Annotated in this window: 40 protein-coding genes, 1 tRNA gene and 3 rRNA genes (1 of these 44 cut by a window edge); 1 reads left to right on the top strand and 43 read right to left on the bottom strand. The window is 44.7% G+C overall.

From position 1 onward, the window contains the following. The 11 genes from HXT39_RS00915 to HXT39_RS00865 form a co-directional block, all read right to left on the bottom strand. A protein-coding gene (locus HXT39_RS00915; protein ID WP_103013898.1) for a SpaH/EbpB family LPXTG-anchored major pilin crosses the window boundary here: on the bottom strand, positions 1-1,129 show its 5' portion. It extends 713 nt beyond the left edge of the window; only the first 1,129 of its 1,842 coding nucleotides appear in the window; the start codon lies at positions 1,127-1,129; its stop codon lies beyond the left edge, outside the window. A 244-nt stretch (positions 1,130-1,373) separates the two neighbouring features. Then, on the bottom strand, positions 1,374-3,851 hold the full coding sequence (locus HXT39_RS00910; protein ID WP_102704455.1) for a hypothetical protein: 2,478 nt from the start codon (positions 3,849-3,851) through the stop codon (positions 1,374-1,376). Positions 3,852-4,230: 379 nt separating this feature from the next. Further along, complete coding sequence (gene nusG, locus HXT39_RS00905; RefSeq protein ID WP_064621510.1) at positions 4,231-5,127, bottom strand: transcription termination/antitermination protein NusG; 897 nt, start codon at positions 5,125-5,127, stop codon at positions 4,231-4,233. Between the two features lie 26 nt (positions 5,128-5,153). Further along, positions 5,154-5,381, bottom strand: coding sequence for a preprotein translocase subunit SecE (secE, locus tag HXT39_RS00900; protein ID WP_004106254.1), 228 nt, complete (start codon positions 5,379-5,381; stop codon positions 5,154-5,156). 36 nt (positions 5,382-5,417) lie between these two features. After that, positions 5,418-5,493, bottom strand: a tRNA-Trp gene (locus tag HXT39_RS00895). 156 nt (positions 5,494-5,649) lie between these two features. Continuing rightward, positions 5,650-6,888 (bottom strand): pyridoxal phosphate-dependent aminotransferase, encoded by a 1,239-nt coding sequence (locus tag HXT39_RS00890; protein WP_064621511.1) that lies wholly within the window; start codon positions 6,886-6,888, stop codon positions 5,650-5,652. Between the two features lie 102 nt (positions 6,889-6,990). Then, the gene (gene proB, locus HXT39_RS00885) at positions 6,991-8,136 is read right to left on the bottom strand and encodes a glutamate 5-kinase (RefSeq protein WP_103013897.1); all 1,146 of its coding nucleotides are present in this window, start codon (positions 8,134-8,136) and stop codon (positions 6,991-6,993) included. 25 nt (positions 8,137-8,161) lie between these two features. Next, on the bottom strand, positions 8,162-9,844 hold the full coding sequence (gene obgE, locus HXT39_RS00880; protein WP_103013896.1) for a GTPase ObgE: 1,683 nt from the start codon (positions 9,842-9,844) through the stop codon (positions 8,162-8,164). A 135-nt stretch (positions 9,845-9,979) separates the two neighbouring features. Next, positions 9,980-10,231: a 50S ribosomal protein L27 gene (rpmA, locus tag HXT39_RS00875; RefSeq protein ID WP_004106248.1), complete on the bottom strand. Its 252-nt coding sequence runs from the start codon at positions 10,229-10,231 to the stop codon at positions 9,980-9,982. Positions 10,232-10,264: 33 nt separating this feature from the next. Continuing rightward, positions 10,265-10,573 (bottom strand): 50S ribosomal protein L21, encoded by a 309-nt coding sequence (rplU, locus tag HXT39_RS00870; protein ID WP_004111933.1) that lies wholly within the window; start codon positions 10,571-10,573, stop codon positions 10,265-10,267. A 186-nt stretch (positions 10,574-10,759) separates the two neighbouring features. Beyond that, the gene (locus HXT39_RS00865; RefSeq protein WP_103013895.1) at positions 10,760-14,050 is read right to left on the bottom strand and encodes an Rne/Rng family ribonuclease; all 3,291 of its coding nucleotides are present in this window, start codon (positions 14,048-14,050) and stop codon (positions 10,760-10,762) included. A 393-nt stretch (positions 14,051-14,443) separates the two neighbouring features. Here HXT39_RS00865 and HXT39_RS00860 point away from each other — a divergent pair, with 393 nt between their 5' ends. Continuing rightward, entirely contained in the window at positions 14,444-15,385 is a 942-nt protein-coding gene (locus HXT39_RS00860; protein WP_103013894.1) for an AEC family transporter, read from the top strand. 47 nt (positions 15,386-15,432) lie between these two features. On the opposite strand, the gene HXT39_RS00855 is transcribed toward HXT39_RS00860, so the two are convergent. The 32 genes from HXT39_RS00855 to HXT39_RS00700 form a co-directional block, all read right to left on the bottom strand. Beyond that, the gene (locus HXT39_RS00855) at positions 15,433-15,720 is read right to left on the bottom strand and encodes a toxin-antitoxin system antitoxin subunit (RefSeq protein ID WP_076003078.1); all 288 of its coding nucleotides are present in this window, start codon (positions 15,718-15,720) and stop codon (positions 15,433-15,435) included. A gap of 12 nt (positions 15,721-15,732) precedes the next feature. Beyond that, entirely contained in the window at positions 15,733-16,026 is a 294-nt protein-coding gene (locus HXT39_RS00850) for a hypothetical protein (RefSeq protein ID WP_076003079.1), read from the bottom strand. A 330-nt stretch (positions 16,027-16,356) separates the two neighbouring features. Then, a complete protein-coding gene (locus HXT39_RS00845; protein ID WP_103013893.1) occupies positions 16,357-17,217 on the bottom strand; it encodes a KilA-N domain-containing protein in 861 nt (286 codons plus the stop codon). A 329-nt stretch (positions 17,218-17,546) separates the two neighbouring features. Beyond that, positions 17,547-18,974, bottom strand: coding sequence for a Maf family nucleotide pyrophosphatase (locus tag HXT39_RS00840; protein WP_103013892.1), 1,428 nt, complete (start codon positions 18,972-18,974; stop codon positions 17,547-17,549). Positions 18,975-19,017: 43 nt separating this feature from the next. After that, the gene (locus HXT39_RS00835; RefSeq protein ID WP_064621518.1) at positions 19,018-19,371 is read right to left on the bottom strand and encodes a hypothetical protein; all 354 of its coding nucleotides are present in this window, start codon (positions 19,369-19,371) and stop codon (positions 19,018-19,020) included. A 10-nt stretch (positions 19,372-19,381) separates the two neighbouring features. Then, positions 19,382-19,609, bottom strand: a complete 228-nt coding sequence (locus tag HXT39_RS00830) for a hypothetical protein (RefSeq protein ID WP_233186355.1) — start codon at positions 19,607-19,609, stop codon at positions 19,382-19,384. Positions 19,610-19,745: 136 nt separating this feature from the next. Next, positions 19,746-20,822 (bottom strand): homoserine kinase, encoded by a 1,077-nt coding sequence (gene thrB, locus HXT39_RS00825; RefSeq protein WP_103013891.1) that lies wholly within the window; start codon positions 20,820-20,822, stop codon positions 19,746-19,748. A 19-nt stretch (positions 20,823-20,841) separates the two neighbouring features. Then, positions 20,842-22,212, bottom strand: coding sequence for a homoserine dehydrogenase (locus HXT39_RS00820; protein WP_102703267.1), 1,371 nt, complete (start codon positions 22,210-22,212; stop codon positions 20,842-20,844). 65 nt (positions 22,213-22,277) lie between these two features. Beyond that, positions 22,278-23,279, bottom strand: a complete 1,002-nt coding sequence (locus tag HXT39_RS00815; protein WP_102155603.1) for a CPBP family intramembrane glutamic endopeptidase — start codon at positions 23,277-23,279, stop codon at positions 22,278-22,280. An 87-nt stretch (positions 23,280-23,366) separates the two neighbouring features. Beyond that, a complete protein-coding gene (locus tag HXT39_RS00810; RefSeq protein ID WP_103013890.1) occupies positions 23,367-24,509 on the bottom strand; it encodes a D-alanine--D-alanine ligase family protein in 1,143 nt (380 codons plus the stop codon). A 71-nt stretch (positions 24,510-24,580) separates the two neighbouring features. Beyond that, positions 24,581-25,576, bottom strand: coding sequence for an NAD(P)H-dependent glycerol-3-phosphate dehydrogenase (locus HXT39_RS00805; protein WP_004106227.1), 996 nt, complete (start codon positions 25,574-25,576; stop codon positions 24,581-24,583). A gap of 141 nt (positions 25,577-25,717) precedes the next feature. Further along, positions 25,718-26,602 carry a lysophospholipid acyltransferase family protein gene (locus HXT39_RS00800; protein ID WP_004109108.1) on the bottom strand — a complete coding sequence of 295 codons (885 nt, stop codon included), beginning with the start codon at positions 26,600-26,602 and terminating at the stop codon, positions 25,718-25,720. A gap of 19 nt (positions 26,603-26,621) precedes the next feature. After that, positions 26,622-27,485 (bottom strand): anchored repeat-type ABC transporter permease subunit, encoded by an 864-nt coding sequence (locus HXT39_RS00795; RefSeq protein ID WP_004109107.1) that lies wholly within the window; start codon positions 27,483-27,485, stop codon positions 26,622-26,624. Further along, a complete protein-coding gene (locus tag HXT39_RS00790; RefSeq protein WP_199172879.1) occupies positions 27,485-28,273 on the bottom strand; it encodes an anchored repeat-type ABC transporter ATP-binding subunit in 789 nt (262 codons plus the stop codon). The genes HXT39_RS00795 and HXT39_RS00790 overlap by 1 nt, the downstream gene beginning before the upstream one ends. A 20-nt stretch (positions 28,274-28,293) precedes the next feature. Beyond that, entirely contained in the window at positions 28,294-30,042 is a 1,749-nt protein-coding gene (locus HXT39_RS00785) for an anchored repeat ABC transporter, substrate-binding protein (RefSeq protein WP_103013888.1), read from the bottom strand. An 18-nt stretch (positions 30,043-30,060) separates the two neighbouring features. After that, positions 30,061-32,214 (bottom strand): choice-of-anchor M domain-containing protein, encoded by a 2,154-nt coding sequence (locus HXT39_RS00780; RefSeq protein WP_199172882.1) that lies wholly within the window; start codon positions 32,212-32,214, stop codon positions 30,061-30,063. Between the two features lie 13 nt (positions 32,215-32,227). After that, complete coding sequence (locus HXT39_RS00775) at positions 32,228-33,427, bottom strand: choice-of-anchor M domain-containing protein (protein WP_103013886.1); 1,200 nt, start codon at positions 33,425-33,427, stop codon at positions 32,228-32,230. Positions 33,428-33,461: 34 nt separating this feature from the next. Next, positions 33,462-35,780, bottom strand: a complete 2,319-nt coding sequence (locus HXT39_RS00770) for a choice-of-anchor M domain-containing protein (RefSeq protein ID WP_103013885.1) — start codon at positions 35,778-35,780, stop codon at positions 33,462-33,464. Between the two features lie 229 nt (positions 35,781-36,009). Next, on the bottom strand, positions 36,010-36,564 hold the full coding sequence (locus HXT39_RS00765) for a cysteine hydrolase family protein (protein ID WP_103013884.1): 555 nt from the start codon (positions 36,562-36,564) through the stop codon (positions 36,010-36,012). A gap of 575 nt (positions 36,565-37,139) precedes the next feature. Continuing rightward, positions 37,140-37,256 (bottom strand): 5S ribosomal RNA (gene rrf / locus HXT39_RS00760). A 179-nt stretch (positions 37,257-37,435) separates the two neighbouring features. Beyond that, positions 37,436-40,497, bottom strand: a 23S ribosomal RNA gene (locus HXT39_RS00755). A 378-nt stretch (positions 40,498-40,875) separates the two neighbouring features. Continuing rightward, positions 40,876-42,402, bottom strand: a 16S ribosomal RNA gene (locus HXT39_RS00750). Together the 16S, 23S and 5S rRNA genes form the textbook arrangement of a ribosomal RNA operon. A gap of 191 nt (positions 42,403-42,593) precedes the next feature. Continuing rightward, positions 42,594-42,740 carry a hypothetical protein gene (locus HXT39_RS00745; protein ID WP_162720529.1) on the bottom strand — a complete coding sequence of 49 codons (147 nt, stop codon included), beginning with the start codon at positions 42,738-42,740 and terminating at the stop codon, positions 42,594-42,596. Between the two features lie 142 nt (positions 42,741-42,882). Then, positions 42,883-43,698, bottom strand: coding sequence for an HD domain-containing protein (locus HXT39_RS00740; protein WP_004107986.1), 816 nt, complete (start codon positions 43,696-43,698; stop codon positions 42,883-42,885). A gap of 23 nt (positions 43,699-43,721) precedes the next feature. Further along, positions 43,722-46,355: a KUP/HAK/KT family potassium transporter gene (locus tag HXT39_RS00735; RefSeq protein ID WP_033888418.1), complete on the bottom strand. Its 2,634-nt coding sequence runs from the start codon at positions 46,353-46,355 to the stop codon at positions 43,722-43,724. A gap of 160 nt (positions 46,356-46,515) precedes the next feature. After that, positions 46,516-47,496: a TatD family hydrolase gene (locus HXT39_RS00730; protein ID WP_103014054.1), complete on the bottom strand. Its 981-nt coding sequence runs from the start codon at positions 47,494-47,496 to the stop codon at positions 46,516-46,518. 54 nt (positions 47,497-47,550) lie between these two features. After that, the gene (locus tag HXT39_RS00725; RefSeq protein WP_004107992.1) at positions 47,551-49,347 is read right to left on the bottom strand and encodes an ABC transporter ATP-binding protein; all 1,797 of its coding nucleotides are present in this window, start codon (positions 49,345-49,347) and stop codon (positions 47,551-47,553) included. Positions 49,348-49,349: 2 nt separating this feature from the next. Continuing rightward, complete coding sequence (locus HXT39_RS00720) at positions 49,350-51,164, bottom strand: ABC transporter ATP-binding protein (protein ID WP_103014053.1); 1,815 nt, start codon at positions 51,162-51,164, stop codon at positions 49,350-49,352. 179 nt (positions 51,165-51,343) lie between these two features. Further along, positions 51,344-53,086, bottom strand: coding sequence for an ABC transporter family substrate-binding protein (locus HXT39_RS00715; RefSeq protein WP_199172891.1), 1,743 nt, complete (start codon positions 53,084-53,086; stop codon positions 51,344-51,346). Between the two features lie 323 nt (positions 53,087-53,409). Beyond that, a complete protein-coding gene (locus HXT39_RS00710; protein WP_064621661.1) occupies positions 53,410-55,299 on the bottom strand; it encodes an ABC transporter ATP-binding protein in 1,890 nt (629 codons plus the stop codon). Between the two features lie 21 nt (positions 55,300-55,320). Continuing rightward, complete coding sequence (locus HXT39_RS00705) at positions 55,321-56,268, bottom strand: ABC transporter permease (RefSeq protein ID WP_064621662.1); 948 nt, start codon at positions 56,266-56,268, stop codon at positions 55,321-55,323. Positions 56,269-56,292: 24 nt separating this feature from the next. Then, positions 56,293-57,276, bottom strand: a complete 984-nt coding sequence (locus HXT39_RS00700; protein ID WP_033888405.1) for an ABC transporter permease — start codon at positions 57,274-57,276, stop codon at positions 56,293-56,295. Positions 57,277-57,671: the final 395 nt, after the last annotated feature.

The following is a 57,671-nucleotide window of genomic DNA, read 5'->3' as shown; positions in this document are numbered from 1 at the left end:
TATTCAACTTAGAAGCAATTTTCTTCAAACCTGCTTCAGTGAACTTCACAAGAATGCGAGTGTGACCAGCAGCAAGACCTTTAGTATCTCCAGCTGTAGTAATCTCAGCATTATCAGAATTAGCCATTGCAGTAACGGTGTAGTCGTTGTTCTCACCCTTAGTAAAGGTAGAATCACTACCTGTACCGAACTTTACAGACTGCACAGCAGCATCAAGTCCCTGATTATTAGGTTCTGTAAACGCTGAGGTTGGAGCATCATCGAACACAGCGTAATCCTTGAGATTCTTCTCAGTCAAATCCTTGTCAATCTTAGTCTTGTTCACCTTTGCGGTAATTGTGTAGTAAATTTTATCTTTTACACCAGCAAAAATGTGAGATTTATCAACATTCTTCTTAATTGCAGAAGAAAGATCAATATTCTTTGGCTTAACTACAGGATTATACTCATACACAGTTGTGGTCTTGCCATTATCAGTCTTCTGTTCAATCAAAGGCAAAGTCATGTAGAAACTACTGAAATCGTAAGCACCATAACCATCAGGAACCTTCTCAACAATCTTATACAAACCAACAGAAAGATTATTAAGTGTAGACTTACCATCCTTGTCTGTAGCAGTCATATTGTGCACATCAGTTCCAGTTCCAAGAGTTACAACTCCAGCTTCTTCCGGATGAGCGTTTAGCTTAGAAACAATACCAGCAATCTTCTGCCAAGAATCATACTGAGCAAGATTCAAAGTAACATCATTAGTTCCTTCCTTAATGGATGCAACTTTAGTTACAGTGAAACTAACATCTTTAAGAGGTTCAAAACCAGCAGGGCAAGATGTATCTTGCGTTTTGCCTGTCTCATTAGATGCGGACGCATTAGCAGTACTAGACGAAGCAACGGTAGTAGTAGTTGTAGAGACATCCTTTTTCTTGCACTTAACAATAGTTAAACTACCGCTCTGCGGAGCTTTACTCTCCCACGGAGCCTTAGGATCCATTTTAACAGAAGGTTGTGGAACACCCGGCTTACTAGCCCACGCAACCCCAGCCACAGTTACAGCGCCGGCGACGCACAGCGTGCCAGCCATCGCAAGCGACGCAACCGCCGCCACGAATTTATTAGTGAACTTTTTCATGTTCACTCCTTTCGTATGCCGTTTTACAGCAAGTAGAGAATTAGTTTGCATTGATCATGCTCTTGCGAGTAAAGTTTTAAAATTTTTGGCATTTACCTTGTGTTATCACGCTCCCGAATCCCGAAAGACTGCGCAATAAAACAATACGCAATAAAACAATGCGCGAAACAGGAAGGCTTGATGCGCAAATGCGTACGTAGTCGCCTTATGCGAAGCACAGCGAGTAAATGCATATACAACTGCTTCATACGTGATTGCATAAGCCTCGCCGCCTTCCCAAAATTAATTTGCGAGCGCGCTCACTTTGACTTACCACAAAGCCAGCAGCCAGCAGATTTACCAACAGAGCGGCAAGAATACCAAACTGCAAATTCCAACTCTGCCCGCCCGTGTGCGGCAAAGTAAAATTACTCGCCAAGTGAATATCGAGCTTGAAAGCAGCAAAATCCTTCTTTTCTTTAAAAGACGCTGGAGTAGCAGTTAGCGCAGATTTTATTGAATCAGGCGTTAGACTGTCAGCCTTAGTATTTTTTATTGCATCATCAAACGTAGTGAGTGCTTTAGGCTTCAACGCGTACACAACGCACTGGTAATCGCCAACCTTAGTCGGCTTTATGCTCACTTCCTTATCAGTTCGCGCAGCCACTTTTTTACTTGGATCAACCGACTCGCAAGTCGCCTCCCCTTCTTTACTAGAGTTACACGTATTTTGCTTCGTATCCTCAGGCACACTCAACACCAGACCTGCAGGACTACTGCTCCAAGTCTTGTATTCAAGAGCATCAGCAGGTTGCGACGATTCAGAAGATTGCTCAGATTGCGAGCCAGTACCGCTAGTATTAGCAGCACTTGAGCCACTTCCAGCAGAACCACTTTCAGCAAAGCTATTACCCCCAGTAGAAGTACCACTACCACCAGAAGCATTATTCTTCTTCTCGCTCTTCGAGCACAGCACGCGCAACGTAATCTTCTTCGTGCTATCCGCCGCAGAAGTAGCATCAACAAACGGCTTAAGCTCCATACCGAGCATCGCAGAAATATTGTTATTGCTGCTAGTCAACGCCGCTGGCAACGAACCCGTGCCGTTTTTAAACGGATACACTTTCAGCGTAAGATCATTATCACCAATTTTTGGCTTTGGCTTATCTCCAAACTGGATTATTACAGTCTTATAATCCCAGTCAACGCCTTTCGCAATAGATGTTTTATTGTCCCACTTATCTTCAACAATGTTTCGTTCTGGATTATCGAACAATAACTTCATATCTGTATTAGTTTTGACTCTTTTGCCAAACTCTTCTGCCAATTTAGACGATTGTGGCTCTTTATGAGTTGATAAGTCTTGTTTTAAGTCAACATCCTTAATAGCAAACACTTTGCACTCAAAAGTGCCAGTCTCTTTAGGTGTGCCACTAATCCAGCTTTGAGAGCGCTCAGTATAATCATCATTCTCATACACAGCAGAATTCTCTGCATTTTTATCAGGTCGATTCTGATTTTCCATATGCTTGAACTGAGTCTGCGTAACTAAACTCAAACCATTAACACGGTCTGACGTATAATTATCGCTACCATTTTCATGGCAAATCATACGGTGATAGATAGAACCAGGCTTATCTGTCGATTTCGATTCAATAAAAAGCTTATTAATAGAATCGTAAGTATCTTTCTTATCAGTACTGTCAGTAGTACTGCCGTCAGCACCTCCGCTAGGAGCTGAACCTTTAGACTTTGGTTTTATAATAATTTTATTACCACTTACCGCAACACCATCCTGCGCATTCCCAAAATCGTATAAGCTAAGCGACAAATCACCGGGCTGAGCCTTAGGCAAATCATCCTTAGCAAGTATCGCTTTAATCCTAGTTTTGGGTTTAGAACCACCTGGATAATGTATTACAACATAAAACCTATATGTATTAGCTACTAACCATTTGCTCGCAAAAAAACGTATAGAACCATCGCTATTTTTCGTAGATTTAGCAGTGTAGCTATCATTCTCACCCTTGAAAAAAGCATACTTTACAGAATCATCACTTTTAGCATACTCTTCCAACCCAAGCCACACGCCAGCAGGTAATGTTTGCTGCACTTTACCTGCAACTTTTATTGTTGGAATAATAATCTGAGGAACCCTATTATAAGGCTCGCCATTCTTACTTTTAATGTTTATTGTTTTATTACCATAAGTAATGCTGTAGCATTTTTCAGGAGTATTATACCTTCTATTATTCTTGCACGCTTCCGGAAGTTCAGGCTTTTCATTCGCGCCTCTGTCAGTGCCTTTAACAGCTTCCGCAGAATCAGCAGCTTTATTTTTAGCATCTTTAACGTTTTTCTTTACATCAGAATCAGTCGACTTAGCCTTATCAACACCATTGTTACTATCAGACTTCTGCTGCTTTTCAACGGGCTTCGATTCCTTATTATCTTTATTTAAAGTACTTGAAGTATCAGTATTTTTCTTATTAGGCTCAGTAGTATTATTAGATTCACTCTGCTCAGACTGCTTATTCGATTCACCATCGTTTTTAGTAGAACCAGCCTTCGCACCCTCAGCCTTCTCAGTAGAAGTAGCACTTTCGCCAGCACTCAACGCATAAGTTGGAGCAATCACAAAAGTAGCAAGCAACATTGTAATTGCCACGAAAAAAGCAAATAACGAACGGCGAATTGAGCGCACTAGTCGAAGGAAACGGCTAAATATATGCGAATTAAACATATACACCTACCTTCTAATTCGCCCTCTTATATCATAATGTCGTTATTACAACGGCACTGAAAAACTCGAATTCTCGCTAAAATTCTCTGCTAAAAACGCTCTTCTCAAACACTCAGCACTATACCCCCCCCCACGCCTATTTGCAAGCCAAACTAAATATTTGGAAATATTTATTATTTACATTGATAAAAGCACTGTAATTGCAAGAAAATTTAGGATTATTTCCCCATTTTACGGCGTGTCGCGGTAAATAAACAAAACTAAGCAAAAGCAAGCAAAGCAAAAAACAAAAAATAAACAAAACAAAAAACCGGAGTGCAATACGCACCCCGGTCTATAAAATCTACAAAAGCTAGCTACAAAAGCCTAGGCTTTCAGCTCAAACAATCGGCTCAACTTGGTTAAACCCAAGCTCCACAGGAGTTTCACGTCCAAAGATGGAAACCAACACCGTAAGCTTCTGAGTTGTAGGCTCCACGTCCGAAACCACAGCTGCCATCGTTGAGAATGGACCATCAGTAACTGTTACCTGATCGCCAACCTTGTAAGCAACCTCAACCTTACGCTTACGTGCTGCAGCCGGCTTATCGCCAGCATTCTTCAAAGCTTCAGAAGCAATCATCGGAGCCATCATTGACACAACTTCCTTGCGGCTCAATGGTGCAGGCTCTCTAGAAGGACCAACGAAACCAGTCACACCCTCAGTCTCGCGCACAATGCGGCGAGCGTTCTCATCCGGCCACATGCGAATCAACACATATCCTGGCACACGCACGCGGGTAATAACCTTCTTACCCTTTTCCGTATGCTTCTCGACTTCTTCCATAGGAACTTCGATCTGGAAAATCTTATCTTCCAAACCAAAGTTCTGCACGCGGGATTCAACGTTAGTTTTTACGCGCTTTTCGTAACCAGAATACGTGTGAAGAACGTACCACTTGCCTTCCAAAGTGCGAAGTTTCTTAGAAAATTCTGCTACAGCGATTGCGCCGGCATCAGTCGGGTCGGCTTCGTTCGCATCGTCAGCATCAGTAGTTTCATCAGCATCGCTAGTTTCGCCAGTTTCGTTAGAAACATCAGCAACACTGTCAGCAGCAGCGCCATCAGCTACATCAGCTGCAACATCAGCAGATTCCTCATCCACATCAGCTTCAACGGACTCGCTAGAAGCAGCAACTTCATTATTCACAGCTGATTCGTTTGCTTCGTCAGCATCATGAGAAGCAAAAGCCTCATCAGCTTCACTTGCTTCTTCGAGATTGAATTCATCAGTCATCTTGCATACACCTTCAAAATTTCAACTCAGCCGAACAGCCACATTACGGACTTACCCAAACCGAAGTCCATGCAGGTGACGAAAGCCATCAAAAATACAACAAATATGAAAACTGCAGACGACCAAGCAAACAACTCTTTGCCATGAGGTGCAATAACCTTGCGCGTCTCGTCAATAGTTTGCTTAACGAACATGCCAATACGCACGAACAAGTTATGCTTTACTGCTTTCTTAGTACTGCGTGCCTGCGCCATGCTTGAATCCTTCGTGTAAAAACTTGAACAAAAAACTGGCAGGGACGGCGGGACTCGAACCCACAACCTACGGTTTTGGAGACCGTTGCGCTACCAATTGCGCCACATCCCTAAGGTGAACTTGCTCATCATACCCCAAAAGGAACGAAATAGCAAACCGCCAGATAGACATACTATCTCATGGGCATGATTTCGTTATATCATCGCACAAAAGCGAGTGTCGCGTTTTGCATGGCAAGCAAGTTCTTATTTTGCAATACATACTTGCTTAAGCTTCAACCCACTTCTTCATGCGACGCATGCCCTCAGCAAGCTGGTCGTCAGCAAGAGCGCAAGAGAATCGCAAATATCCAGGAGCACCAAAAGCCTCTCCTGGAACCGCAGCAACATGCGCTTCGTCAAGCAACATTTCAGCAAATCGAGAAGAAGTATGCGGCACTTCGCGATGCTCCCCAAGCGGACACTCAAGCAGTGCCTCAACGTTAGCAAACGCGTAAAAAGCACCGTGAGGAAGAGGGCAAGTAACGCCGTCAATATTGTTCAACGCTTCCACAATCGCTTTGCGTCGAGCATCGAAAGCCTCACGCATAGTGGCAACCACGTCTAGCGAACCGCCGACTGCAGCAATTGCTGCGCGCTGTGAAATATTAGAAACATTAGAAGTCATATGGCTTTGAAGCTTAATTGCAGCTTTAGCAACATCTTCCGGCGCCACCATCCAGCCAACACGCCAGCCAGGCATTGCGTAAGTTTTCGCAACACCATTCAAAATCAGCAGCTGCTCGCGAATTTCCGGCACCTCGACGCCAATATACGAAGTCGAAATGCCGTCGTAATGCAAGTGCTCGTAAATCTCATCAGAAATAACCCAAATATGGTGTTTTACAGCCCACTCGCCGATTGCGCGAATAGTTTGCGCGCTCCAAATAGCACCTGTAGGGTTCGAAGGCGAAGTTACGATAATTGCGCGCGTGCGTGAAGTGCGAGCGGACTCAATTGCCTCAATATCTGGCTCAAAACCGCGATCTGCACCTGCTAAAACCGGCACAGGCACGCCGCCTGCAAGCTTTACTGCTTCCGGATAACTCGTCCAATACGGAGCTGGAATAATAACTTCGTCGCCATCATTTAAAAGAATTTGGCAAGCTTCGTACACAGCTTGCTTTCCGCCGTTTGTAACTACGACTTGATTTGAGGAAACTTCGTATCCGGAATCTCGCTGCACTTTACGAGCAATTGCTTCTCTAAGCTCAGATAAACCTGCAGTAGCAGTATAACGATAGTTGCGCGGATCTTTACACGCTTGTGTTGCAGCATCAACAATGTAAGAAGGAGTAGGAAAATCTGGCTCGCCCGCACCAAAGCTTACAACGTCAATGCCGTCAGCTTTCATAGCTTTTGCCTTGCCGTCTACTGCTAAAGTTGCGCTCGGAGCGACTCGGTTTATACGCTCGCTTAATACGCGCCAATTTTCTGAGGATGAAGTTTCTGCAATATTCTCTGCCATGATTTACAGTGTAACCTTAAGCCGCGAAACGAGCGAAACAAGCGAAACTGTCGAAAACACAAAACCATCTGGTGAAATCGACAAAACACAAGCCGCTAGCAATCACACAAGCACGAGATTGTCGCGGTGCACAACCGGATGCGCATACTGACGGCCAAGTGATTCTTCAAGCTCATCGCTCGTACGCCCCATAATCTCCGGAATTTCCTCCGCGTCAAAAGCCACTAAACCCTTAGCCAAATGGTTACCCTGCTCATCGTCAATCCACACAGGATCCGTCGCCGAAAACTCGCCACGCACGCCAACAATACCAGCCGCAAGCAAGCTCGCACGACCTCCGCGAACCGCCTCCGCAGCGCCATCATCAACCACCAAGACTCCGTGCGGATGCGAAGCAAAACCAATCCAAAGTCGCCTTGAAGAATCGCGCGTATGCACCGGCGCAAACACAGTGCCAACAGCATCTCCAGCCAGTGCCGGACCAGCATTTCCAGCGCAAGTTAGCACAGTTGGAATTCCCGAAACTGCAGCAACATGCGCAGCCTCCATCTTCGTCACCATACCACCGGTACCTACGCCCGAAACACTTGCGCCAACTTTCACTTCTTCAATCGCGCGCGTCACATCTGGCATAAAACTCACACGCTTAGCACCCGGTTCACTAGGTGGGGCAGTATAAAGAGAATCCACATCCGTAAGCAACACAAGAGCTTCCGCTCGCACAATATTTGCTACAAGAGCTGCAAGACGGTCGTTGTCACCAAATCGAATTTCGTTGCTAGAAAGTGCATCATTTTCGTTTACTATTGGGATTACGCCAAGCTCAAGCAAACGTAGCATTGTGCGTTGCGCATTGCGGTAGCGCGACGGCGAAATAGTAACGTCCGCCGTAAGAAGCATTTGCCCGACTCTGAAACCAAATTGCGAAAATGCAGCTTCGTATTGAGCCATAAGCAATCCTTGGCCAACTGAAGCCGTTGCCTGCTGAGTTGGCACATCTTTAGGACGCTCATTAAAGCCGAGCAAACCAAATCCAGCTGCAATTGCGCCAGAAGACACAAGCACAATGCGAGCGCCTTGCATTTGCGCGTGACTTATTGCAGTCACAAGAGCGCGCAACTTTTGCACATCCAGCTGACCGGACGCGCTCGTAAGTGAGCTTGAGCCAACTTTTACAACGATTGTGCGCGCCTCACGAATTGAACACCGAACCCCATCTTCGGTAAGCTCAATTTCTGGATTATTCATAAGATTCCCCTTGACCTTGATTTTTCTAGTTTTTCTGCTCTTCTCCACGACCAAACAAGCTATTTTCATCATGGCGATCGTCATCCACAGAAGGATCCGCCCAGTGACCCGACTTTCGCTCAGCCATCATCGCGTCTCGAACTGCGCTCTTTGCATCCATCATGCTGTGATAATCTCGTCTACGCTCAGCATTCGTGCGCCTTGCTCCGCGAGGATCGTTCGCTTCAATTCGCAAATCCTTGCCACGCGCACCCAAATTAGCACCGTCCAATCCTTCTGCACCGGCAGCAATACTTGGATCCCAATCGAAACAAACCATATGATTCCCAGTGCCAATACGAATTTCGTCTCCTGGACGCGCTCCCTTCTTGCGCAATTCGTCCTCAACACCAAGCTTTGCTAAGCGATCTGCCAAATAACCAACGGCTTCGTCGTTGTCGAAATTCGTTTGTATAACCCAGCGCTCAGGTTTTGCGCCAGTAACAGTGAACCAAAAATCACCATTCCTATCTTCTTCGCGCTTAATTTCAAAGTCTGCGCTATTTCCACGTCCATCATCGCGGCGACGACGCAAAGCTGAAGTCTGCTGCTCAAGCGGCTGGATGACAACACGCTCTTCTTCACGCGCTGCTTCCTCGGCAGCGAGCTTCTCGCGCATCTTTTCAACCAATCGTCCAAGCGCAAAACCGAGCTCTTTCAAGCCTTCGTGAGACGCGGTAGAAATCTCAAATACAGTCAATCCCATTTTCTCAAATTCACCGCGTACAAAATCAGCCAATTCTTTAGCTTCAGGCACATCGACTTTATTTAGCACAATAATGCGCGGACGCTCTGGAATTGGGATTGCACCCAACGGAAGCTCAAGCTTATCAGCGTATTGCGCAAGCTCATGCTCAAGAGCGTGGTAATCGCTAATTGGATCGCGATTTGGCTCCAGCGTTGCGCAATCAATTACGTGCGCAATAATCTCTGTGCGCTCAATATGACGCAAAAACTCAAGACCTAAGCCTTTTCCTTCGGAAGCTCCTGGAATTAAGCCTGGAACGTCTGCAATTGTGTAGCGATAGTTGCCGAAGCTTACAACACCTAGGTTTGGCACCAAAGTAGTAAACGGATAGTCAGCAATTTTCGGCTTAGCTGCACTAATTGAAGCAACTAAGCTTGATTTTCCTGCAGAAGGGAATCCAACTAAAGCTACGTCTGCAATAGACTTGAGTTCCAAAATTACGTCGCGTTCTTCACCAGGCTCGCCTAAAAGCGCGAATCCTGGGGCACGACGAGTTTTGTTTGCGAGTGCTGCGTTGCCAAGACCGCCAGCACCCCCCTGCGCCACAACGAATTTGTCTCCAACATGTTGCAAATCCGCCAAAACTTCGCCTGGTCGCTTTTGAGAGTCTACAGCACCGCGTGCAGTAAAAACAACAGTTCCAACAGGCACAGGAAGTACTAAGTCTGCACCTTTTGAACCGTCTTTAGTGTCACCTAAGCCCATCGTACCGTTTTCTGCAGTGCGGTGAGGCATGAAGCGGTAGTCAAGTAAGCTGTTTGCGTTACGATCAGCTACAAAAATAACGGAACCACCGTCACCGCCATTACCGCCATTTGGACCTGCTAATGGCTTGTACTTTTCGCGACGAACTCCGGCAGATCCGTTTCCACCATCTCCGCCTTTTACATGCACTGTTACGCGGTCTACAAAATCACTCATACTGCTACCTTACTCGAAGATAAACACTTAAATTCTCGGGAACATGCGAGAACAAAAAAGCCGCACCGAACGGGGGTGCGGCTTAAACGTTTTATTGTCGACTTATTGTCGAATCTGTTTAGGCTTAGCTAAGATTCAGGCGGTAACAACGTCAACAACCTTGCGGTCGCGACGAATACCGAACTTCACATTGCCGTCCACCAAAGCGTACAGCGTGTGATCCTTGCCCAAAGCAACGTTCTGACCTGCGTGGAACTTAGTGCCGCGCTGACGAACGATAATGTTGCCAGCCACTACAGCTTCACCGCCAAACTTCTTAACACCAAGATATTGCGCTTGTGAGTCGCGACCGTTGCGCGAGCTAGACGCACCCTTCTTATGTGCCATCTCACTGTCCTTTCAGGTTTATAACACCGTCAATCAGGCGATGGCCGTGATCTTGACGAGAGTCAACTTCTGACGATGACCCTTGCGACGAGCCACACCAGTCTTGTTCTTATACTTCATAATGCTAATCTTTGGACCTTTGGCTTCGTCGTTCAAGACTTCTGCCTTCACCGTAATCTTAGCAAGATCCTTGGCACTCAAGGTTACCTTAGCACCGTCAACAACGAGCGCGACCGGGAATTCCACGGTATCGCCCTTCTTTGCATCGAGACGGTTCACGAGAATGGCGTCGCCAACCTCGACCTTCTCTTGATGGCCACCGGCCTTCACAATCGCGTACATAATTCGTTCCTTAGCTCAATTGAAAGCTTACTTTTGCCTTGCGCACAGCAAAACGCGCGCGGCAAGACACCGACTATCAAAAATACACCTACCCATGTACTAACGTCAAGTCGCTAGATTCATGAGTCAATGCAGACAATATTCAATATTGTACTCAAGGCATATACTTAGTCACTATTCAGAGGCTCAATCATCATTTTCTGTAGTTTCTTGCATAATTTCCTGCGTATTATCTTGCGCAGTTTCCTGCATAGTTTCTTGCGTAGGTTGCTCCGCAGTATACTCAGCAATCTCTTGCGTAGTATCCTCTAAATTATTTTCAACTAATTCTTCAGAAGTTTTATCCGCTTCACTAGTTTCCGCGGTTTCGCCAGCATCCGCAACTTCGCTAGTTTCATCCGCCTTAGAAGATACAGACTCTTCATCAGAATTCAAAAAATTACTATACTGCGTTTCTTCTTCAGATTTATGAGCTGCGTCAGTAATTACAGACGCGGCAGCTATACGCGCTAACTTAGCTCTCACTTCCGCACTAGAACCCTGCTGCTTAACAGGCGCAGGCTGTTCCGTTGCGCTTCCGTGACCATACTTGTTCGTTTTAACAAAAGGATCTCCGCCCTTAAGCGCGTAAGGATCTGCATATTCCGAAGAAACAGTAGGCTCATCGTGCAAAATAAACCCACGTCCCTTGCACGTTGGACACTCTTCAGAGAACGCTTCAACTAAGCCTTGACCAACGCGTTTACGCGTCATTTGCACAAGACCAAGAGACGTAACTTCAGCAACTTGATGCTTCGTGCGATCCCTAGCCAAGCATTCCAAAAGCCTACGCAAAACTAAATCGCGGTTCGCTGGCATAACCATATCGACATAATCGATCATGACCATGCCACCAATATCGCGCAAACGAAGCTGGCGCGCAATCTCTTCAGAAGCCTCCAAATTACAACGAGTAACCGTTTCTTCCAAAGACTTACCACGCCCAATAAATCGTCCAGTATTCACATCGATCGTAGTCATTGCTTCCGTACGGTCAATCACGATAGAGCCACCAGCCGGCAAATAAACCTGACGCTCCATACCCTTACGAAGTTGACTATCAATCTGCCACTTATCGAAAACGTCCTTGCCTTCATGCTCAGCAGGATCCCAATATTCAACCTTGCTGCGCAAATCTGGAGCCATCATCTCAAGATATTCATCAATTCGCTGACGCACTCCCTCGCCTTCAACAATAAGCTTTTGGAAGTCATCGTTGAAAATATCGCGCACAACACGAATTGCCACATCAGGCTCACCCTGTAACAGCTTAGGGCGCTTTCCATGCAAGTATTCTTCGCGCTTAGCTTCAATGCGCTCCCACTGCTTAACAAGCGAATCTAAATCTTTTTCAATCGACTCCTCGCTTGCGCCGTCAGCAGCAGTACGAATAATAACGCCCATATCTTTTGGTGCAATCTTCGACACAATAGCACGCAAACGCGAGCGCTCTCGATCCGAAAGCTTGCGACTCACACCGGTCATGCCGCCAGATGGCACAAGCACTAAGAAACGCCCTGCAAGAGTTACTTGCGAAGTCAATCGAGCACCCTTATGCCCAATTGGATCCTTAGTAACCTGCACAAGCACAGGATCACCAGACTTAAACGCAAGCTCAATCCTACGAGGCTGACCTTCAAGACGAGCCATATCCCAATTAACTTCGCCTGCATAAAGCACGCCATTCCTGGCTTGACCAATATCTACGAATGCCGCTTCCATGCTTGGAAGCACGTTTTGAATGCGCCCAAGATAAATATTTCCAACAGTAGCAACTTCTTGAATATCAGAAACATAATGTTCTACAAGAATATTGTCTTCAATAACAGAAATTTGCGTGTGGCGATCGCGCTCACGAACAACCATTAATCGTTCAACATTTTCGCGACGAGCAAGGAAATCTTGCTCCATAAGAAGGTTTTGACGGCTACGCTCACGCCTATTATCTCTACGGCGTTGGCGCTTTGCTTCAAGTCGCGTAGAGCCTTCAATATCCGTAATTTCGTCTATATACTGCTGCTTGCGCGAGCGGCGAGAAGTCAAGTCGTCTTCGTTCGCATTAGTGTAGTCGGATGACTCTTCCTGAGAAGACGCGGAATTTGCGTCATCGGAGGATTTAGAACGGCGGCGACGACGGCGACGCGTATAAAGAGTTTCTTCCTCATCTTGCTCACGAAGTTCTTCTGGATCTGGAATTAAATCGCGATCTTCTTGAGAAACTTCATCTATTCTCGTGCGTTTTGTGCGAGAATTTGCGTCATCGTCAAGATCGTTAGAAATATCGATGTCAAAATCGCGACTTTCGTTGCGACTTTCATTTCGATCAGTGCGAGAGCTACGACGGCGACGACGGCGACGCGTAATCATTATTTCATCGTCATCGTTGCCATTATTTGCATTATAATCGTCGTTTATACCTCTGTTATCGCCTTCGTCACTGCTATTGCGGCTATCTCTGTTATCTCTGCTATTGCTACCGCCTCTGCTGTCTACTGCACCATTTTCATTTCGAACGTCATCATCATTAGAAATGTTATTCGACATATTGCGACGATTAGAACGCCTATTTGAAGTATTTTCCGCAGATAAAATATCGCTAACATCAAGAGTTTCATCGATGCGCGTATCAATGGGAGCATAAACAATATTGTCGTATGCAAGATCCTCTTCAATTTGCTCAACTTCAGCTGCAGCACGTCGCTCAACAGCATTCAATCTGCGAGAACGGCGAGAACGCTGGCTTTTGCGAGTTTTTTCATCGCGATCATCTTGCGAATCCTGAAAATTCTTAGCGTACTCAGAATCTTGAGAATACATAGAATGACTTGTTTCACGCGATGTTTCACGACTATTCCCTCTGCCACTATCACGCTTTATTTCGCTTGAATTCTCACGTCTTTCAGAACGTGACTTGCGTTCGCTACTATCACGGCTATCATGACTATCGCGACTATCGCGACTATCACGGCTATCGCGGCCGTTGCGGCTGTTGCGCCTTCCGCGAGAAATATCACGTAAATCATCACGCAAATCATCATTCAAGACATCACGCGAGTTGTCACGCAAGTCATTACGAGAACTGCTGCTTTCTTCACTACGATTGTTCACTACCTTAGGAAGAACTGGCTCCTGGAATAGGAGCGAAGTTATCGGGCGCGATTTAACAACATGCGGCTCAGAATCCTTCGTACTAGAATCCTCAACTTTTAGTTCCATTGCTTCTCCAGCCGCACCGGCACCACGAGTAACTCGTCGACCGCGACGGCGACGCGTAACGCCAGAGCTTTGCTGCAAAGTATCGCCGGCAGCTATATTACTTTTCGCAAAATCTGTAGATTGCATTATTCCGGACATTTCCGCAGAAGTAGCGGTTTTAGACACAGTTCTACTATTTTCAGCTTCAAATTCATTGAAGCGTTCTCTTATTATTCTGGGCACTATGCTCCTCACGAGACGCTGCATCGTCTCGCATCCCTGGCTTTAAGTTGAGCACGCACGTGCGCGAGCCACCCCAAAGCTCTTTACAAAGTCTAGCTGCGCGACAGCGGACGCCAGCCTCGGAAAACGCTCACGAGGGGATCGACGCCATCGATTGCCTGGCGGCTTGCAGTGCCACCGCTCTCTAGTATGCCATATTGCCGAGTCAAATATATGACTCGTTGAATATTAAAATTTGCATCGCTGTTTTAAGCCAATTAGCAGTTACTAAAAATTCCAATAATTTCAAACTCATCCATAACGCACATAAAAGTTGCGTATCTCTCCTATAGTTACAACATAGGTTCGCACGCATGCAATTTGCGTGCAATTAACGAATTTTGGAGGCAAGAAATGGGCTTAATCAGCGCAATGCAAGGCTTTTGCGTAATTGGCATTGTTATTGCTGCAGGCTACGTTACTGCTCGCATGCACGTTGGCGGTTCACAGGCTCAAATGGTCCTAAATCGCGTAAGTTTTTTCGTTTCCAGCCCTTGCTTAATGTTTGCAATACTTTCTAAAGAGCCTATTTTTGAGATTTTTCACTCTTCGATTTTTGTTGCATTCTTTTCTGCAATGATTGTTGGAGTTGCGTTCGTGCTGCTTAATCGCTTTTGCTTCCATCTTCCTGCAGCCGACTGCACTATAGGTGCTCTCAATTCTCTTTATTTAAATTCAAACAATATTGGCTTGCCGGTTGCGACTTATATTTTGGGAAATCCTGCGCTTGTTGCTCCGATTTTAGTTATGCAACAGGCTGTATTTACTCCTGTTGGTTTGACGGTTCTCGACATTACAACTACTGGAAAATGTTCGCTTAAACGCATCGCTCAGCAGCCTTTAAAACAGCCACTTTTAATTGGTTCGCTTGGTGGAATTATTATTTCTGCAATTTCCGCAAAAGTTGGCTACTTCCCTGTTCCTAATTTTCTTTACGATCCAATTAAGATGATTGGCGATTCTGCAGTTCCAATGATTTTAATGGCTTTTGGAATGTCGCTTTACGGAAGCAAACCTTTACGAAAAGATTCCAATCGCGCTGCTATTGCCACTGTTGCTGTGCTAAAAAATCTTATTATGCCTGCAATTGCATTTTTGCTAGCTTATTTTGTTATGGGTTTTCGCGGGGCAACTTTGTACGCGTGCGTTGTGCTGGCTGCGCTTCCAACCGGTCAAAACGTTTACAATTATGCTGCGCGCTACAACGTCGGCTTAAGTTTTGCGCGCGACGGCATACTGTTTTCTACTGTCACTAGCCCAATTTGCATAGCAGTAATCGCCGCTATTTTGGGGTGATTAATCCGCGCGCAATCGTAGAACTTTGTAATCACAACACTTTGTAATCATCTTGCTTTTTGAGCAAGAAGCAGTTTGCATGCTTCGCGCACAACGTCCCCAACTTTCACACCCTGCTTATCGGCAGAAGCCTTTAGAGCATCAGCATCTTCAGCAGATATACGAAAAGTTATAGGCAACATAGCTTCTTTGTAAAGAGGCGGTCTGCCGAGCGGCTTTTTAATACGCAAATTACCAGCTTTACCGTGATATTTGCCTTTTTCAGCATCACTTTCCCATTTATCAAGCATTTCATCAGTGACATCAATGCCACCTTCACCACGAAAATTAGCCATAATCACTCCTACCTATCTTCTACCAAAAATTTGTCTAATTTCTTCTTGACTAAATCCCATTTCAGCAAGAAACTTTTTAGTTGCAGGCACTACATGAAAAATAATCCATTCCCCATCTTCGCCCTTATATGCAATAAGTTCCGTAATAACTCCGCGAGAATCCCAAGCAAATGAAAGCATCTGACTAGGCTCATATTCACCTTGCCTGGGAAGCTCTCTACAAGATGAGTTCCACATATTTATTACTTCAGTTTCGCTGAACCAAGGTCGTTTTCGAATAACTCTAGGATGCACTAAAACCTTCATAAATATTATCTCCCAACTCTCAATACTTTCGTATACGAAATATTATCACATTGTGCCAGAGATTATCAAAATATGGCTAATCGAACTAATAAAAGCATGCAAAAAGCCTAATGCAAATTGGCAAAAGTTGGAAGTCTGCTTTCAGATTCCGCAAAACTAACTCATACTTGGAAGTCTACTTCCAAATTGAAGCTAACTTTGCGCAACTACCTTTGCACAGCTAACGAGTCGAGGCAAGAGAATCAAGACACGCGCGGAAACTGTACTGCACACGTACCAGAAGACGAGGTAAATATCAGCATTAAGTGCAGAATTAAAAAGTGATTAGACTCAATTTTTTAGCACGGAATCCAAACTCTTTATTCCAGGATTATTCAAATTCTCAAGAGATAAAATCTGCGTTCGCGCCAAATTTCTAAGTTCCGCCATTCGATCAGCCTGTGGCAAACCCTTAGAGATCAAAACAGCGTTATAGCTTTCCATATTCGCCAATACCAGAAGTTCATTAATACTCGCCTCGTCTCGAATGTTTCCTTTTGACTTAGGATTTGCGTCTCTCCATTGCTTAGCAGTCTTATTAAACAATGCAACATTTAACAAATCTGCTTCATTTGCATACTTATACATCAACTGCTCAGAAGTCAAATCCTTCAACAAATATTCTTTAATAGCATCCGTATGAATCTTGTAATTAATCTTCGAAATCTCACGGTTCAAATTCCAATTCAACGAAAGCCTGGAACCCTCATCAGATTTAAGTCTTTGATAATCTTTGATAATATATAGTTCAAATTCTGCTGAGATCCAAGCCACAAACTTAAATGCTATATCTTTATGAGCGTAAGTTCCGCCATTCTTACCAGATTTGGAAACTATGCCAATAGCATTTGTTGATTCTACCCATCTTTTAGGAGATAAAGTAAAAGCATTAGAACCAGCCTCATTCTTAAAGGAGTCGAATTCGACCCCTTTAAAATTCGGATTGTTAATACTCTCCCACAATCCCAAGAATTCAATAGTATTCTTTACTCTCAGCCAGTTTTTAACAACATCTTTAGGCTCTTCTTTGTTTTTATATCTCGCAATATCGGTTAAACTAACGTAATCATTCCTAAAATCTTCCGTATAAACCTGAATTGTAAAGCCTTTTGCTGTAATAATATCTTTTTTAATATTTGATGCATTAGACATAATTGCCCCCTAATATTTACGCAAATTTACGCAATTAGTTGCTTTATTTGATTTGTTTACTTTATTTCTATGCGCTTGACACAAAACCCATGAATCACAAGCAAAATTACAAAATCAAGCACAAGCCACAAAACATCTAACAACTAGCAGAAAACTAGCATGTACCAGCGCATAAGTAGTATTTTATAAGATTTCATAGATTAAAAGCAACGCAAACACGTAGATAAAATAAAAAAGTTAATTCCCAAAACAATACTCTAAATAAAATTTCGCAAGTTGGAAGTCTACTTCCAAATTGAAGCTAACTTTGCGCAACTACCTTTGCTCAACTAGCGAATCGAGGCAAGAGAATCGAGACGAGCGCGGAATGACGGCCAATCCGTGCGCATTGCCGTAAGCAGCTTCAGCTTAGGCACGTCGTCAATCGGCACCCACTTAATTTCCATACTCTCGTCGTCGTGCGCGCAAGGATTCACACTATGCCCCGGCTTTTCAAACGCAAAAACCGTTGTATAACACCAATTTCCATGATCTTCGCGGTAAGCTCCAACAACTTCAATATCTCCCGAAGTGATATTTGCTTCCTCGAAAGACTCACGCAACGCGCCCTCAATCGCGCTTTCTCCGTCGGAAATTGCGCCACCAGGGATGCCCCAAGTGCCACCTTCAGCGCTCCAAAGAGCACGATGTTGCATCACAACGTGCGTCACGCGACCAGTTTCAGCATCTCGCCTAGCAAGCAGCACTCCAGCAGCTCCGTTATGACCCCAATGTCTGCGGCCACAATCGCAATGCACCCAGCCATCTCCCGGCTGATGCACATTTTCTTTAGGCACTTCCGTGGAAGTCGGATCATTCTTTTCGCCAGTTTCTTCCAAGCTTTCCTTATTCCACAAATCCGGCCAAGCGTATCCAAGCTCCGAAACCATTTGTCTCAGCAGCGGCAAGCTGATTCCAAGAACACCGTGAGGATCTCCATTAATGCTTTCAATAAAAGCTCCGCCAAAACCTTCTAACGTAAAGGATCCTGCCACTTCCAGAGGCTCACCAGTTGCTACATACGCGCGAATTTCCGCGTCATTCATTTGCGCAAAAGTTACGCTTGCATGACTTGTTTTGCAAATAGTTTTGCCGGTTTTTGCGTTGATTAAGCAGTGACCAGTCCACAATTGTCCTGTTTTTCCACTCATCTGCTTGATTCTCTCAAATGCCACTTCAGGAGTATGCGGCTTTCCGTAGCACTCACCATCGAGTAAGAACATGGAATCGCAGCCAACAATCAGCACACCGCTACAATCATGAGAAGATTTACTCGTATATGCAAAATCGTGAATATCGAAAGTTTTTGTAGGAACAGTAACGCCTGAAAAATCGCGAGTTTGCGCCGTATCTACGTTATGCGTTACGTCTGATTGCGAATCGCTTGCTAAAGCATTACCAGCAGATTCAGAAGATTCAGATCCCGCAGGTTCAGCTTCCAGCGGATACCCCACAACTAAATCGCCACTAGCTGAAGCGGCTGCATCCGCCACAAGTTTCCACGCATGGTACACAGCTTGAGCTTTTGCACGAGCCAAAATAGAAACTCGCTGCTCAACGTTCAACTGCTCAACGCTCGTACCTCGCTCACTAGCGGCATCACGCAAAGCCGCCAGCTCATCCACTTCGCTTACGTGAATTACCGGAATCACGCCCGCTGCCGCCAAAACCGCTCTACGCGAAGGAGACTGCGAGGCTAAAATCAACGAAACTGTCATACCTTACTCTTCCTTTTTATCCTTCACACAGTCTATTTTCTGGTTACTGCAATACTGCCTGTAGCTGGCATTGTTCATTATGCATCTGAGCATCTCTCAAAATCAAAGACTGTAAATACTTGCTTTTATTTGGCATGCCATCTCTTTTAGCAGCGCGAGAAATATATTCACTCCAAGATTTAGGTACACGAAAACGCTCTTGAACACTGCTTTCGCGCCTTTCTTTTGAATTTGGTCTTCCTGGTCCAGATAAGGATGCAAATATTTCAGTTGCATCAGAATCTTCAGAAAGCAAAGTTTGCATAATTTTTGCAGCTTCTTCGCCAGAAAATTGCATTACAGGAGGATTATTTGGAACAGACACATTTTCATCAGCTAAATTCTCATACATATCCATTTCACTCACCTCATTTGCCCCATCTTTTCCAATATTTAAACCATTTATCAGTCAGATGCTCTACGTGAAACACCAAAAAATCTTTACCTTGAGGTCTTGCAAGCACTTCAATTAAATCATCCTTCCACGCACCTGGATGCCTTAAACATATGACTAGCGCAACGAATGTTCCGTTTGAACTAGGCGGATTTGACACATCATTAGGATTAACTAAAGCAAACCATATAGGTTCAGCCATAGCTTTTCGTATCTCTTCCTCATTTAGATGATCTTCATCAAAATGTTTGTATGCAGATTTGGGATCAAATCTAATAACCATTAACTAATTGTACCACAATTTATTGACTTGTTGCTTCATTACAACTTCACATAGGTTATTCGCGAGTTATTGCAACGCCAATAGAATCAACCTGCACATGCAAAACACGCCAGCCAGCACGCGAAAGCCACGGCTCAGCAATTGAGTCGATTTTTTGAGCTGCACTCTTGTTGCACTCAGCGTCTCCTGCATAAAATACAGCAACGCACGATCCTGCTCCCGAAATCGCTGCAGCAAAACCATGCTCGCGCAACGTTTCCACTAGCTTCCATGAATCTTTCATAAGATTTGCACGATACGGTTGATGAAGAGCATCTTGAGTTGCTGCAAAAAGTAACGCATTTCTCGAAATATCAGATTTTACTGTGCCTAATTCATTTTCAGAATCGCTATTTAACTCACCAAAAGCAACCGGTAGCATTGCAGTTCGCGACACGTTAAATATTGCGTCACCATACGGCACTTTTGCTGGAAGCGCGCGCCTAGCAAGCTCTGTAGAAAGCTCGAAATCAGGAACGAATACAGACACGGAAATATCTTGCGAAACTTTGTATCGTACAGTATGAAAACCGGTAGAAAGCGGAGCTTCGCAATCTCCAGCCACGCGCACAGAGCCTTTGCCTTCCCCAGCATCAAGCTTCCAGCTCATCGTCAAACCGCCAAAAACTGCAGGAGCAACATTGTCTGGATGACCTTCAATTGCGGCCGCGATTTCGAAAATTGCTTCGCGGTTAAGATCACCTTCGTGCGCAAAAGCCCAAGCAGCAGCAACTGCAGCAACAATCGCTTCTGCAGAAGAGCCCATACCGCGCGCTTGCGGAATCCGATTATGCGCTTCTAACGTAAATCGCAAGTTTGGCAGACCAAATATTTTACAAGCTTTGCGAAAAGTCGCTACAACTAGATGCGTTTCATCTTTTGGAAGCGTATCCTCGCCTTCGCCGTGAATAATTACGCGCACGTTTCCAGCATAATCGAGCGAATCAAGCGAATTTTTAGAATGATTATCATCCAGAGTAAAAACTAAAGAATCCGCATAATCAAGCGCAATACCGGCTGTATCAAAACCAGAACCAAGATTTGCGCTAGTCGCTGGCACGCGCACGGAAACACTGTTACACACTGGCTTCATACGATCACCTGCAGCTTCTCTACTTTATAACGCGCAAAACTAGCGGCTTTCCACACACAACATCCAACTTCTGCAAATCCTCACAAATAGCTTGAACTGCAGCTTCCGAACATTCGCGCACAAGCACGCGCACACTGCCAGGTCCACCAAGACCGCACTGTGGGCAATCCGAATCAGCTTCAGTTTGCGCATACTTAGCTTGGCACGCCGAAGCCAAACGTTCAGCTGCAACGCCATGATCTACAAAAACATCCATAACTTCGCTGCACAAAGCCAAAGAAGTATCTTCCATATTGCAACGAATCACAAAATCCGCTCTAGTCTGCTCGCTAGAAGCCGGCACATACTTGTTGTACATTGGCACGCCAAAACCTGCGCATCCACGCACAAGATTTCGAGCAGCACTAACAACATCTCCAACAACAGCACTTGCAGTTGGAGCGCCGCCGGCACCGCGTCCGTAGAACATCAAATCGTCTGCAGCCTGCGCCTTCACAAACACAGCATTAAAACTGCCGTGAACCGACGCCAAAGGGTGCTCCGCACCAACAAGCGCCGGATACACATTAACGCTTACTCCGCCATCCGATTTTGACTTACCGTCGCAATGCCTTTCGACTGCTGCAAGTAGCTTAATTACACGCTTTTCCGCGCTCGCTGCAGCAATATCTTCAGCAGTAATCGCGCTAATTCCTTCAACGGATACGTCGTCAATACTTACTGGCATTTGGAATGCAAGAGTTGCAAGAATCGCAGCTTTATTTGCAGCATCGAAACCTTCAACATCTCCGGTCGGATCTGCCTCAGCATAACCCTTTTCTTGAGCCGCGTGCAAAGCCAAATCAAAATCAAGTCCGCGCACAGTCATTTCGTCAAGAATATAGTTGGTAGTTCCGTTTACAATTCCGAAAATTTGCGTAATTTTGTCACCAATAAGCGACTCTCGAAGCGGTCGAACAATAGGAATCGCTCCTGCTACAGACGCCTCAAAGTACAAGTCAACTCCGTGACTTTCTGCACACTCGTATAATTCCGGACCAAACTTCGCAAGCAACGCTTTATTTGCAGTAACAACAGATTTTCCGTGGCATAGCGCACTTTTTACAAAAGTATGAGCCGGCTCAAGTCCGCCAATAAGCTCGACTATAATATCAATGTCTTCGCGAGCGCACAAAGAGGCAGTGTCTGTAGTTAGCAAATCACGCTTAATCCAAGGAGCGTCAACTTCTTCCGGGCGTAAGCATGCAACTGCTGCAAGCTCAATTTCAGCGCCAGTTCGCTTCTTAAGCTCATTGAACTGTTCAACTATTAGTCGCGCTGTTTGAGACCCAACAGTTCCAGCCCCAAGTAGGCCTACGCGAATAGTTTTAGTCGACTGATTGCTTTGCATAACTTTCGCCTCCTTCGTTGATTTATTTTATATTTTATTTTTATGCGATTATTTTTTACTCGCTTTTACACAAATAACATTAGCAAATTAAGAAGTATTGAAATAATCAAAAATGCTATTACTCCAACAGTTCCGTACAATGCTTTGTTGCCAGCTTTATTCGGAAGTTCTTGCGGAGCATTGAAGAATACAAGATACTTGCGGCGGCGAACTAGCAAAACCACGCCTACTATAAGCATGGCAATCATAAACATCCCATAAATTCCAGCTAGAATAAAACCGGTTGGCAGTCTAGTTAATTCCTGACGAGACATCTTTTCTACGTTAATCATATTTCCGCTTGCATCAACCAGCTGCTTTTCCAACCACATTGCAACTATGCTTCCTTGGAAATTCACAATCATATGAAGAAATATGCTGTAGCTCAACTTGGACGTACGAATATAAATGTAGCCAAAAACAAGTCCAAGTCCAAATGCGTAGAAGAATTGGAAAATGTTCATATGGAAAAGCGCGAAAGCAAGTGCAGAAAATACAATAGCTCGCTTTTCTCCGTACGCGCGCAAACGAGAAAGCAGCTGTTTTCTAAAAAGCCATTCTTCCACAATTGGTGCAAGAATTACCACGAATATGAAGGTTTCCCACATATTTCCCGCTGCAATAGTGTCTGATACGCGATTTTCTGCTTTGCCACCGCTAAGAACTGTTGCTAGGAAAACGCCAACTATATTACCAATGTACATAATCGGTATGCACACAGCAAAGAATCCGCCAAATTGGCTAAATTTCATAGAGAATTGTCGGGTTTTTGCCGCAGGAACAGTGCGCATAATAAGCATTGCGATTGGCAAAGCGACTAAATACTGCGAAATATCCGACACAAGTAATGTGTTAAGAGAGTCGCTTAGCATGCTCTTAGGCACAAACTGTGAAGAAAGAACTCCAAGAACATAGGCAACAGCAATCCAAACTACGAGGAATACGCATAAAGACATGCCAATAGTTCCTTGACGTTTGCGCGCTAACAAATAAGTGTCGTCGCGCCATGAATTTTGCAAATCTTGCATACTTATTCCTTTTTATTGCTGCTTTTGCTGCTGATTTAATTGCTGCTTTTTGTTTCTGCTTTTGTTGCTGTTTTACAGTTGATTAAATTATTTCAAAACACCTTCAATAAGCTTTGTAATTAAATCGCTATAGCTTATTCCGGTTGCTTCCCAAGCTTTTGGATACATGGAAATTGGCGTAAATCCAGGCATTGTGTTGATTTCATTGATCATCACATGACCTTCAGGAGTCACAAACGAATCAACACGGCTTAATCCTCTACCGTCTGCTGCTTTGAATGCTGCGAGCGCTGTTTTACGCACTAGCTCCAAAGTTTCCGCAGGAAGATTTGCTGGAACTTCAACGTGCGAAGCTGCGGAATCCATGTATTTGCTGTCAAAATCGTAGAACTGGTCTTCACCAGCCTCGCGCTTGTCGAGCACAACTTCTCCAGGCCAGCTTGCTTTCGGCTCCTCGCCATCGCGAGCTGCAAGAACCGCGCACTCAATTTCGCGCGCATCAATTCCTTGCTCTACCAACACTCGCCAATCGTGCTTTGAAGCTTCAAAAACGGCTTCTGCTAAGGCTTTAGCATCGCGCGATTCAACTTTTGTAACTCCAAAACTGGAACCTGCGCGGCTTGGCTTTACAAAAAGCGGATACTCGAGTTTTGCTGCCTCAACTTGCGCAAGAATTTCTTCTGCGTATGCATCAAAGCGATTTTCCGCGTCGCTTGCAAACTTGCGCGCATCAAGTGCAATTCCAGGAGCAACATTAATTCCGGCAGCTTTAAACAGTTGCTTTGCATAGTATTTATCCATGCACGCAGCCGAAGCCAATACTCCACAACCAACGTATGGAACTTGCATCATTTCTAGCAAGCCTTGCAAAGTGCCATCTTCACCGTTCGGACCGTGAAGAACTGGGAAAACAGCGTCAATATGACCCAAACTTGTAAGTGTACCGTCATTTTCGCGGGCTAAAAATCCGTCTGCGCCTTTGGCAGGGTCTAGCACAACATCGCGCGTTCCAGCAGTTTTTGTTATTACCGGAAGCTCTCCTTCTTCCATACGGAAGTTTCGCGGATCTTCGCCGCCAACAATCCATTCGCCTTGTTTTGTGATTGCGATCCGCACAATGTCAAAACGATTTTCGTCTACAGCACTGAGCACTCCAGCAGCAGATATGCAAGAAATCGAATGTTCGTCTGCCTTACCGCCATACAAGAACACTACACGCTTTTTCGTCATTTTTTTCCTTTATATATTTTGAATTATTCTAATTATTTTGGACTAGTTTTGATTATTTTCGCAAACGCTACTTACTCTTCGCAAACGTCGTCGTCGAAAAGCATTGCGAGCATTTCTTGGCAGGAAATTCCTTCTTCAAGCACGCGAGCCATTGCACTTGCAAGCGGAGTTGCAACACCCAAACGCTTGCCCATTGCAACTACTGCGCTTGTGGTTGGCACGCCTTCTGCAACACCATTGCTCACGGCAGTTGCTTCTTCAACGCTCATGCCTTTACCAAGATTTGCACCGAAAGTATAGTTGCGGCTTAGAGGAGATCCACAAGTTGCAACTAAATCACCAAAGCCAGCAAGACCTGCAAAAGTGCGCGAATCCGCGCCTTCTGCTACGCCCAATGCCGTCAATTCTGCCAAACCGCGCGTTTCAATCATAGCCGCCGTGTTTTCGCCATATCCTGCACCTCGAGCCATACCAACTGCGAGCGCAACCACGTTTTTAAGCGAGCCACACATTTCTACACCGATTACGTCTGTTGACACAAATGCTTTAAAGTAGCTGTTTGAGCATGCTTTTGCAACTACTTCTGCCTGAGACTTTTCTGCGCAAGCAACTACCGCTGCAGCCGGGTGGCGAGATGCAACTTCCTTGCTCAAGTTTGGTCCGGAAAGTGCAGCAAAACGGTTACGCGGTAAGTTCAAAGCTTCGCACACAACTTCATCCATACGTTTGCCGGTTGTGCGCTCAATGCCTTTCATCAGCGAAACAACGATCGCATTTTGTGGAATCAAACCCACAAAACCTTCCAACGCAACGCGAGCAAACTGTGCCGCAATCGCCACGACTACAATATCCGCATTTGCAACAGCCTCTGCTCGGTCCCCAGTTGCAGTCATGTTTTCTGGAAGTTTTTCTACGCTAGGCAGACGCACGCCATTATGATGATGATCGCGAATTCCTTCAACAATTTCCGGCTCTATTGCCCACATTGTCACTTGATTTCCTGCATCCGCAAGTACTTGTCCAAACGCAGTTCCCCAAGCACCAGCACCCAACACCGTAACGTTCATGTTTTACGTCCTGCCTTTCGGTTGTGAGTTTTATAAGCTACTGTATAGCTATTTATTTGTAATCACACTATTACATAATTCTACACATGCCGCTTTACGGGATTTATAAAAGATACTTTATTTTATTCTTCTGTATATTTTTTATTCTTCCGTAACGCGTTTCATCTGCCTGTAATCAAAGTATCCTGCAGGAGATTTTTCTCCACGAATTTCTTCCATAATCTGCGTCATACGCACACGCACGCGACGAGCCAACTCTTCAGCAGATTCAAGAGGAGGTAGCTCTCCCCAATTTTCGCTTCCCTGCAGCAAGTCGGAATAATCGAGTTGGGTATCGTAGCACATTACAACATTTTTCTTTGGCCACGGCCACCAGTGGTTAATGCTTGCAGCACCCCACACAACAGCGCAAAATAGCGGAATCTGATGTCCGAGTCTACGCGATGCTTCGAGAGCGATTATTCCAACTCCGGGCTTCATGCTCATCGGCCATTTTTTAGGATCGCGCGTAACTGTTCCTTCAGGCCATACACTTAAAGGTCTGCCATTGGTGAGGATTTTAATAGATTCTTCTTCTATTTCTCGCGCTTTTCCGCTTCTGCGAGGAACCGACTGCATGCCTACAAGCTGAAACCATTTGCCTAAGATTGGCCAGTGAGCGAGTTCCGCTTTTGCCATGTAGCGCGGACGACGACCTTGGTGGAATAGTGCAGTCATAGGTATGAAAACGTCAAACATCGTCACATGCGTGCAAGCTGTAATAAACACGCCTTCTTCTGGCACGTTTTCCAATCCCCACGCGCGTACTTTGCAGCGCGAACGCAATACGCGCGACGTTCCTTCTAACAATCTTTCAGCAGCCTTAGGATTTTGCGCGTCAATTTCTGCCTGATTTGGCTTACGTTTTCCTGTTGGATAGTAATACGTTGGATCAACTAAATTGTGTTTACTTGCTAAAAGCTTTACTTGCTCATCACTGAGTGGTTTTACTGCACTTCTTGGCGAAGGTTTTCCTTTTGATACCATACGTCTATTGTGCCGCACGCTATAAACCTACGCTACGACCCACTTTTGCAATCAACCCATGTTTAGGAGAGCACACCCAAGCGAGCACGAATAAAGCGGTTGCTACGAGCACAATTGTTCCGCCTGTTGCTGTATCAAAGCTCCACGAAATATACATTCCAACAATCGAAGAAACGCACCCAATAACAGGAGCTAAAATCATCATTCTTGGCAGCCTATCCGTAAGCAGTCGCGCAGTTGCAGCAGGAGTCACAAGCAGAGCAAGCACAAGCACGTTTCCAATAATTTGCACGGAAACAACTACAGCGATAGCCACTAACACGTACAACATTCCATCTAACCATGCAACTGGCAATCCCATTGCGCGCGAAGTTTCTCGATCCATCGATACGCACACAAGCTCTTTGTGGAACATGCATAATATAGCCAAAATAATCAAACCAGTAAAAGCAACAACAGCAATATCTGAATCAGGAATACCTGTAATCGAGCCAAACAAGAAGGATTCCAAAGAGCCGGCGTAGCCAGATGCTTTAGAAATAATCACAATTCCAAGAGCGAAAGCAGATACGAAAAATACGCCAATAAATGAGTCTTCGCGAAGCCTGCGATTTTGGCTAAAAATAGATACGATTAGCGCAGTTGCAACTCCTGCGAGTGCTCCTCCAAATAGCAGATTTCCTTGCAATACGAAGGCTATAGCAAGTCCTGGGAATACTGAGTGAGCTACAGCATCTCCAATAAACGCCATTCCTCTAAGTACTACGTAGCATCCAACTACACCGCAAATTACGCTAGAAAGGCACGCTACAATAAGTGCTTTTAGCAAAAACCAAAGGTCTGGATTTGTTAAATCTTGTATAAATTCTATTGGAGATAACATTACTCTTTCACCACACTTTCCTTACCAATTACGCGCTCAACTGCTTTAATAAGCGGATTTTGCGGAGCTACGTGGAAGGTTCGTACCCACTGTTCTGTTTGCAAATGTTGCGGCTCATCGTCGCCCACAATAGTGCCATCAAATAGCATTATTCTCGAGCATGAGTTAATTGAACCAATAATATCGTGCGAGCTCATGAGAATTGCTTCACCAGAAGCAGACAATTTTAAGAACAAATCGGTAAGCAGCTCCTGAGTAGGCATATCAAGTCCAGTAAACGGTTCGTCTAGCAAAAGTAAACGCGGCTCTCCAGCCAATGCTCGCGCAACAAGAACGCGTTGCCGCTGACCTCCAGAAAGTTCACCAATCGTGCGATCTTGGAAATCAGCCATTCCTGTGCGTTCAAGCGAGTTTAATGCGATCTCGTAATCTTCTTTTTTAGCGCGACGAACGTAACCAATATGACGAATCCTACCCATCATCACTACATCTAAAACAGAAAGTGGGAAATCCCACGCAATATCGTGACGTTGAGGCACGTATCCAACGTAAGATACGCGAGAATTAAGTTTCGCACCTTCCATATGAGGAGCACGCACTTCGAGTTTTCCAGTATGCGGAATCAAACCCATAATTGCACGAAATAGCGTTGTTTTACCGGCACCGTTTGCGCCAAGTAATCCCACGAATTCGCCACTATTAATGGTAAAAGAAACATCTTTTACAACAGCGCGATTCCCGTACGAAATATTCAAATTTTGTGCGCAAATTACTGCATTTTCTCCCATATTTATTACCTTTAACACTTTCACTTCAAACATTTCGCTAAAGAATCCGCGTTAGCTCGCATCATATCCGCGTAAGTTCGCACATTCGCGTCGAAAGCGTCACCATAAATTGGACAAACTTTCACATGTGCTTCAGACGCAAGCTCTTTAAGCACAGACGAGCGAGAAATCAAATTCGGCTCCAAAAACACTGCAGGGATTTCCAAGTCGCGTAAAATTTGCGAAAGTCTGCGCCTATCTTGCACGCTCGGTTCGCTTGAAGGATTGATTGTTACAAATCCCGCAATATTTACGCCATAAGCTTTACCTAAGTATGCAAAAGCGTCATGCGTTGTAACCAAGTTGCGACGCTCTTTTGGAATTGACGCAACTTTTTTACGCATATAAGCGTCTACGTCGAGAAGTTTATTAATATATCGATCCGCATTTGCGCGATATTTGCGAGCATTTTTAGGATCGACTTCGCACAAGCGGTCAGCTATTGTGCGCACATAAGCAATTCCGTTTTTCACTGACTGCCATAAATGCGGATCAATATCTCCATGAACATGTTTTCCAAGAACAGCTTGAGGAAGTTGATAAATTTTCTGCCGCGCAAATCCAAGGAATCTATAGCCTTGTTCAGCTGGAATTTCTTTTAAAGCATTAGTCGGCACTTCTACTACTACATCTCGCGGCTCATAATACACGCGCTTTGGCGCAACCGACCGCTTTTCTTGCAAAGTGTCAACTCTGTACAAAAATCCGCGTTTAGCTAAATCGTAAGCCAAATCTGCATGGCCTTGATTCAAAACTACGCTAGCTCCACGCTTTTTCGCTAATTTCTGCGCGTTAATGCCAACAGCAAAACGCATAGTTGCGTTTCCTAAACTTGCAACTCTTTCGTTTTGAGCATTGAGCATATCTGCATGAAAGTCGAGAGTGTATTCTCCTGGCTTACTAAAAGCCCAACTTAAATGCGTGTGCGCGTCCGCAGGCAAATCTACATGATCTTCATCGTTAATTCCGTTTGCTGAATTAACGTAAGTTTCTACACTTCCAAAAGTGCCAGTAAGGTAAGCGAAAAGCGAACCAGGACCAGTTACTTTAGTTGCAGTTAAGCGGATCCTGTCCGAACGCTTCATGTTGTATGCTTTTGGCTTTATTACAGTAGCGCGTCCTTCTTTCGTTACAGTGGAAGGCGCGTTTGATTGCGAAGATTGAGAAACCTGAGAAGACTGCGACTTATCAGGTTTCTCTTGAGATTTTTGTTGCTCTTTAGCATCTTTAGCTTCCTCAACCGTCTGCGAAGTTTGGCGTTCTGTAGCAAGACCAAGCCAAATAGTGTCCAACGACACATCTTCGACCATTGGAATAATATCCGCCGCATGTTTCACGCTTTCTTCAGCAAGTTGCACATTTGGCACGCCTTTTCGCAAATTTGCGTCTAAAGCAGTAATAACACCATGCTCCTCAAGCATCATGTAATTACTAAAAGCCACATCCGCATACACAACGTCTCGAATTGAACGCAATCGCGGCTCGTAAGAGTGCGGATCTGCATTATCAGGCACGATTGAACTCACATTTGCAGCATCCCCTGCTACATTCGCCACCATATCACGCAAAACGCCTGTAGTTGTAACTACATTAATGCGACCATCGCGATGTCCTGCACGATTCCCGTTAACACTACCACAAGCAGAAAGCGGCAAAATAAGCGCGACGACTGCAATTGCACCAATCGAAGAAAACAAAGTTTGCTTTACTTTTTTGGGCTTACGAATCACCCTTACACACTCCTACTACTAATAGCGCAACAGCCAGTTGAAGTTAATAAGTCCGCGCTTGTACAGATACCAAATTCCTGCACCCAAAACGCCAAGCACAGCAATAATTCCACCAGCAAGAAGCGAATAAGCAAGTAAAGGATTTCGCTTAAATAATCCTGTTACACCTTTTGCTTCAGACTTCGCAACATCGTCATTATCGTTCAATTTCTGTCGGTACAAACTTTTAGCGAGTCTCTTGTTACTAATTTTTGAAACAAGACCTTTATGCTTTTTAGCTTTTCTTGGCAATTGTTTTCCAGAGTGTGAATTGTTCAATCCTAAACCACGACCAACAAAAGGATTTCCGCCACCAACGGCACCGTTTCCATGACCGCCATTATTTCCGCCTAAACGAGGCAAATTAGTAGGTTTTGCTGGATTCTGAGGTGTAGAAGAACCATCCTTTTTTCCAGTACTTTCGCCGCCGTCAGCATACCCCATTGGTGTTTCTTGTGGATCTACACCAACAGCAACATGAATATTGCGAGTTACTGTAGAATTTCCGTCGGAAGCTTGGAATTGCAATGTGTAATATCCCGGTTCGTCGAAATCCCAATTCGCATGAGCATGCGTATTTGCAGGTATCGTATAATCTGTTGCTCCTTGAGTGGAGAAAATCTCTTGATCTCCACCGCCCAAACCGCCAAACATCCAAACGCGTACGTTTCCAGGACCTTCAACTCCTGTTAGGCTCAATTGAGTTGGCTTATGCGGATTCATAGACTGATTATTCCAACCCATCCATGGCACACCATCAATTTGTGTTTGCGGTATACGATACACGCCGTTAGTTTTACCAGCATCACCAACTGCGAATACAACTGTATCCGGGTCTCTAAAGACGTGGCTTCCTGTCACATCTTCTTGCACAGCCATATCAACTTTATTTGAATCGCCAGTATATACAGCAATATCAACGTGACCGTGGTCTATAACAAGCTTGTCGCCCTTGATGTCTTTGAACTTTGTCACAGCAGATTGCTGACTTTGAGAAACTTGCTTTCCGCTTTTAGCGTTATGTTCCCCATGAATAAGACCACCATTATTACTTCCAAAAAGTCCTTGTTGTTGCATTTTTGCTCCAGGCCATGGAGTCACATACACAGTGTTGTTGTTACCGTTAATGAAGAAAGATCCGTTACTTTGTTGCACATTAATGCTGTGATCCTCACTTTGAGAATCGTCATCATCATCTGAATCTTCTTCGTCGTCTTCACCATCTTCATCACCATCAAAAGATGCGCCATCATAATCAGCAAAATCGCCAGCTGTTACATCATGATTAGTTACATGGAATGTATAAGTCTGCTCAGAACTTTGCTCCTCGTCACCAACGGTAGCAGTAGCCTTCATTTTTAACTTATACACACCAGGACGGTTAAAAGACCAATACATGTGCGAATGCTTGCCACCAGTCTCAGTAATGTCAACATCTTTCGGCCAGTTTTCAGCAGAGCCGAGCATTTTCTCATAATCGTCACCGCTGCGACTGTACATAAAAACTTCGCCGTTGTGGGGGGCTTCGATACCAGTTAATGACAGTTTGACTGTTGGATTAACTTTTGTAGAACCAGCTCCCTCATATAACGGTCTAGTATCTAAACCAGGCCATAATGCACCAGTATTTCCAGCTCCAGATTGATCAAAGAACCAGACTACACCTTCGCGAGTTGTTGCGTAGATTTCTTTTATTATCGGATCGTTCTCATCTTTGGAAAACTGCATGATATTTTTAGAGCCGACTTCAAAAATAAGCCGATTCGTATCGTAACGAGTGCCATTATGATCTTCATTTTCAAACGCATCACCCAAGGTACCTAATACCATGCGGTTATTTGTAGTATCAAAGAAAGTTGCAAAAACGTCAGTATGACCTTTATACGCATGGCACATTGCAACTTTACTATCAGCCGCAGGTTGTGAAGCAGTTTTATCTAAGCGAGCAGCTGCACACGCTTTAAAATTGGCTTGCTTTATTGCGTCAAAATCTTTAGAAGATTTCTTTCCGCTTACAACAGTTGCGTCACTGCCATTGTCAGCAAAAGCCGTGGGAGTTCCCATCATCATGCCACACAAGCACACGCCCACCAACAAAGCGCGAGATAATTTCTTTATACTATTACGAACCATTTTCGTCACACCATTATTTCCACTGAGTGCCATCAGATTGCACATTGTCTGATTGAGAATATTGAGAATTATTAATTGGTGACATTACTGTCGTTTCTTGATCACTCACTAGATCCGACAAAGCACTTTCACCATTTGCATTATTCACAGAATTTGCATTATTTGCATACTGTTGATTAGCTTGTGCAGAAACTTGCTTAGCAAGCGCAAGATTTCGTGCTTTCTTGCTTTTAACTACAGCTATTAGTACAAAAATCACAATAATTACGGCAATAATAGCCACAAAAATACCTACGATTTGAAGAACTAAAGCTGTATCGTCACTTTTTTCAGATACTTTGTGAGAATGCTTATGCTTGTTGTGAAGGAGTTCGTGATGATGATTAGCTTCATCTTTTTCGGATTCATCGTTATCTTCTTCATCTTGACCCTCTTCGTCGCCCTCGTTGCCACTTGCTCCAGCAGCACTCGCACCTAAAGCAGCATTAGGATCGGTATTATCTCCAACCGCAAAATTAAGAACACGCGTATCGCTTACTGCGCGTCCATTTTTAAGCTTTCCTGAAAAAGTAAGCTTTACATGATAAATTCCAGGCTTAGAAAACACCCAATTCACGTGAGTATGAGCGTTGGCTTCAATCCAGCTGTTTTGCGGATATCCTTTAGTACTATCCCAAAGTTGCTGTGGATTGTTGTTGCCATTTTCTAAGTAAACATGCAGTTTACCCGGGCCGCTTACTCCTTCAAGAGAAAGGTTTGCACCGCGATCGAGCTCGTTAAGCACGCCACCTTCCTGCGTATTCCAACCAAGCCACGGCACATCAGGATTTTGAGTTTGTGGAATTACGTAAAGCTTGGTTCCAGGCTTTTCGCCAATAAAACTGTAGGCAGCATCATCAGGCATAGGAATTATTGAATTGCCACCTAATTTAAATACCACATTTTCTGGGTCTCGCCACACTGGTTCGTCACCAGTATCATCGCGAATCTTCAATTTCCATTTGCCGTCGATTAGCGTTGGTCCAAAATCAGCATGACCTGCTTGAATCATAACTGGCTGATTGCCTTCATTAGCATAAGCAGTTTCCTGCATTGGATTTGGTGCGCATAAAGATGCAACCAAAGTTACTAAAGAAAATATGAGCGCAAGCAACGCAGTAGAATATACATGCTTTCGTTTTACTTGCAATGTTTCATTTTGTTTGTAATTCATTATTTAAACTTTCTAGTAATAATACGAATATTATTTACAACAATTTCAATTTAGAACGTATCAATGCTCCGCATGCGCCAGTTATTGTGCATAAGCCGACGCTCGCACCTGAAGCTGCAACCGCAACCCACTTAGTCGAGGAACCATCACCTTTTGTATCATCTGAATCATCTTCATACGCTTCATCAGATTCTTCGTTGTATTGCCTTGCACCTTGCAAAGCATGACGTTCAGTATTCTTAACAAAATCAGAGTTATTGACAGAACTATTTTTAGACTTATTGCCAGAATTATTATCTGTTCTTACGAAATTACGAATAGTCTGTCCACTTTTCTTAGAGCTCTTGTTCTTAGTATGAGTTCCGCCAGAAGTTCGTCGCGATGAATTATGTAACGATGTTCCGCTTGAATTTTCTGTTCTTGTAAAAGAACTAGAACCAGAACTAGCACCACTTTGCGTATTATTTTTAGAATTATTCTTACGATTAGTGCGGTTAGTCTTATTGCGATTCTTCTTTGTGCGCTTGAATTTTCTGTTGGATTTCTTAAAGAAATTAGATTCGAATTGGAATCCACCATTAGAACTAGATCCAAATAGTCCCGAATTTGCAGTGCCGCCGAATACACCTTTCAAAAAGTTCTTTCCACCAACAAAATGCTTAGTCTTATTTTTGCGCTTATTACGACGCTTCTCATGGTGCTTTTTCCCGTGAGAGTTCTCATCATCTTCAGAATCAGAACCACTTTGATCATCATCGCCATCATGGTTATGAGAGTGAGGAACACCTTTCATCTCAATAACATAATCGCAAAACTCATCAAACATTTTATTACGGTAAAGTTCACCGTTCTTTAAAACTAAGGAAGGACGAATCGTTGCACCTTGCATTGACGCATCAAGTTTTAGCTCCAACTTGCTGTTCACGGCACCAGGAATGCGCTTAAATTCGCTTTCTCCTTCCTTTTTTATCAACCAAACATAATCTTTGACTATGGAAGTTACTGGACTTGTCGGATCGTCAATTGGCGCACCGGTAACACCGTCGGTTGCAACATGAGGGTTAAGCAATACTGTTTTCGCGTGTAAAGTATCCCCTGGTTTGAAACGCTTATAAGGAGCAATTGCTTTTACTACAGGATGTCCGTCGGCACCGTGATCTTCAACGGCGATGGTTGCAGACGCAGTATCTTTGCCAACTTGCGTTTCACCTTCAGTTGCGTGAGCATACACTTTCATCTTGTTCATTGCAGGCTCAGCTGGAAGCTGCAATCTCTCAGCAAAAAGAGTGGTTCCATACGCGTCAGGACCTTCGTCAGCACGCACATATCTCCACTCAATACGAGCACCCTTTGGTTTGTTAACTACTTTTAAGTCTAAACCACCATAACCTTCGTATGAATGATAATGCGGATGAGGCCCGGAATCACGAATATTGCCGATGCGCATATCGCCGCCATCGTCTTTATCTGTGTCTTTATGATCTTTGGAAGCTTCGTGCGCTTCTTCATCATCGTCAGGATTAATAAAATCACCGCGACGGTGCAAATCAAGCGTTTCCGTAATGCCAGAAGCAGGTACTTCGCCTGAATATGTATCTTCTACTTCAAAAGTGTATTCTGCAGGTTCGGTTGTGATCTGCTTCTTAGTGTTCTTATTTGTAATAGTTGCTGCTACTTTTAGCTTGTAAACGCCAGGCTGCGTAAATCCCCAGTTTGCATGCACGTGGCCAGCAGTATGTTGGTGAATTACGCCAGGTAGCATAAATCGACTGCCATCAGTATCAGGTTCGTCGTCTAAATCATTCTCTTCAAATGATAATTTCTTCGAATTTTTTCCAATGCCATCGGTAGTCCAAAGCAGAATGCGCCCGTTCATTGGTCCAGTAACTTGCTGAATTGCAATATCTGCTGTTGCATCATCTGCGTGAGATGCGCCAACTAAAGATGCAGCATAACCTGTGTCCCAACCCGGAAAAAGAGGGTTCCCTTTTTGATTTCCGGAACTATCGAGATAGTAGTATTCAGTAGCGAGAGCAGGAAGTTGCGATTTTGTAGTGTACGTGCTTTTAGCTACGCGCAAAGTAGTGTTTTCAGGCTTTAAGAAAGTAGCAGCGTCTTTTTCGACGGCCATAATGAATTTACCATTGTATTGAATTGGGTAAAACACGTCTGTATGGCCGTGACTTAGCACTTCCTTTTTTGTAGGATCGTATTTTTCAGCAGGATTACCATTTTCTAATGCAACTGCCGGTAAAGCTGCACTAAATCCTGATGCGAGCACGGCAATGGCAAGTATTGCAACACTTGCCATTGCAAAAGCACGTTTCACAATATTCCTAATGACCTGAGTCATAATTACTATTTCGCTCTCTACACTTCATCTTCTTATCGTTATATGCGCTCTTCTTTTCGCAAATAATTATGGAAGATTTTTTAACAACGTCTATTAATAATAATAATGATTCTCATTAATAGCAAGTCGACACTCCGAATACATAAAAACGCTGGCAGCTTAAAGCAACCAGCGTCTATTATTCTCAATAACTATTGAATACTTATTTAAATATTTTTAGCTAAAATTCTCAGCCTTCTACAATATCCGCATTAAGGCAAGTCTTAAAGTGGCGCAAAGCCCATTCGTGACCTGCAGGATCAAAGCTTGCAACGGCATCCTTGTGAACCACAATCTTGAATCCAAGATTATACGCATCGACAGCAGTGTGAAGCACGCAAATATCCGTGCAAACTCCCACCAAATGCAGCTCTTCAATGTGACGTTCGCGAAGCTTAATCAGCAAATCCGTGCCATTAAACGAAGAGTAGCGAGTTTTATGAATGTAATACACATTGCTTTTATCTTTATTTTCCTCGTAAAAATCACCAAGCGCGCCGTACAGCTTCTGACCGTGAGTTCCTGCGATATTGTGAGGTGGGAAAAGCTTAGTTTCAGGATGATACGGATCGTTCAAATGGTGCGTATCAATCGCAAAAACCACGAACTCACCGGCGTCAAGAAATTCCTGCGAAATCTCAGTAATACGCTTCTCGAGCTTTTGCGCAGGCTCGCCCACAGTAAGAGAGCCATCGCTTGCCACAAAATCATTCGTATAATCAATGTTAATAAGGGCTTTATTCATACCTACTCCTTGTATGAAATTTACAGAATAATCGCAAATAGCATTACTGCTAACAGCATTATTGCAAATAGCTCTACTGCAATAGCATAATCGCTTTAGTTACAATATTCCGCATTCTTAATTGCTTGATTTTATTTCAATTGATAGCCCAATTATCAACTCAATTGCTGGCCCAATTGCGATCGGCGCAATACCTCAATATTCAAAGAATACTCAAAGCTCACTTGCTTCTGCACCGACTATCATCATTTAATCACTACCTTGCGGCAAATGATGCTACAAAACGTTTGCCGGGAATTTTTCGTTACTGGTGCAGTACAGTTTCTGCGCGCGTGTCTCTGTTGTCTGTTTTTAACTACATTTGCCGTAAGTTTTTTCCTCGTGTTTGGAGGGTTAACCCTCGCTCTACGCTCCATTTGCGAGAACACTCTCTCACGTTTGGAGGGTTTAACCTGATTATTTGCTCCATTCGTGAGAGGACGTTCTCACGAATGGAGAATTACAGATAATAGAAAATAAATAACAGTATACGAAAATAAAAAAGCGGGGAGTGAAAACTCCCCGCTAGAAAAATAATGCGGCAGCGTGCTAGTCTCCCACACCCTATCGAGTGCAGTACCCTCGCCGTGTCAGGCCTTAGCTTCCGGGTTCGGAATGGGACCGGGCGTCTCACCTGAGCCATGACCACCGCAAAACTAGATTATACACTCAAAACCATTGAGTGGCAACACGTGGCGGTTTGGGAACCGGACATGAACGCGAATAAAAACTCTCTTACCAACTGATCGTTAAGCAAAACATTCAGTACTCATTAACGCTAGAAGAATAATACTCATGAGGAACTCACCCTCCCCACTCACAAAAGTGAGGAAGAATGTCACCATCGCCCGTTAGTACTAGTCAGCTCCACCCCTTACAGGGCTTCCACATCTAGCCTATCAACCACGTGTTCTACATGGGGGCTCACACACTAAAGTGCAAGGAATGCTTATCTTGGAGCAGGCTTCCCGCTTAGATGCTTTCAGCGGTTATCCCTTCCGAACGTAGCTAACCGGCAGCGCCACTGGCGTGACGACCGGCATACCAGAGGTTCGTCCACCCAGGTCCTCTCGTACTATGGGCAGGTCTCCTCAACATTCCAACGAGCGCAGAGGATAGAGACCAAACTGTCTCACGACGTTCTGAACCCAGCTCGCGTGCCGCTTTAATCGGCGAACAGCCGAACCCTTGGGACCTGCTCCAGCCCCAGGATGCGACGAGCCGACATCGAGGTGCCAAACCATCCCGTCGATATGGACTCTTGGGAATGATCAGCCTGTTATCCCCGGGGTACCTTTTATCCGTTGAGCGATGCCACGTCCGTACGCCGGCACCGGATCACTATCTCCGACTTTCGTCCCTGCTCGACCCGTCAGTCTCACAGTCAAGCCCGCTTGTGCGATTACACTCAACACCCGATTGCCAACCGGGCTGAGCGGACCATTGAGCGCCTCCGTTACTCTTTAGGAGGCAACCGCCCCAGTTAAACTACCCGCCAGGCACTGTCCCTGACACGGATAACGTGTCGAGGTTAGACGCCAGATATGGAAAGAGCGGTATTTCACCTGTCGACTCCACGCAAGCTAGCGCCCACGCTTCACAGCCTCCCGCCTATGCTACACGATCCACACCTAACGACAATACCAAGGTATAGTAAAGGTCCCGGGGTCTTTTCGTCCTTCTGCGCTTAACGAGCATCTTTACTCGTACTGCAATTTCGCCGGGCTCCTGGCCGAGACAGTGGGGAAGTCGTTACGCCATTCGTGCAGGTCGGAACTTACCCGACAAGGAATTTCGCTACCTTAGGATGGTTATAGTTACCACCGCCGTTTACCGGGGCTTAAATTCACCGCTTCACCGAAGCTAACGGATTCTCTTAACCTTCCGGCACCGGGCAGGCGTCAGAGCGTATACAGCGGCTTACGCCTTCGCACGCTCCTGTGTTTTTGGTAAACAGTCGCTACCCCCTAGCTTGTGCCACCCCCAACAGCTCAACAGTGTAAAACCATATCACCATCAGGGGTCTCCCTTATGCCGAAGGCACGGGAGTAATTTGCCGAGTTCCTTGGCCAGGATTCGCCCGATCGCTTCGGTATACTCTACCAGACCACCAGTGTCGGTTTAGGGTACGAGCGGAATCACACCTCACGTTGAAGCTTTTCTTGGCAAGCAGGATCACCGGAATCAGCCTTACAGCCTACCCATCACGCCTCAGCTTTAACATCCCCCGGATTTACCTAGGAGACAGCCCACACGCTTAGCCACGGAAAACCACCTCCGCAGCCGGCTACCTACCCGCGTCACTCCCACGCTAACCTACTACCGATACAGTCCCAACACAAACCAGCCAACAACCCCGAAAGGCAATCAACCAGCAAATGAAGGTTAGTACTCTCAGATTCAGTTCGAACGGTGTAACACCGGTACGGGAATATCAACCCGTTCATCCATTCGACTACGCCTGTCGGCCTCGCCTTAGGACTCGACTCACCCGGGGACGACGAACGTGGCCCCGGAACCCTTAGTCATTCAGCGGACGGGATTCACACCCGTCTCTCGCTACTCATGTCTGCATTCTCACTCCTGTAAAGTCCACGACAAGTTCACACTGCCGCTTCACCCCATACAGGACGCTCTCCTACCCCGCATGAAACAAATCATGCAGCCGCGTCTTCGGTGGCGTGCTTAAGCCCCGCTACATTGTCGGCGCGGAACCACTAGACCAGTGAGCTGTTACGCACTCTTTCAAGGATGGCTGCTTCTGAGCCAACCTCCTGGCTGTCTATGCGACTCCACATCCTTTCCCACTTAGCACGCGCTTCGGGACCTTAGACGACGATCAGGGCTGTTTCCCTTTTGACGACGGAGCTTATCCCCCGCCGACTCACTGCCGTGATAAACCTAACAGGTATTCGGAGTTTGGCTGCTATTGGTACCCGGTATGGGCCCGCAAGCATCCAGTAGCTCTACCCCCTGTAAGCAATAACACGACGCTGCACCTAAATGCATTTCGGAGAGAACCAGCTATCACGGAATTTGATTGGCCTTTCACCCCTAACCCCAAGTCATCCCCCCAGTTTTCAACCTAGGTGGGTTCGGTCCTCCACACGGTCTTACCCGCGCTTCAACCTGCTCAGGGCTAGATCATCCCGCTTCGGGTCCAGGACATGCGACTCAAACGCCTTTTAAAACTCGCTTTCGCTACGGCTCCCCCACCCGGGTTAGCCTCGCCACATACCACTGACTCGCAGACTCATTTTTCGATAGGCACGCCGTCACCCCACAAAGAAGGCTCCGACGGATTGTAAGCGCACGGTTTCAGGAACTATTTCACTCCCCTCCCGGGGTGCTTTTCACCTTTCCCTCACGGTACTAGTACACTATCGGTCAGACAGGAATACTTAGGCTTACCCAACGGTCTGGGCAGATTCACGCGGGATTCCACGAGTCCCGCGCTACTTGGGAATAAACATAAAGAGACATCGCACGACAAGCTACGGGGCCATCACCCTCTACGGCTGGGAATTCAATCCCATTCACCTAGCACGACATTTTATCACTCTCCTCAACCCCGTCAGAGGCTGAACAGTCCATCCCACGACCCCGAATGCGCAACACCTGACGGCTATCACACGCACCCGGTTTAGCCTGATCCGCTTTCGCTCGCCACTACTCACGGAGTATCCTTTCCTGCAGGTACTGAGATGTTTCACTTCCCTGCGTACCCCCCACAAAAACTGTGGTGACCACTCATAACAGTGGCCGGGTCTCCCCATTCGGAAATCCTCGGATCAAAGCCCACTCGGCAGCTCCCCGAGGCATATCGCAGCCCGTCACGTCCTTCATCGGTCCTGTCTACCAAGGCATCCACCATACGCCCTTACCAGTGACAAACACTAAAGTAAGAACCCATCAGCAAAATTCTCTAGACAAAAAATCATCACACTAAACGATCACAAAACGATCAAGCGACTCCAACAAAAGGAGCCGGTTGAAATTGATAAAAGCAAAAAAATCGAAACAAAAAAGTTTCGCATTTTACTCGCGTCCACTATCCAGTTCTCAAACCACCACAACACCACAAAACCCAAGCCAAACACTCAAAAAGCATCAACCTGAAATCCTGTGAGTCAAGGACCGCAACCCCAAACAAAGGGGGGTGGCAATCCGGGAACCCAAAAGCATGCCCAACAAACTCATCAAAAAAACGTCAACTATTGTTTTCCACACCAGTAACCACACTCAAACCGAGCGTGCACAAAAACTCCGTAGAAAGGAGGTGATCCAGCCGCACCTTCCGGTACGGCTACCTTGTTACGACTTAGTCCCAATCACGAGCCTCACCTTAGACGGCTCCATCCCAAAAGGGTTAGGCCACCGGCTTCGGGTGCTGCCCACTTTCATGACTTGACGGGCGGTGTGTACAAGGCCCGGGAACGCATTCACCGCGACGTTGCTGATTCGCGATTACTAGCGACTCCGCCTTCACGTAGTCGAGTTGCAGACTACGATCCGAACTGAGACCGGTTTTAAGGGATCCGCTCCATGTCACCATGTCGCATCCCGTTGTACCGGCCATTGTAGCATGCGTGAAGCCCTGGACGTAAGGGGCATGATGATCTGACGTCATCCCCACCTTCCTCCGAGTTAACCCCGGCGGTCCCCCGTGAGTTCCCGGCATAACCCGCTGGCAACACAGGGCGAGGGTTGCGCTCGTTGCGGGACTTAACCCAACATCTCACGACACGAGCTGACGACGACCATGCACCACCTGTGAACCTGCCCCGAAGGGAAACCACATCTCTGCAGTCGACAGGCACATGTCAAGCCCAGGTAAGGTTCTTCGCGTTGCATCGAATTAATCCGCATGCTCCGCCGCTTGTGCGGGCCCCCGTCAATTTCTTTGAGTTTTAGCCTTGCGGCCGTACTCCCCAGGCGGGACGCTTAACGCGTTAGCTCCGACACGGAACCCGTGGAATGGGCCCCACATCCAGCGTCCACCGTTTACGGCGTGGACTACCAGGGTATCTAATCCTGTTCGCTCCCCACGCTTTCGCTTCTCAGCGTCAGTAACAGCCCAGAGACCTGCCTTCGCCATTGGTGTTCTTCCCGATATCTACACATTCCACCGTTACACCGGGAATTCCAGTCTCCCCTACTGCACTCTAGCCCGCCCGTACCCGGCGCAGACCCACCGTTAAGCGATGGGCTTTCACACCAGACGCGACGAACCGCCTACAAGCTCTTTACGCCCAATAATTCCGGATAACGCTTGCGCCCTACGTATTACCGCGGCTGCTGGCACGTAGTTAGCCGGCGCTTATTCGAAAGGTACACTCACCCGAAAGCTTGCTCCCAATCAAAAGCGGTTTACAACCCGAAGGCCTTCATCCCGCACGCGGCGTCGCTGCGTCAGGGTTTCCCCCATTGCGCAATATTCCCCACTGCTGCCTCCCGTAGGAGTCTGGGCCGTATCTCAGTCCCAATGTGGCCGTCCGCCCTCTCAGGCCGGCTACCCGTCGAAGCCTAGGTGGGCCATTACCCCGCCTACAAGCTGATAGGACGCGACCCCATCCCATGCCACTAAACACTTTCCCAACAAGACATGCGTCAAGTTGGAGCATCCAGCATTACCACCCGTTTCCAAGAGCTATTCTGGAGCATGGGGCAGGTTGGTCACGCATTACTCACCCGTTCGCCACTCTCACCAACCAGCAAGCTGGTCAGATCCCGTTCGACTTGCATGTGTTAAGCACGCCGCCAGCGTTCATCCTGAGCCAGAATCGAACCCTCCACGAAAAACTTCAATGAAGAGCCAACAAAAGGCTCCAATATTAAAAAGAAAAAGACGAGACATTCTTTAAGGAAAGAACATCCCAACAAAAACCTCACCACCATTTAACCATCTCTCAGGCACCCTGCAATCTGCAAGGCAGGCAATGAACTGGCAATAATTAACTAATAAGTAGTACAGACACGCTCTTGAGTTCTCAAACCACCACCACACCAGCCGGCCCATCAACCTCAACCGAGGAGAACCAGCCGCGCTGAGCAGCAAGAGATAAACTTACACCAACCCACGCTAAAACGCAAACCCACCAAAAACAAACACCCCAAAACCATTGAAAACAAGCCAAAACACCGGCGTGTCGAAAACCACGAAAAAACACCAAAAAAGCATGCTATCTGATATTGAATCTATAAAAACTTTTTAAAAAATAATAGATTTCTTAAAAAATACACAAAATAGGATAAAAATACGCAAAAAATCAATAACGCTCACGCATCAACACGCATATTAAAGATTTCTGCCAGACCTGCAATATCTGGCTCACCATATTTCGCAACCAATTGCATCCAACGATTAGCGTTGTCTTCACCAAATCGCGCAGCCTTGCGACGATAAGAATCGACTGTCAAAAAACGAGGAGGTATCGATTTGCTGTTATATTTATCCGCAACCATAACAATTTCTTGCTCAACTGTTTGCGGAATATAGTCTTCAGCAGGAAGAGACAAATTTTGCGCAATAACTTGCTCTCGAGTTAAGCCAACTCCAGTATGATTGCGCGCAAATTGCGCAGCATCCTCACTAAAACCATTATCAATTAAATATTTATATCCACGCAAACCATGCAAAATATAATTCGGTCCATCAAAGCGTAATATGCCACCAGCGTTGCTACTGCCATCACTTTCAAGCACAAAATACGTGCCAATATCGTGCAACAATCCACCTATTAAAGCTGCGTATTCATCAATATACTGTTTTGGAGCTAAGCCACCACTAAGCGCAGGTAATATTGCATAACTATCTCCGACAAGCTCCTGAAGGCAATTTTTTGCTATTTCAGCACGCTTACGCAAAGTTTCACTCATTTGAGCAGCACGATTTTCAGCGGACAAAAGCATATTGCAATGATGAGCAATTTGCCAAGCAATTGTTGAGATTACAACACAATGACCGTGAATAAGCTCATAAGCAGCAGAAGATGGTGCAGTTGCACTATGCAATTTCTCTACTTCACCAAAATCAGGTAAATCAGCGAGTTTTATCGAGTTGCAATTAAGTATACTTTCTGCACCATTTTCCATTTTAAGGCTCTTCCTTAAGATTCTTACTTAAGATTATTTTTTGCACTCTTTTCAGTTGCTGCACTCTTTTCAGATTTCACACTATTCGCATCATTGGCACGAGCAGCATCCTCCACAGCCTGCACAACAGCATGCGTTACATTCGCTGCATCGATATTTGCTCCATCTTTATTAGGCTTCTTCACGCTAACTTTTTTTGTCTCTTTAATTGGAACTGGGCTAATTTTCCCAGTATTGGCAAGTTTTTCGTTAGCAAACATCACATTAGCAGCAGCAATATCTCGTGCGTTCATAACAGCAGTCTGCTCAGCATCAGTAGGTCTGATATCTTTCACAACGTGAATATTAGTTTCAAGCGCTGAGGCACCTTGCAAAGATTGAACTGCTCGCTGAGAACAGTCTTCACGCTTCAAACGCGGAGGTCTGCGAGTAGAAATAAACAACGGCTGCACTTCAACAACCGGATTGTAAGGAGCCAAACCAAACCATTTAACAGGCGTACCAGCAACATGTCTAATTGCATATTTCATCTTTAAAGATAACGCTCCACGCACAGAAATATTAGATTCCGGCATCAACGCTTTGTGCAACAGAACATATCGAATTGGTCCAATATCTGGATCTGCATCAACCTTCGGATACACGGATTTTTGCTGAGGAAGTTCGCCCGTGTGCGACAAGTCATGCATAATTTGGTGAAGATACGCTGGTATAGAAGGCGACACTTTAAATCCGAGTTTAATTTTTACGCGGAATAAGTAGTCCGTACCGAAATTCTCTACACAATACTCACGAGTAAACGGAGCGTCATCTGTTTCTACAGAAACAGCCCACCAAGCTCTAGCACGCTTCGGATGGTCGGCAAAAATAGAGAAGAAGATTCCAGTATCGAGACGCTTCATTTCACAATCGGAAGTCAAATACACAATATTGTCAGCGAAATACGGAATACGGAAATCTCCGTGCAACTTATCTAGCACAGGTAGGAAATCTTTCGGTTTCATGTGCAAACGTTGCGAACGCTCAATTTTAGTTCCATCTTTCCAAGTGACCATAATGATCAAAATTGAAACACCGAGCAGCATAGTAAACCAGCCACCGTGCATGAATTTCGCCATGGAAGCCACAAAGAACATCATCTCAATCATGAGGAATACGATTGCAAATATGAAGGCACCAAATCGCTTCTTCTGATACCACATGTGCACTGTAAGCAAAATAGTCGTAGCAAGCATAGTTAGAGTTAAAGCTAAACCGTATGCGCCAGAGATATGTTCAGAATCGCGGAATACTGCAAGAACCGTAATAGTGGCAACACACAGCACAACATTCACAACTGGAATATACAGCTGTCCACGAGTTCTAGCAGGATATCGCACTTGCAAATGTGGCATCCAATTTAGGCTTGTTGCCTCAGAAACCATTGTGTATGCGCCTGTAATCAGCGCTTGAGAAGCAATAATGCCAGCAGTAACCGAAAGAATAACGGCAACATATCGCACATTCGGTTCAAGCATTTGGAAGAACGGGTTCAAACCTTCTATTGACCATAATGCTTTATCGTTTTGATTTTTCAACATCCAAGCGCCTTGCCCAAAGTAATTCAGCAGCAAAGCAATTTTAATAAACGGCCAGGTTGCGTACACATTGCCTCTACCAACATGACCCATATCAGAATATAACGCTTCAGCACCGGTAGTAGAAAGGAAGATCACACCCATAACCGCTAATCCCTGCACATTATGCGTGCTAAACAGGAATTTTATGCCATAAATCGGGTTAAGTGCTTCAAAAATAGTCCAATCTTGGCCAATGTTCATGACACCAACCAGCGCAAGGAAAGCAAACCAAAGCATCACAACAATGCCAAATACTTTGCCAATTCGCTCGGTTCCGCGTTGCTGTACAGAGAAAAGTATGACGATTATAATAACCGTAATCATCATCGACAAATTCTCATTTTCTAAGAATATTGGCTTAAACACTGCAATAGTGCGCAAACCTTCAACTGCTGAAGAGATGGAAACTGCAGGAGTCAGCACAGAATCTGCCAAAAACGCGGCTCCACCAATCATTGCCGGTATTGCAAGCCACGCGCCTTTTTTACGTAGAAGCGAATATAAAGCAAAAATGCCGCCTTCGCCTTTGTTGTCTGTTCTCATTGCAACAAATACGTATTTTACGGTTGTAATTAATGTGATTGACCAGAACAGTAGCGAAAGCATTCCGTAGATAGTCGCGCGATTTATGTTTTGTAAGCCGCCTTGACCTGCTAAAAATGTTTGCGCAGTATAAAGCGGAGAAGTACCAATATCGCCATAGACAACGCCAAGAGCAACAATTGCCATTCCCAATGTAAAACGATCGGAACTGGTTTGCAATTTTGCCCACCATCTACCTAACGGACCTCGTACTGCACTAGCAACAAGCTTTTCTGCTTCTTTTACCTCTTGCGCTTGCTGCTGAGCTATTACTTTGCGCTCTTCGCGTGTTGTCGTTTTTTTTGACACCTGAGGAGCCTTAGTAAACGAGGCAGCTCGCAATATAGCATCCTTAGTACCTTTTAAGGATTTAGTGCTTTTCTCGGAATCTTTCGCGCCGTTGCGAGGATCCTTTGTACTATCGTTTGATGGTACAGTAGTGCGTGACTTAGTCATGCTTAATTGTTCCTCCATATATGATCTTCTTGATGCCAACAAGAAGTCGCATAAACCTCACACCTCACAGTTTTATTTCCGTACTTGGATATTGTATACAACAATAGTGCATCGCGCAAAAAATATTAAAAAATCCTTGAAAATTAAGGATTTTATATTCCTAAAATTCGTAAATTTTTCGCGTATTTTCGCGTGTAACTTTCGCTGCTTGCAATAACGATATATTTAGAACTTCAGAAAGTGTTTCTAGCGTATAAGGAACCATATAAGGCGCGTTTGGCCGTCCACGATACGGCATTGGCGTTAAATAAGGCGCATCCGTTTCAACAGTTATATGGTCTTTGCCAATAATTCGCGCAGATTCGCGTAATTCATCATTGCCTTTGTAACTTATAGTTCCAGAAAAACTTGCGTACCAACCGTGCTCTTTCAATATTTCGGCTAAATCCACACCACCAGCATAACTGTGAAATACTGTTCGCTCAGGAGCGCCATCTTTTAGTAAGACTTTTACTACGTCTTCGTGAGCGTCACGATCGTGAATTTGCAAAGGCAAGTTTAATTCTTTTGCGAGCGCAATGTGGTCGCGGAAAGCCTCTATTTGTGCTTCTCGCGCAGGCTCTCCCGTACGAAAGTAGTCTAAACCGGTTTCACCTATTGCCACTACTTCTTTTGGATGAGCAATTACTAGCGAGCGCAAATGTTGCATAGCTTCGTCAAATGGAATATCGTGATACGGCTTGTAAACTATTGGCAATCCGTCAGGACCTTTAGCTCCTTTGTGACCGTGTAATACTGCTTCGTTTGGGTGTATTGCTATTGCTGCGCGAACTGAATTTTCATGCGTTTGAGCAAACTTAATCGTCGGCTCCCAATCTGGATATTCACATCCGACTTCTAGCATGTGCGAAACGCCTGATGATTTTGCTTGAGCAACTAAGTCGTCTACAGTAGGTTCCGCTATTACATCGCGGCCTTTTTCTGCTAATTCTTGATTTAGATTATGCGCAAAATCCACAACGCTAAGCATGTGCGTATGATCGTCTGCAATTGTTATTCCTTCTTGTAGCAGATTTTCCCATACTGCAGATTGCGTTGCTAAAGCCGGCGCCCAATTATATTCGCGATGATGTTTACTCATATTTTTAAGTCTACTCGCAAACTCAACTGTCAATTTTTATTGAATGATAAGTATTTATAAAACTGCTTTGCGAATTGCATCATATTGCGATTTTACAAGACGATAATACGCTCCTCTTGCCTCCATAAGCTCGTTATGAGTGCCTTTTTCAACAATTTCTCCATGATCGATTACACAAATCAAATCCGCATTCTCAATCGTCGAAAGCCTATGCGCTATTACAAAAGATGTGCGATTTTTAAGTAATTGAGCTAATCCTGCTTGTAATGCTTCTTCTGTACGAGTATCAATATTACTTGTTGCCTCATCTAGAATAAGAATTCGCGGATTCGCAAGCAATACTCGCGCAAACGATATAAGCTGACGCTGACCTGCAGAAAGAGTGGCTCCGCGCTCTTCAATTTCAGTATCGTATCCGTTCGGTAATCCTTCAATAAATTCGTGAGCATGAACTGCACGCGCTGCAATCTCAATTTCTTCATCAGTGGCATCGAGCTTTCCATAACGGATGTTCTCGCGTACGGTTCCACTGAAAATAAAACTATCTTGCAACATTACGCCCATTTGTTTTCTAAGAGATGCGAGCGTTACTGAACGTACATCGTACCCGTCTATAGTAATCGAGCCTTCTGAAACGTCGTAGAATCTAGAAAGAAGACTTACGAGAGTTGTTTTTCCTGCACCAGTAGGTCCCACAAGAGCTACAGTAGTGCCAGGATTAACATGCAAATCAACCAAGTTTAATATTGGCCTTCCATCTTCTTCGTAACGGAAAACAACGTCGTTTACGTCTACTTTTCCTTCGATTTGAGGCAATTGAATAGCATCTGGCTTATCTACGATATTTGGCTTAATTCGTAGAGTTTCAAAAATTCGTTCCAAATAAACTGAGCACGTTACAAGTTGCGTATAGAAGTTTCCAATATTTACTACTGGATCCCAGAAAGTAGTCGAATACCAAACAAATGCTATAAGTGTTCCCGTGCTCACGTTCATTGCACCTAAGTTTGCTATGCCAGAGTAATACAAAAGCGCTATTGCTGCAGTCTCAATAATTGAAGCACCAGGCCAAAGTAACATTTGCACTCTAACGTTTCGCATCCAAGCACTTCTTACTTCTGCTTGTTGCTCTTGGAAAGTAGCGTATGCTGTAGCTTCTCGCGCAAAAGTTTGCGTTGTTTTTACTCCTGCGATTGATTCGTGCAAATACGCATTTAAATTACTTTGTTTATTTGATAATTTTTTAGACGCTTTTCTTTGCAAAATTTGTAAAGTTCGCGTCCAAATTATAAATATTGGGAATAGCGCTAAGCTCCACAAAGCCATTCGCCAATCTATAACAAACATTGTTATTAATGTAATAATAAGCACAAAAACGTCGGAAAATACGTTAATTAAACCAGACGAAAGCGTGTCAGAAAGCGTATTGATGTAGTTTACGATGCGAATCAGAATTTTCCCATGCGGACGCGAATCAAAATAATCAAAAGATAATGATTGAACATGCGTAAAAATATCGCGTCGCATGTCTTTGATTATCATCTGGCCGATGCGCGTAATTGCTAAAGTTCTGTACGCTAAACCAAGCTCATACAATATAATGAGCAGTGCGAATACGGCAATAATTGTATATAAATAATTGACGTTTTTCTGAGACAATACAACGTCGATTAGCGTTTTCGTAATCATTGGCATCGCTGTCATAATGATGCTGCCGCTAATAACTACCATAATTACGAATAGAAGTTTAGTAGCATACGGCTTCATATATTTTCTAACGCGCATAAGTTCGTGCACGTTTATGTGTTCTTCTTGACCTTCGTCTTCACGATAAGTATTACGTTGTGCCATTTCTACTCCCCCTTCGTTTCGAATCCTGCAGACCTGCCAGTTTTAAAGCCAAGTTGCTTTCTATAGATCTCCCAATACCTCCCGTGCGCTGCAACAAGCTGAGCATGCGTGCCGCGTTCAATAATTTTCCCGTGATCTAGCACAACAATCATGTCTGCATCTTTAACGGATGAGATTCTGTGCGCAATAGTGATTATTGTGCGCGTGCCATCAAGCTTTTTCAGCTCCTGCTGAATATGCTCTTCCGTTTCCATATCTACAGCAGAAGTTGTATCGTCCATAATCAAGATTGCAGGATTATTTGCCAACGCTCTAGCTAAGCTCAAACGCTGCTTTTGCCCACCAGAAAGACCTACCCCACGCTCGCCTACTACTGTTTCATAGCCTTCTGGCATATCCATAATAAAATCGTCTGCTGCAGCAATTGTTGCCATCGTGCGAATGGTATTATCTAATTCCTTACAATTTTCTTTAGTTTGAGGTAATCCAAAACTAATATTTCCTGCAATAGTGTCCGAAAATAGGAATGTTTCCTGCGCAACTATGCTAACTTGGTTACGAACAGTTTCTAACGGCCATTCGCGCACGTCTTTTCCGTCAATTAAAACACGACCACGCGTAGGATCATAGAATCTTGCTATAAGACTTACGAGAGTTGATTTGCCGGAACCAGTTTCACCAAGAATACCCAGTTTGCTTCCAGCAGGAACGTCTAAATCAATATCTTTTAAGATTGGAGAGTCTTGATCGTCTGGGAATGAAAAATCAACATGCTCAAAAGTAATTTTACCTCTAATTTTAACGGTTTCGTCCGCTTCTTTTGGATGTCTAATATGCGATTCTTGCGTAAGAAGTTTGCGAATATTCACGCATCCTGCGTTAAAACGCTGCCAATCATTAATAAGCCAGCCCACCATTCGTACAGGCATGTGTAGCATCCAAAGGAAGCTATTAAAAGTGACGAATGCACCTAAAGTCATGTTGCCATTCAAAACAAGCCATCCGCCGAAACCAACTGTTATAAGCTCAAGCACAAAACCCATGCCATCGAGCCAAGGCATGTATTTTTGAGTATTTTTTGCAAGCGTAATATTGCAATTAAAGTAGTCTTCGTTGCACTTATCGAATTTCTTAGTTTCGTAATCCTCACGCACGAAAGCTTTTACTACGCGATTCCCCTCGATATTTTCTTCCACCATTGAATTCATGCGCGCAAAGGATTCACGAATTGCAAGGAATTTCGGTCTAGCTTTTTTGCCCATAATTTTTGCGAGCAGAAACAAAAATGGCGTAATTGACATAAGTGCTAAAGCGAGCTTCCACTGAATTGAAAACATTATAACCAGCGCTAACACGAACATTACTACACAATCTAACGCCATATACGAAACCCAACTTAAAATATGACGAATCGCGTCAGTATCCGATGTCATACGACTCATAATGTCGCCTGTGCGCGTGTGATTAAAGTACGTAAAATCGAGAGAATGAAGCTTTTCGTACTCGTCGCTCACCAGGCGATACACGGCATTTTGACCAAACTTTTCCATTAAAAGCTGGTAAATATACCTTGAGCCAACGCGAACAATCATCATTGCTACCATCAAAACGCATACGCTTATAAGCAAATTATGCTGTTTGCCAATAATGATTTTGTCTACAATAAAGCCCGAAAGCAACGGCATTGTAATTGCCATCGTGTCATTGATAATAAATAGAAAAATAGCAAGCCAAACTTTCCACATGTCCGGCTTACAGTATTGCAATACCCAGCGCACGTTACTCGCATCTTTGCGTTTATTCGGATTGACGTACATGCGCCAGCTTCTCCTTTGTTTCCGATTTTGCTTTTTGAGACTTAATTTTAAATTTATACTATTTTCTCACATTAGCATACACAAAAAGATGTGGCGTGTAGCCAAAAGACTACACGCCACATGCTATAAGTTAAGCAATCAGCTTAGTAAACTTGCGCGAATTATCGCTACAAATTTACTTACTTCTGCCAGCCCATATCCTCTGGGTAGGTGCTTGCGTAACCAGCAGGGCCGTTGTTAGCAAAGCCCTTCTTGAACACCTGGTAAATAGGAGGAGCAGAAACTGGAAGAGTTCCGTAGAGTGCGAGAGCTGCAGACTCTGCCTTGTTTGCATAATCAGTCTGTTCCTTGTAATCGTAGGTCTTGCCAATCTTGTTGAGCATAGCATCAATCTTCTTATTGCCAACGAGACCGAGGTTGGAATCGCTATCAGACTTGTAAACCTGGCTTGCTGCAGACAAGAAGCTCAATGGAGATGTGGACTGCCATGCCAATGGAAGCACCTGGTACTCGTGCGAAGCAACAACCTCGGAGAACTTAGCAACAGCATGGTTCACAGTCTTGCACTTAATTCCAGCCTTCTTCATCATGGCCTGGAATGCGTTAGCAAGAGCTGCCTGAGTAGAATCATCGCCGAAGAAGGTGAAGGAAATCTCAAGAGTCTTGCCATTCTTGGCGTAGTAGCCATCCTTGCCCATCTTGTAACCAGCAGCTTCAAGGGTCTTCTTAGCGTTTTCGGTGTTGTACTTGCCGTCAGCAGGAAGATTGTTCTTGTAGCCAGCCTGGAACATGGAGAGAAGCTCAGAACCTGGCTGCTCGCTCTTCCAGTTCATGCCCTGGAACTGAATCTTGTTGTAGGTAGCAACGTCGAATGCCTGAACAACAGCCTTACGAACTGCAAGCTCGTTAAGTGGCTTGGACTTAGCGTTGAAGTTAAGCACGCGAACCTTGGTGCTGTAGCCGTAACGCAGCTGAGCACCCTTAACGCTACGAGCAGACTTGATTGCGTCCTTAGAAGAAATGGTATCGGTTACAGCATCGATTTCACCGTTCTGGAAAGCGTTCAAAGCTGCAGTATCTTCCATACGCTTTACAACAACCTTATTGAGCTTTGCCTTCTTACCCCACCACTTTGGATTGCGGGTGAAAACAACCTGATTTTCGGTTGCGGATTCAATCTGGAATGGACCTGCACCCCACTCGTTGTGAGGATTGTTTACCCAACCCTGGTTGAAGGTCTTAACGTCACCGGCCTTTGGATGAACCAGTGGAGCGAAAAGCATTTCCCATGTTGCGCATGGCTTCTCATAAGTCACTATAACCTGCTTTGGAGTGGAACCTTGTTCAACACTCTTGATGCAGTCATAGCCTTCAGTACTTGGGACGGAGTAATCCTTGTTCTTTCCGTTCAAAGCCTGCCAAGTAGCCTTAAATGCGGTGTAATCAATATCAGTGCCGTCATTCCACTTGGCCTTTGGGTTCAAGTTGTACTGAACAACGAGTGGCTTATCGCTAACCTTCTTGACGGAAGTGATGTAGTCAGGGTTGTACTTAAGCTTTTCACCCTTAACGGTGTCATAAGCCATAAGATTTGGCTGGTAGAAGCCCCACAAAGTATTCATGTAACCAGAGTTACCATCGTTGGAAGCGTAGTTCCAGTTTGGACCGAGAACAGGAAGAGCAACGGTGTAAGTGCCGCCGTCCTTAACGTTGTCACGTGACTGTGGATTATCGTAACGCTTGTTGACATCTGGCATTGGAAGTTCGCCAGTGTAAGAAGTGTCAACACCAGCAGCTGGCTCTTCAGTCATACCTGCTTTACCAGCATTGTTAGTAGCACCGCCGCAAGCGCCGAGCAGCATTGCAACAGAAAGTGCAGCTGCGGCAAATACAGTCAGTTTACCTGCATTTGTATTTTTCATGATTCCTCTCATTCCCCGGATGATGTCCGTCTTCCGGTATGTTGTATGAGTATATACAACTCTATGACATTCGACAAATCGTTTTCACAAAATATTGATTTTTTTCTTTTCAACTTTATGAAAATTAGGCAAAAAAGAATAATTTATTATCTATAATGAGCAAAACAGAAAATTTTTTAGTTTATTTTGGCTAAAAAACAAAATATATTACGTTTTTTAAATTTATGTTACACAATAAAAAATCGCGCATGTTGTAATAAACATGCGCGACTAAGTAATTTATTCAGATTGATGAAGATTAACTAAAATCAACAAGTCATGAATTACCTAACATCGTCAAAATTATCTTCTTCAGAAAGAATAATACGCTTACGGTTCTTCTCAATTGTAGGATCCGGAATTGGCACAGCGCTAATCAAAGCCTGAGTGTAAGGGTGCTTTGGATTATCAAACACCTCATCCGTTTCACCAGATTCAACAATTCGACCGTGATACATAACAGCAATACGGCTAGAAATGTGACGAACCACAGCCATGTTGTGAGCCACGAACAAGTAAGCAACACCCAACTTGTCTTGCAAATCTTCAAGCAAGTTAATAATTCCAGCCTGAATAGAAACATCCAAAGCCGAAACTGGCTCATCAAGAAGCAAAAGCTTAGGATTCACAGCCAAAGCGCGAGCAATAGCGATACGCTGACGCTGACCGCCGGAGAACTGCGTTGGGAAGCGATCAACTTGATCAGGATTCAACTCAACCAATTGCATAAGCTCAGCAATACGCTGGCGAATTTCTTCCTTCGACTTCTTTTGCACGAGCAAAGGCTCGGCCAAAATATCGTAAACAAGCATACGAGGATCAAGCGAGCTCATTGGGTCCTGGAACACGTACTGAATCTTAGAACGAAGTTCGCGACGCTGCTCACGAGTCAACTTATCGTTCAACTCAGTACCAAAAACTGTAATAGAACCAGACTCAGGCTTCTTCAAGCCCATAATCTCCATCAAAGTCGTGGACTTACCAGAACCAGACTCGCCAACCAAAGCCACAGTTTCGCCTTCACGAACCTCAATACTCACACCATCAACCGCGCGAACTTCGCCAACCTTGCGTCGCAAGAAGCCACCGCTAGTAATTGGGAATGTTTTAACCAAGTTCTTAACATCCAAAACAACTTTTCGTTGTTCACGAGGAATGCCTTCAAACATTGGCTTAATTGGCTTTTCGGTTTCCGCATGAAGCAACGAGCGAACAGTTTCGCTTTCAGCTTCAAGACCCATCATTGTGCTGTCGTCGCCGCTTTCTTCTTCAGCCATAAGCATATCCATAGTCGGCTTAGAAATTGGAGTCAAACGACGAGTGCGCTTTTGATCAACGCGAGGAACAGCACCCAACAAGCCAATAGTGTACGGCTGAGTTGGGTGAGCAAAAATCTCTTCAACGCTATTATGCTCAACCAAATGACCCGCATACATAACAATAACTTCGTCTGCAACGCCAGCAATTACGCCCAAATCGTGAGTAATAAAAATCATTGCAGCGCCGGTTTCGCGCTGAGCTTTCTTCAAAACTTCCAAAACCTGAGCCTGAATAGTCACATCCAAAGCGGTAGTAGGCTCGTCGGCAATAATAATGTCAGGATTATTGGCAATAGCCATAGCAATCATCACGCGCTGGCGCATACCACCAGAAAACTCGTGAGGGAAAGCCTTCAAACGCTCAGCCGGCTTAGTAATACCAACCAAATCAAGCAATTCAATAGAACGCTCGCGAATCTGCTCTTCAGTCATGTCAGGATTATGAATAACCAAAGCTTCCTTAAGCTGATCACCAATAGAGAAAACTGGAGTTAAAGCAGAAAGAGGATCCTGGAACACCATAGCAATATTCTTGCCACGAATCTTACTCATTTCTGCATCAGACTTAGTTAAAAGCTCCTCGCCCTTATACTTTACAGAGCCTTTAACGCTAGCGTTTTTATCCAGCAAGCCCATAACAGCCAAGGACGTAACCGACTTACCAGAACCAGATTCGCCAACGATACCAATAGTCTTTCCGCGGTACAAATCAAAATTCATTCCGCGCACAGCATGCACAGTACCAGCTTCAGAAGCGAAGCTAATTTGCAAGTCGCGTACTGAAAGCAACGGTTCGTTGTTTTGATCTTCCATCGTGGTTTCTTCCTTAATAGCGTTATTTGCAATATCAGTCATGTTTATCACTCCAAACGCTCGTTAGTCGGCCTTACCAACAGACCTAGAATATGGATCAATGGCATCACGCAAACCGTCACCAATAAGCTGCACGGAGAAGGTTAGCAAAACAAGCACTGCAGACGGCACCAAAAGCACCCACGGAGAAGTCTGCACAACGCTTTGGCCAGCATTAAGCAAAGTACCAAGAGAAGTATCCGGAGCCTTAATACCAAGGCCCAAGAAGCTCAAAGCAGTTTCGCCGTTAATCGCACCAATAACACCAAGAACCGTGTTAATAATCAATACAGAACCCAAGTTTGGAACCAAGTGGCGCACAATAATGCGGAACGAAGAAACGCCCTCGAACTTAGCTGCACGAACATACTCACGTTCGCGCAAGCTCAAAGTCAACGTACGAAGAGTACGAGCGTAACCAATCCAACCAAAAGCTGTTAAGCCAAATGCCAACCACAGCCAATCGCTACCACCACTAGAAGCACTAATGATTAAAGCAATCAGCAGGAAGGAAGGAACAATCAGCAGCATGTCCAAAAGCCACATACCAACCTGCTCAAACCATCCTTCGAAGTAAGAAATAGCAGTACCAACCAAAGCAGCAATAACTGTAATGGTAATAGAGCTAACAATACCAATGGAAAGTGAACGACCAAGTCCGCGCACAACCATTGCGTACATGTCTGAACCGCCTGGCGTAGTTCCCAGCCAATGCTCTGCAGAAGGAGGAGTTGCTAGAGAAGAAAAGTCTGGTTCGTCGTAGCTCCACTTTGAAATCTTTGAGCCAAACAAAGCAAAAAGAATCAAAATTACGAACATAACCAAGCCCACAACTGCAGACGGGCGACGGAAGAATCGACGCGTATAAAGCGTCATCTTACCAGTGCGCTTAAAGTTGCCCCAGGCACCAGCAGTAGCTTTTCTATCTGCAGCAGATTCTTGAGGTTTTGAAGATACATCTTTTTTATTCATATCAAATTCACCTACACTGTTCTGCTAGTTCAAACGAATACGTGGGTCGAGCCAAGCAGAGAAGATATCTGCAAGCAGAGCACCAACTAAGGTACATACAGCACCAAACGCTGCAATAGCAACAGAACCGTTAATATCGTTCTGCATAATGGTCTGAACGAAGTAGCTACCAAGGCCGTTAATAGCAAACACGGTTTCAGTAATCACAGCACCCGTAAACACGCCTGCAATAGAGAAGGCGACGTCAACAGCTGTTGGAATCAAAGAAGTACGCAAAGCGTGGCGGCGAATAGCCAAATTCAAAGGTAAGCCCTTAGCGCGAGCCGTACGAACGTAATCAGCATTCATAGTATCGAGAAGATACGTGCGCTGCGTTAAATGATACCCAACCATGCCAGGAATTGTCATAACAATCGTCGGCAAAATCAAATGCTGAAGGAAGTCAAGAAGGAACATGAACGGGTCAGAACCTTGGTAAGAGTGCAAACCAGTAACGTAGAAAAGTCGCACGCCTGTTGCGTGGTTAATGCTAATAGCAGCAAGCACAACCATCAAACCCAAAACTGCTGCAGGAACAACCAACAGGAAGGTTGCGGTGGAATTAAGAACTCTATCTTGCCACTTGTACTGACGGATAGCAGTGTAAACACCAACGCTAACACCGAGAACAATGCCAAGAATTGTAGCGCCTGTAACCAGCTGAACAGATGCGCCAATACGAGACATAATTGCCGGGCCAACTGGAGCCTGATCTGGGCTCAATCCCCAATCCCACTTAGTAAAAATGTTGTAAATCCAACGGCAATAACGAGTAAACACTGGAGTCTGGTCGTTAATATTTGCCAAATCCAAAGAACGGTTGATTGATGCAATAGGTGGATGCGGATGCCTAGACATGTAGTTCGAACGCGGTCTCATAAAAGCACTTGTCAAGAAATATGTCATGGATACGGCAACAAACAACATCACCACATAATTCAGGCATCGTTTAACGATGTATCGTATCATTGTGACTCTTTTCTACGACTAGCCATTTTTTACCTCCATTCGGCATCCATAAATCTTGTGATTTACAGTATTGCCGATCTAACACTCGACCTTGAAAAGGGCGTGTTTGAATCGACCCTTGTCAATCCGGGACACATAATTAGTATATTTTTAGCCAAGCTATGTACAAAGAGACAAACAGAAAATATTTTTGCACAACACTTTTCTCAATACCCAAGGGAAAAATTTCGTATATATAAGTTACATTATACATATCTAAACATGCAAAAAAACGCAAAATATCAGTGATTTCTAGCTATATTTTTACACAAAGACATGTATTTTAAAATCAAAAAAGTATTTTTATACATACAAAATACGTTTTATAAGCAAATATAATAAATTCAAAATTTAAT

The sequence above is a fragment of the Gardnerella sp. DNF01159 genome, assembly GCF_049244215.1.
Lineage (GTDB): Bacteria > Actinomycetota > Actinomycetes > Actinomycetales > Bifidobacteriaceae > Bifidobacterium > Bifidobacterium swidsinskii.
This window is presented reverse-complemented; position numbering and strand designations above follow the sequence as displayed.

Coding starts and splice junctions, on each gene's coding strand:
- HXT39_RS00910 (WP_102704455.1), bottom strand. CDS start 3,851: ATGTTTAATTCGCATATATTTAGCCGTTTCCTTCGACTAGTGCGCTCA.
- nusG (WP_064621510.1), bottom strand. CDS start 5,127: ATGACTGATGAATTCAATCTCGAAGAAGCAAGTGAAGCTGATGAGGCT.
- secE (WP_004106254.1), bottom strand. CDS start 5,381: ATGGCGCAGGCACGCAGTACTAAGAAAGCAGTAAAGCATAACTTGTTC.
- HXT39_RS00890 (WP_064621511.1), bottom strand. CDS start 6,888: ATGGCAGAGAATATTGCAGAAACTTCATCCTCAGAAAATTGGCGCGTA.
- proB (WP_103013897.1), bottom strand. CDS start 8,136: ATGAATAATCCAGAAATTGAGCTTACCGAAGATGGGGTTCGGTGTTCA.
- obgE (WP_103013896.1), bottom strand. CDS start 9,844: ATGAGTGATTTTGTAGACCGCGTAACAGTGCATGTAAAAGGCGGAGAT.
- rpmA (WP_004106248.1), bottom strand. CDS start 10,231: ATGGCACATAAGAAGGGTGCGTCTAGCTCGCGCAACGGTCGCGACTCA.
- rplU (WP_004111933.1), bottom strand. CDS start 10,573: ATGTACGCGATTGTGAAGGCCGGTGGCCATCAAGAGAAGGTCGAGGTT.
- HXT39_RS00860 (WP_103013894.1), top strand. CDS start 14,444: ATGGGCTTAATCAGCGCAATGCAAGGCTTTTGCGTAATTGGCATTGTT.
- HXT39_RS00855 (WP_076003078.1), bottom strand. CDS start 15,720: ATGGCTAATTTTCGTGGTGAAGGTGGCATTGATGTCACTGATGAAATG.
- HXT39_RS00850 (WP_076003079.1), bottom strand. CDS start 16,026: ATGAAGGTTTTAGTGCATCCTAGAGTTATTCGAAAACGACCTTGGTTC.
- HXT39_RS00845 (WP_103013893.1), bottom strand. CDS start 17,217: ATGTCTAATGCATCAAATATTAAAAAAGATATTATTACAGCAAAAGGC.
- HXT39_RS00840 (WP_103013892.1), bottom strand. CDS start 18,974: ATGACAGTTTCGTTGATTTTAGCCTCGCAGTCTCCTTCGCGTAGAGCG.
- HXT39_RS00835 (WP_064621518.1), bottom strand. CDS start 19,371: ATGGATATGTATGAGAATTTAGCTGATGAAAATGTGTCTGTTCCAAAT.
- HXT39_RS00830 (WP_233186355.1), bottom strand. CDS start 19,609: ATGGCTGAACCTATATGGTTTGCTTTAGTTAATCCTAATGATGTGTCA.
- thrB (WP_103013891.1), bottom strand. CDS start 20,822: ATGAAGCCAGTGTGTAACAGTGTTTCCGTGCGCGTGCCAGCGACTAGC.
- HXT39_RS00820 (WP_102703267.1), bottom strand. CDS start 22,212: ATGCAAAGCAATCAGTCGACTAAAACTATTCGCGTAGGCCTACTTGGG.
- HXT39_RS00815 (WP_102155603.1), bottom strand. CDS start 23,279: ATGCAAGATTTGCAAAATTCATGGCGCGACGACACTTATTTGTTAGCG.
- HXT39_RS00810 (WP_103013890.1), bottom strand. CDS start 24,509: ATGACGAAAAAGCGTGTAGTGTTCTTGTATGGCGGTAAGGCAGACGAA.
- HXT39_RS00805 (WP_004106227.1), bottom strand. CDS start 25,576: ATGAACGTTACGGTGTTGGGTGCTGGTGCTTGGGGAACTGCGTTTGGA.
- HXT39_RS00800 (WP_004109108.1), bottom strand. CDS start 26,602: ATGGTATCAAAAGGAAAACCTTCGCCAAGAAGTGCAGTAAAACCACTC.
- HXT39_RS00795 (WP_004109107.1), bottom strand. CDS start 27,485: ATGTTATCTCCAATAGAATTTATACAAGATTTAACAAATCCAGACCTT.
- HXT39_RS00790 (WP_199172879.1), bottom strand. CDS start 28,273: ATGGGAGAAAATGCAGTAATTTGCGCACAAAATTTGAATATTTCGTAC.
- HXT39_RS00780 (WP_199172882.1), bottom strand. CDS start 32,214: ATGGTTCGTAATAGTATAAAGAAATTATCTCGCGCTTTGTTGGTGGGC.
- HXT39_RS00775 (WP_103013886.1), bottom strand. CDS start 33,427: ATGAATTACAAACAAAATGAAACATTGCAAGTAAAACGAAAGCATGTA.
- HXT39_RS00770 (WP_103013885.1), bottom strand. CDS start 35,780: ATGACTCAGGTCATTAGGAATATTGTGAAACGTGCTTTTGCAATGGCA.
- HXT39_RS00765 (WP_103013884.1), bottom strand. CDS start 36,564: ATGAATAAAGCCCTTATTAACATTGATTATACGAATGATTTTGTGGCA.
- HXT39_RS00740 (WP_004107986.1), bottom strand. CDS start 43,698: ATGGAAAATGGTGCAGAAAGTATACTTAATTGCAACTCGATAAAACTC.
- HXT39_RS00735 (WP_033888418.1), bottom strand. CDS start 46,355: ATGACTAAGTCACGCACTACTGTACCATCAAACGATAGTACAAAGGAT.
- HXT39_RS00730 (WP_103014054.1), bottom strand. CDS start 47,496: ATGAGTAAACATCATCGCGAATATAATTGGGCGCCGGCTTTAGCAACG.
- HXT39_RS00725 (WP_004107992.1), bottom strand. CDS start 49,347: ATGGCACAACGTAATACTTATCGTGAAGACGAAGGTCAAGAAGAACAC.
- HXT39_RS00720 (WP_103014053.1), bottom strand. CDS start 51,164: ATGTACGTCAATCCGAATAAACGCAAAGATGCGAGTAACGTGCGCTGG.
- HXT39_RS00715 (WP_199172891.1), bottom strand. CDS start 53,086: ATGAAAAATACAAATGCAGGTAAACTGACTGTATTTGCCGCAGCTGCA.
- HXT39_RS00710 (WP_064621661.1), bottom strand. CDS start 55,299: ATGACTGATATTGCAAATAACGCTATTAAGGAAGAAACCACGATGGAA.
- HXT39_RS00705 (WP_064621662.1), bottom strand. CDS start 56,268: ATGAATAAAAAAGATGTATCTTCAAAACCTCAAGAATCTGCTGCAGAT.
- HXT39_RS00700 (WP_033888405.1), bottom strand. CDS start 57,276: ATGATACGATACATCGTTAAACGATGCCTGAATTATGTGGTGATGTTG.